This window comes from Membranihabitans marinus, from assembly GCF_019802045.1.
Classification (GTDB): Bacteria; Bacteroidota; Bacteroidia; order Chitinophagales; family Saprospiraceae; genus Membranihabitans; species Membranihabitans marinus_A.
On record NZ_JAHVHU010000014.1, the window covers coordinates 115,343 to 169,734 of the forward strand.

Here is a 54,392-nt window from a genome sequence, read left to right on the forward strand (position 1 = left end):
GTATAACCGGTATACCATTTGGTCAATTTCAGCTTCCAGAGCGGAGGTGTCGGCGGTGGTGGGATTGTCGGCTTTGATATTCATAATATCTTCAACAAGTTCTCTGATGTGGTCAGCTTTTATAATGGGAAGCTGTTCGAGATATTGTCGAATAAACCGGTAATAACCTCCTCTTATGGTTTGCGTCAAGTTTGAATACACAAAGAGTATTAATTTAGAATTCAGTAATCCCAAATCTGATTTTGTAAGACCTGGCATTATGTAGGCTGTATTCACGGAATAAAATCCTTTATTGTCCAATAGCGCTTCACAACGTATGGCAATATCAGGTAACATAACTTTCTCTTTTTCAAATTCATCGTAGTAATCACATGAACGTAATTCCCACCAATAATCTCCCTGATCATAGCGCGCCTTGGCTTTTTTCTCGAAACTTTGAAGGTGGGCACAAATAGCCGGAAACTTTTCTTGTAATTTATTCCATGCATCAGATTTATTCAAGTCGCCAAACCATTTTTTTGTAATGCCAGTTTTAAATAAAATAAGAAATTTATCACTCTTCGGAGGACGGTATCGTTTAATGTCCCGACCGGCTAAAAACGGTTTAATAATTTCAGCACTGTTGGGATCTTTATCAATAATTTTATCCTGAGTGCCACGATCGATAACGAAAGCTGCGTTAAGTCCGGTTAATAGACCACGATATATCTTGCCGCTTACATATTCTCCCAAAGGAACCCCTTTGCTCTTTATCTTTTTCAACAGATGCTGAACTTGTACATCTACGAGGTTCCATCCATCATTAGACAGCAACCTTTGATCGTCTTTAAAAGCGTTTTGCTTAATGTACTCCTTCAAATTTTGTTCGAAATCGAGGGTATGAACATCAACTGCGGTAAATTCATCTGACTCAGGAGAAGATTTGCTCATATGCCAGATACAAGGATAAGTGGTGGCTTCTTCGAAAACAGGAAGGTCGCCAAAATCGATGATGCTTTGTATGTTGAGTAAATTTGCCCATTGCCTTAACTTAGACCCATACCTGGATCGCATCCACTTATTGGGCAAAATATAGATAAACTGGCCATCGGTTCTTAATAGCTGTACTCCACGTTCTACAAAGTAGACATAAAGATCAGCAGTGCCTGTACCTGTCGTATAATTTTGGGTTAAGTAAGGTTTTGATTCTTTGAATTCTTCTTGTCGGATGTAGGGCGGATTCCCGATCACCACATCAAAACCCACAAAGTCTCCTTCTTCATCCAGCACTTCCGGAAACTCAAACCGCCATTCGAAAGCATCCTCATAGATTTTATTAGCCTTGATTTCATCGATTTCTGCTTCCAGCTTTTCGATGCTTTTGGTTTTCTTTGCCACCTTTTTGTCCCAGGCGGCTTTTTCCTTTTTTGCCATCTCAAAAAGCTGGCCTTGATTGGTCAGCTGAAAAAGTTCACCGGACAATTTATTGAGCTTTCTCACCTTGGGATCGTTGCGGTTGATTTCGCTGCGGAAGTCCCACTTGATCCCGTCCATCAGTCGTTCCATTTCCCGTTTCTGTTCCTTCGTTTCCGCATTGCGGTATGTATCGACCGCTATACGATAACCGTCGATGGTCCATTTGCTGCTCTTGAGGGCTTTGCTGAGGTCGGCATCCAGGTCAAACCGGCTAATCAGGGAATTCCCGCACTTGATGTTGATGTCGATATTGGGCAGTGTCTCCAGCTCGGTTTCGTTCTTGTAATACGCGTTTTTCAGCAACTCGATCCACAAGCGCAACCGGCATATCTTGACCGAGTTCGGATTAATGTCGACACCAAACAAACAATTTTCGATGATGGTTTGCTTCTCGTGAAAAAGCGTTTCCTGGACCCGCTGGCTTTCTCGGTTATTGGGTCGGTAATCAAACAGGTGTCCGTCACCATCGGTAATGATCAACTCGTCATTCTCCACTTCTATAAAATAATCTCGCAGTAGTTTCCCATCTTTATCTTGCAATACGCGGAGCTCACTTTTCAGTGCGATGATTTCATTGAGGGCAGAGACGAGGAAATGGCCGGAACCCACAGCCGGGTCACATATTTTGAGGTTGTTGATTACTTCATTGACAGAATTCTTATCGATCCGATCCCCGATCTGATTGTACACATCGGTAATGGATTCCATATTCACGCAGTTCTGATGTCCGCTTTCAATGATTCGCTCATTCATTTTCTGGATAAAGGCCTTTCGTATCGTCTCCCGGCACATATACATGGTGATAAATCCTGGGGTGAAGAAGGAGCCATCTTTGTACCCGTTGATTTTTTCAAAAATCAATCCCAGGACCGATGCATTGATCAGCGTTTTATTTTCTTCCTGGATGGTTTCTGAACCTTCACTACTGAAGTCATAGGCATTCAGAAAATCAAATAAATATTCGAGCGTGGTCAAATGTCCGGTACGCTTTTTCCCCCGATCATCTTTCAATACGGTAGAAATTACATTGTCGGTACGCCACAACCATTCTATCGCCCTCATTGGAATCGACAGATTGCGATGGGTTTATCAGCGCGAGGTGAATATGTGATGCCTGTTTTTATCATCAGTGTGGGAATCGGGACCCATGTTCTCCACAAGGGGGGAGATTTTCGAAGTACCTATTAAAGTATCGCTTTGAAGATCAGGACCAGCCGCAAAACATTCCTCCACATTGGTTACAGCATTAAGGACTTTTATGAACCTAATTATCTGATGTTGGGGTTGGGGTTCCGGTTTAAAAGCAAAACTCCTTCTTTGTTCGATTAGGTGCACTGTGAAGCGTGCAACGACACATGTTTCCTGAACTCTACTCCATTGCGCTATGATTTTGTCACGTGGAGTGATTTGAACTTATAGAAAACTCCAACGGATTTGTCATTATTTTTTAATCCATCTACTGAGTCCACTCCAGAAAGTCATATTTTAAAATGATTAGCCCCGGTGCTTTAGCCCGGGGTATCTATCATGACGCACATATTGGCTTTAGCCATTAAAGTGCAAATCATTCAGGGCTTAAAGCGCAATATAATTTTGCATTATCATCCCCGGCCTAAAGGCAAGGGGCTACTAAAACAATAAACTGACTTTTCGGAGTAAGCTCATCTATTTATTATTCGGCTCGGCAATCTTCCTCACGCTCTAAACGTACTCACAAGCTTACCGATCCGACAACTAGCCTGGGATCGGTAAGTCTGTAGGCTGCCTGAAGAAGGGAAGGATTGCCGAGCCTTAAAATAGAGTTATACCATTTGAATTCATAATTGCCGCATATATTCCGAAATATTCTTCGATTCTCTTCGTCAAAAATACTCTGTGTAACTCCAGACATATCTCCGTTTACCCGTCAGTCTCGTCCAGCCACCCATGCTTCTTCAAAATACGAATCCCCATCACCCGTACATCAGAAGCGTTCTCATGCGTTTTGGTGAAGGGATTAAAAGATTCCGATAGATGGGGGATGGGCCGGTTAAATAATCCGATGTACAAAATATCTTTCTGGGGAATGGACACCATAAAAGCTCGGAAACCGCCCTGCCAACCGGTATGGGAGATGATTTTTGCATCAAACTCATTTCCTTCGTTCTCCTTTTCGGCGATGAACCAACTGTAACCCACATCCGGATCTTTGGAGCTCTTCCAGTTTTCCGGATTGGTGATCTGCCGGGATCGCTCAAGCACTTCTTGGGGCAAAAAAACAGCGTTTTGGATCGCTTTTTCATACCGGGCCAGATCCAGCACCGACGACCAGACTCCGCCATTACCTGCCGCTGCAAAGGTGGGCTCTTCACCGTAGTCCCGTTCTTCAAATCCGTGCTCTGTGCGAATGTACCCGTGGGCCACCCCTTCCTGCGGATAGGGACCATCGGTGATTTTACTATGGATCATTCCGGCTGGATCAAATATGTTTTCTTTGATATAGGATTGCCATTTTTGGTTGGTGACCTTTTCAATAATGAGAGCCAGTCCGTTGTACGCCGGATTGGAATATTCAAATCTCGAACCCGGTTCGAAATTCAGGGAGTCAGTATACTTGAGAGGCTCAAAATTCTCTTCGTCTTTCGCGGTCAGGTAAAATTCAAATTCGCCATCGACGTTTCTGGAATCCGGCAAACCGGAAGTATGAGTGAGCAAATGCTTGATCTGAACTTTCTTTGCAATAGCCGGATGGTCAAAATCTTTGAAATATTTCTGGAGATCATCCTCCAGGGACAGCTTTTGGGCCCCTTCGAGGATGAGAATGCCATTGGAGACAAAAGTTTTGGAAATAGACCCTGTATTGAAGACCGTATTGGGGGTGATGGGTTCTTTTGAATCCACATCTTCGACGCCGTAGCTTTTGAGAAAGATGACTTCGTCGCCTTTCTGGACCAGAACCACACCCCCCGGCTCATTATCGCTGAACTTAGGGTCAAAAAGATTTTCAAAATCTGAAACTACATCCATTTTTGGCTTTGTACATGAAGTGAGCAAGAGGAGGATAAATATAAAATGTTTCATACCAAAATGTGATAAATAGTTGTCCTTTTATCACCCTGCTTCTTCAGTAGATTGTTTTCCATTCCGTATAACAAGTCTCTGCTGGCAGTGCCCGGTGAAATGTCTTTAAATATATTCATATACTCTTTTCTGGAGAAAGTTTTACCGGTGAATATGGTGATAAAATATTTCATTCTATCCTGAGATGAATTTAGGCTGGTTTGGACTTTTAACAGCTCATTGAATGACTCATCAATGGCAGATAACATAAACCCAATAAAGGGCTTCATGCAGGTATAACGCATTCGCACACCGTAACCTTCCTTTCGATATGTTCTGTTTGCATATTTGGCTTGCAAAACCATATATATCGTCGAAAAGATAGTGATGTATATGCTGCAGTCCTCTGGTCGTACCTATTTCTATTTGATTAATATCACCAGTCTTAAACAATTAAATGGCCTATTCCAAGCGGGCCGAATAACCTGACAGCGTCTGGGAAAAGGTGGCTTAAGGAATACTTCTGTCCTCGATTCTGATATTCTTCTGGAGTGCTAAATGCTGACCTGTCAGCGTTTGTGGGTAGCATTAAAAACGATAGGTCTTTTCCATGCTTTTTTTGTCTGCATTTTTCATATCTAATCAAAGATAATACACCCCTCTTTACTTTTACTTTTTCTTCGACCTCGAATACGCATACACCGATGCTCCCACTACCCCGGCTTCATTTTTGAGCGTCGCCGGGATGACCTGATAGTCCACTTTGATTTCATCCTCGTATTTCGAGAATTTTTTACTGATGCCACCACCGATGATTACGGTGTCGGGTGAGAACAACCGGTCAAGGTGTTCCAGATAACCATTGAACCGCTCGCCCCATTCACTCCAGGACAAGTCGGCTTTTTTTCGGGCAACGTTGGATACATAGCGCTCGTAGATATCACCTTTGTACAGCATATGCCCCAATTCCGTATTCGGAATCATCTGTCCCTCATAAAATATGGCTGAACCGATGCCTGTACCTACGGTGAGAAAAATAATCAGACCATCCTTATCGACCTTACTTTTTCCAAAATTTATCTCAGCAAAACCAGCTACATCGGCGTCATTCGCCACATAGATATCGGTGTTGAATTCTTTTTTGAAGTACTTGGCAATATTCTTTTTGTACCAGCTTTTGTCAACATTAGTAGCTGACCAGGCCTTCCCTTTTTTTATAATGGCCGGAAAACCAACCCCGATGATGCCTTTGTAGTCAGAAAACTGCTCTTCCATAGCTGTATGAATGACCTGAGCCACAGCTTCTGGTGTGGATGGTTTGGGTGTCAGATATTTGTAACGCTTGGTCAGTAATTTTCCGGTAGTTACATCGGTGATGCCCAACTTGATTCCCGTGCCTCCAATATCAATTCCCAGAATACCTTTCGATTTTTTCATTTTATTTTATTTCGGTGATTTTCATCGTAATGTCTTCTACCGGGCGGTCACCGGCACCGGTTTGGGTTTTAGCTATTTTATCGATAACGTCCAGTCCCTTGATGACCCGGCCAAATACCGTGTATTGGCCATCAAGAAAGGGCGTTCCGCCTTCCTTTTCATAGGCTTCTATTTCTTCTTCACTATAGTCTTGGTTGTTCCGTCGGCCAAACATTTTTAGGTCATCCTTGGAAACCGGTCCTCCATGAACAATATAAAACTGAGACCCAGAAGATTTTTTTTCTGGGTTCACCGGGTCACCTTGCCGCGCAGCTGCCAGCGCTCCTTTGAAATGTTTGTGACCGGCATCCAATTCAGCAGGAACTTGATATCCCGGACCTCCGGCACCTAGTCTTGCGTTGGAATCTGCATTCCGAGATTGCGGATCTCCACCCTGCACCATAAAGCCATCGATGACCCGGTGAAAGAGCAGATCATCATAGAAACCTTTGCGGGTGAGATCTAAAAAGTTTTTTTGGTGTTGCGGTGTATCATCGTACAATTCCACGATCATATTACCGTACGGTGTTTCTATTTCCACCAATGATTTTTCGGGTGATGCAACCATAATATTTTTGGTTCGTTTTGTTGATTTTTTATCGTTTATAGCTTCCAGAGTGACGGTATATACCCCTGGTTTGTAGAATATGTGCGAAGGATTTTGAAGAAAGCTGGAATCCCCATCTCCAAAAGTCCATTTGTAAAAATCTGCTTTTTTTGATTCATTTTCAAATTGAATCTCTGCAGGTGCTGGTTTGGCATCTTCTACAGCAGTAAATCTGGCCACGGGTCGGTTGCACGATGACACGACCAGGACGAATAAAGCTAAGAAAAAATAATTACTGTTCATGGGTGTTGTCCACTATTTTCATATACATTCTAACATCATCGACCGGACGATCATTGGGGTCTGAGGAAAGTCTTGAAATATTCTTTACTACATTCATCCCGTCTTTTACTTCACCAAAAACCGAATATTCTTTATCAAAAGAAGGTATACCCCCGACAAGTTTGTACAGACGTCGTTGTTCCGGTGTATATTTGAATCCCTTTTCTTTTTCGACCTGATCCAGATCTCTGTCTGTGACAGGATGGCCCATGACAATAAAAAACTGAGAACCGGATGATTTTTTGATTGGATTGACACTATCTGGTTTTCGGGCACCTGATACGGCACCGTAGGTATGAACAAATTGAAAGTCGGGTTGAATGGTGTAATCCAGCTCACCGCGCCCCAGAAACTTACCGGGTAAAGCGTGTTTTGATTCCGGATCTCCGCCTTGGATAATCATGTCAGGAATGACCCGATGAAACAGCAAGCTATCATAAAAACCATCCTCCACCAGTTGAACGAAGTTTTTACGGTATTCCGCCGTTTCTTCATAAAGCTGAAGCGTAATCTTGCCCTGATTGGTCGTTATTTCGACTATTTGTGGTTTTTCTTTTGCACACCCGAAAAGGCAAACGCTCAAAACCAAAGCCCAACAGTATGCTGTAAATCTACTCCACCGATACTTCATCCTCGAATACTTTTGCTTTAAAATAGTGTATGACCTTATGCTTAAGCCACTCTTCCTGATCTTTCACCCCTTTAATATCGAATGGTTTCAACTGTTCGAAGTGGGGCCATCCCTCTTCATCCAGAGCATGAAACTGGTAATAACCCTCCATCTCGAGTAACGTGCATACTGCTACATTCATCAAGTCACGTTTTTCTTCCTTTGTCCATTCTTCCTTGGCCTGGCCAAGTTCTCTGATTCCGATTAACAATAAGACATTGTTTAGGTCAGGTAGTTTTTCCTGATCCATCAGATCCTTGAGAAAATGCCGGATCCGTAGCCATTCAAAATCAATTTCCCACGCTTCCATAATTCTCATTTATTACGAAGGCAAAGGTACCAAAACAGTTTAATTAGTCCTATTTTTTCTGTCGAAATGAAAGGTTTACTGCCCGGATAGCAGCTGGCCAAGATGCTAAAAAACAAATGAGAATGACGACCGATATGCCCAGAATGAAATCAGTTCCATGCAGTTCACTGGGGTAGCTATCCACGATCATGCTCTCACCCATCCGTAAGAGTCCGAATGTTTTGTGTAGCCAATATATAAGCAGGGTTACGCCGGTTCCGGTCAGGATACTGGTCAACGCATAAAATCCGCCCAATTTGAAAATGATTCGGCGAATATCTTTTTTTTGTGCACCCATTGCTTTGAGTATACGGAAATGATCACTTTTCTCAATCACAATCATCCAGATGCATCCGACCAGATTAAATGCGATCAAAATGATTGTAAAAATCACAATGATATATCCGATCCATTTTTCGATATTCATCAGTTTGTACAAGTCTTCATCCTGCTGATAATTGTTACGGATGATTATTTTTTGTTCATTGAAAATGTGGTGCAGCGATTGGCGAACCCGGTTTTCTGCACCCTCATCCGCTAGTTTGATTTGTAATCCGGTATAGACAGTGTCCGGGTAGCCGATTAAGGAGCGCACAAAGTCCAGCGGCGCATAGGCATGACCAGAACCTTCTTCCTGAACGACGCTAAATGTACCTGAAGGGTAAATCACCTGCCGGCGAAGCAAGTCCTGGCCCAGGAAGGTAGTACCTGAAGAACGAGGAAAGAAGGTCTCAACGGGTTGAAAGGGATCATTGATCACCACATTCAGATTTCTCTTTAATGTGGTACCGAGGATAAGCTGAGGCTCGCCCTCCATGTACAGTTCCAGCGCACCCAATGAGCGGTAGGGGCGGAGGTCGACCACCGAAAAATAATTTTCAGGCACACCGTAGAGACTAGCCACCAGATTATTGTTGTCATACGAAAATAATACGGTTTCTTCCAACACCGGAGCTGCTGCAGCTACCCCGGTCAAAGCGGTCACTTCTTCGAGTTGCTGTGGCGTAATATCCATGGTTTTTCCACGCTCCGAAGCGATGTAAAGATCCGGGTTGGTTTGGCTAAACATGGAAAGAAGCAGACCCTCAAACCCATTGAAAACACTGCCTACCAGCAAAAGCACCGTGAACCCAATGGTTAATCCAATCACACTCAATGCGCTGATGTAATTGATGAAGTGATTTTTCTTGCGTTTATAAAAATACTTCCAGGCGACCTGAGTTGATATTGACATCAAAATGGTTTAAATTCTTTTCGATTATATATACACCAGTACACATGGTGTTTTAGCGGACAAGGAATAAAACCTTTACGGTCCAGATTTTGGATAGCCAATGAGAAGGTATTTGATCGTGCTTTACCTACAACGAACAAGTCGTTTGCTGTACAATCTGAATTGAATTGATCACTGGCTTATATCTGGTGCGCTTTGTCCCATGCCCATGGAAACATATATCGCGTTCTGTATTTTAGATCGATAATTGTGTAAACTTAATAAATTCGGTCGATTTGGATAGTTTGGGTAGGTGCGATTGGATAAAAAAATGTATACCAGTTCATTGGCAGGATCTGCCCACGCAGCCGTTCCGGTGAATCCATAATGACCAAAAGTATCGGGACTGGCTAACGAGGCGATATTGCACCTCGAATCCGGAACGTTAAGACTTTTCATATCAAAGCCTATTGCCCGGCGGGTCTCCAGAGGATGCCGGGTAGTGAATTCACGGACGGTGGATGGCCGATATATCTGCTTCCCGCCATATTGACCTTCATTGAGCAGCATCTGAAAAAACACCGCCAGATCCCGACTGTTGGAAAACAGACCGGCATGCCCGCTGATTCCATCCATCATGGCAGCACCCATGTCATGTACAAAGCCATGTACGGTTGAATGTCTGAAGTATCCGTCCTCTTCGGTCGGAACAATCTTTTCCAAGGGGAAGTATTTGGCGGGCTGGAAGGAGGTATGTACCATTCCCAGTGGTTCATAAACTTGTTCCCGGACATAGTTATCCAAAGTTTGACCGGTAACCTTTTGAACGATGCGGGCTATCAAATAAAACCCCAAATCACTGTACTTATATGAGGTGGAGCTTCGCAGGGGACTGTCCAGGATCAATTGAAATATGGTGTCGGGGTAGTCTGCACGAAGGAACAAATTGGGCGATACTTCGTGTGGAAAATCCTCGGAATATTGAGTTCTGTAATATGTGGCACTCGGCAAACGAGATTTGTCTGTATTGAGTGTAGACATGTAAAAAGGAATCCAGGGTTTGAGCCCGGCGCGGTGTGCCATAATATTGCGCAGGGTAAGGTGGGCTTTGTTTGTATTGACAGTTGCAGGCAGATAGGTACTGATCGGGGTGTCGAGATCAACGACTCCATTTTCATACAATTTCATAATGGCTGCTGTTCCGGCAACCACTTTTGTTACACTGGCCAGATCATAAATGTCATATTGATTAACCGGAATTTGCTTTTCATAGGTATGATAGCCAAATGCTTTTTGCATAACAATCTTGTTGTTTTTTGCAATAAGGATTTCACAGCCTGGCATGGCTTCCTCAAAGAAAGCTGCATTGACCAGTGAGTCGATTTTTTGATGAAGTTTCCTTCCGTTGATTCCAACGGATTCGGGTAAGCCGTACTGCAGAACTTCTGCACTGGCTGTCGTAATGCCCTGATTGAAAGTACTGATTGGTGAGGCGGTGACCGGTAATCTTCCGCTAAATTTTTCTTTCCCGAACAAGGCCCTGGCCATATTGGATTGGGTAAATCCATCGTCACTGTAGCCGACCGCTATTGTTTTTACCGGATCAAAGAAGGTCAATGAATAGGGACTGCCAAATACAACCAATACTACTTCGTGCTGTGCAGCGAGTTGATTGATGAGATGTACTTCGGATTTGTTGAGTCCAAAATTTCTCGAAGCATATTTTGACATATCGTGCAAGCTGATAATAAAGGTACTTGCTTGCTCTTCTTTCAGAGAATCAAAGACACGACGAGTAGTTTGGAGATCTGTGGATTGGTATTGCCGGGCTTTCGTGAATTTTGATAATTCTTTTTGAAATGGAGTTTCTGAACTTGCCCCCAGAGCCACGCTGATGATGTTTTCACCGCCGTTTAACGGAACCACGGTGTTTTCATCACGGACCAGCGTTGCGGCGGCACGGATGAGTTCTTCTTTTAAAAGAATGGCAGAATCAGTGTTCAGCTTCTGTGCGATGTTATGTGTTGTCAATGAAGGTGGTGGCTGATTCAAGCCGATCTGGTATTTGTATCGAAGGATTTTTTTGACACTTTCAGCCAGCCGATCTTGTGAAATGACGTTGTTCGTCACCGCTTGTTTAAGTTTTTGTACAGCCAGAGGAAGGTTGTTGGGGAGAAGCAAAAGATCATTGCCTGCTTGGAATGCTTTTAATTCCACGATGCCATCCGGCCAGTTTGCACTTACGGCTTTCATCTCGAGCCCATCGGTAATGATGAGGCCTTCAAAGCCAATAGAGTCCTTGAGCAGATTGGTGATCGTATTGTATGACAGACTGGAAGGAATTTTATCCCGGTCATCCAGCGCGGGGATGTTCAGATGTGCGACCATAATGCTGGCCAGGTCTGTTTTTGCCAGAGCTGTAAAAGGGTATAGTTCGATGTTTTTGAGCCGATCCAAATCGTGGTTGATGACTGGCAGCGCATGATGAGAGTCGACATCCGTGTCACCGTGACCAGGAAAATGCTTGGCGCTGGCAAGGATTCCATGATCCTGAAGCCCCTTCATATACATGTAGGATTTGGCGGTTACATTTAGTTTGTCCTCTCCGAACGACCGGTCATTAATGACGGGATTGCGTGGGTTGTTGTTGATATCAACTACCGGGGCAAAATTAAAATTCACACCAATGAGTTTGAGCTCTCGGGCTATTTCTTTCCCCAATCGATAAATGAGTTCATTATTTTGAATGGCGCCCAATGTCAGTTGCCGCGGGAAAGTAACAGCATGTTCTTTGAACCGCATGGAAGGCCCCCATTCTGCATCCATGGTGACAAATAAAGGGATGTCTGCAAGTGATTGGTATTTATTAACTAGCTCAATCTGCCGTGCGGGAGTCCCCTGGAAAAAACAAAGCCCACCTACCTTATATTTTTCGATCTGTCGGGTGACAGACTGGATGTGGTCTTCGCCCAGATCCGAATGTGCCCGAATGATAAACAGTTGACCGATACGTTCGTCCAGGGTCATATTTCTATACACAGAATCCACCCATTGTGCCTCCTGATCCTGCGGATGGTTTTCTTGAGCTTTGGCGTGGTCATAGACGGTTGGTGCCATTAAAAACAACAGCAAAAGCAAAGCAATTGAAATTATGCTGCCTGTTTTAAACAAATTACCCATTGAAATATTCACTACAATTCCTCTTTTTTCTATGCGTGTTAACTTTGAACGAGCCTGCCCTGGAGGGTGCTTAATCAGGGGATGTTTTTAAACCTGCAAATACAATACCAATCCGGACAAGAGCTGTTCATACTATCCTATCGGTGTGAAAAATAAGAAAGTACGCTCACATTTGGGATATAATTTTCAGATTTTCATTATTTTTAAAACGATGACACCTTCGGATGTTGAAAGTCTTGCAAAATATACGCCTGGACGAAGGTGAGCTGTTTTAAATTTCCGGGTCTCCTTTCTTCTCAATTGTATTGATGTTATCACCTGCCCTTGGACATCATATAGTTGACCCTGCACCGGTAATGTGGATTGGTTCTCAACATACATATAATTCTGAGCAGGGTTGGGGTATATTCGTAAAAAATGATCGGGGGGGATCCTTTTGTCAGTTGATGTAGGCTGATATTGCTTTGCCAGTTGGACTGCATTGACGGCGTCGATTCGACCAAATCCGTAAACAAGATTGGGATGAAGATCTGATCCACAGGGGTTATCCCGGACTGGAAGGGCACTTTCGGTGAGAATCCTTCGCAACAGATCAGGACGCCCTCTAAATGCCGGGTTGGCTTCAATAACCAATGCAGCTACACCAGCTGCAATCGGTGCTGAAATACTGGTGCCACTACTTTTTACAAAGGTTTCGTTGGGGTAGATTGAAGTGATACCCTGACCTGGTGCTACGACGTCAGGTTTGATGATCTGTGTTTGCTTTACAGGACCCCGACTGCTAAAATCGGTGATGCTGTCGGTTTGTCCTGTGGCACCTACCGTAAATACAGAGGAAAATATCGCGGGCGGGTCCATGAGCGAGGAACATCCTTTTCGACCCGTATTCCCCGCCGATGCTACCACAAAAATTCCGGCTTGCGTCAATCGGGCAGTTGCGGAGTCAAGCAACCAATAATTCGCAGGTACACAACCTTCATTATAGGGACATGACCAACTGTTATTAATGATGTCTGGAGCAAGGGCTGGGTTGGGGTTTTGTCCGTGCAAGTCGGTGGGGGCCAGGCACCATTCCAGACCTTTGAGATAGGTCGAAAGATGACCTTTCCCCCGATCCATTATTCGGGAACTGATCCACTGAGTTCCTGGTGCGATCCCGGTGAAATGTTTTTCAGATACCCCGGTGATCAATCCCATCGTAAAAGTTCCATGACCATGATCATCACATGGTAAAACAGATTGGTAGCCACATGGGTTTGTGGAAGCTTGTTCACCGGGTGTGGAATAATATTTTAAAGCATCGTGCCAGTTGTGATTATGATTGACAGCGCCGTTATTTTGGAGGCCCCGGTAATTGTTTTTCAAAAAAGTGTGTTCCCATTTCATTCCAGTGTCGAGACCTGCGACGACCACACCCTGACCGGTAATCCCCGTTTGCCATACGGAGTCAGCCCGGATGTGGCTGATTCCCCAGTGCAACAAACTATCTACTCGGCGAGTGGATCCAGGGACAGAAACTTCCGGTGGTACGACCAGAGGGAAATCAGGGAGAATGGAAGTCAGATCAGGGTGAGTACTCAGTCTTCGAAGCGTCATACTATCTAGTCTGGCCTGTACCGCATTGATAATATAGAAAGAATAATGAGGTACTTTCCAGGAACTCAGAGAATCAAGTAATCGGCTCTGGGAATGCGTAGCTGCTCGAATAAGCCCTTCAAACATCCGTGTCGTTTTTTCAGATTTGGGAAGGTCGACGGGTATCGGTTCATGCTGATTCTGCTGGCGGAAAACCAAAATGCAGGACAGGGTATCTTCGATGGCAAAATTTTCATGGATTAATGGATGAATATCCACCAATGGTGTTTCCTGCCCCGAAAGGCAGGACACTTTTATGAGACAGATAATCAGAGGAATTTTCCAGGGAATCATAGGTTGTGAATTTGTACTAAGATAAGATTCTGTGGTTTCTTTTGAGTATATTTCTCGCCGCTTATATTGTATAAACGGATTAATTTAGAACTGACCCATGACTCTCCACGAATTTCTGACATTGGTAGACCACCATAGTTTTATCATATTCTACTATGGGTTTTCGATGCTGTTTTCTGTGCTCCTCGGGTTGCTTTTTCTTCATAAGATGGGGCATCCCAAGGTGTGGAATTATTTTTTTTCCTTCCTGCTTTATATGATGAGTGTGCTGGGGATGTTTTCACTTATAATGGCCTTTTATCAGTGGATAACCAGTGCATTGGTTACATCGGCAGTCGTGATTCTCATTCCTTTTGTTACGATGGTTATTGGTCTAGTTCTCATTTATAATCGGGTAGATATTACGTTACTAACAGGTTTTGGGAATGGGCGTATATTTTTTGCCGTATTATTTTTCATCCTAATTACGGGTTTTTGGCTGGATCAGGCTGGTTGGGTTTCATTTTCAACCTGGCCTGTTTATCTGGTGCTTCTTTTTTTCATTGGTATGACATTGGTAGTACGGAAAGTTTCCATGATACAGTGGGATAAAAATAAATAGCCTTTCGCAAAAATGCCAGTCCTTCTGGATCCGGATGAGATCATATGTTATGATACTGGCCGAAAACACAATGGACTGAGATATTTATAGTATCTTTTGCACAAAATGGACGGGTGATACCGTTGGAAGTACTTATCATTGACTTATTAACAATTAAATTCAAATTATGGCAAACATTTTAGACCTTATAGGCAGTTCGTTGGATAGTGAAGTCGTATCTAAGCTGGATCAAGAAGTTGGTGTGGGCGATCAGGAGAAAACGGCATCTGCTTTAGACAGCATCTCAAAAGTAATATTAGCCGGCATCAACAAAAATGCACGGTCACCGGAAGGGCTGCAATCATTGAACCGGGCCTTAGAAAAAGACCACAATGGTGAAGTTTTTAACGATGTGGCGGGGAATTTGCTTCAGCGTGACGCCAATAGGGCCCAGGGAAACGAACGAACACTCAATGGTGCCGGTATCCTTCGACACGTGTTGGGATCCAATGAAAGCAGTGTTTTCGAATCACTGGCGAACGCGAACAACATGGACAAGAATAAACTGATGTCCCTGGCAGTAAAGATTGCTCCATTCGTGATGGGAGCATTGGGCAAGGCAAAAAATGAGGAAGGATTGGATACGGGGGGTATCGGAGCACTACTTGGTGGAGTGATGAATTCCATATCTGGCCAGGATGCCAACCAGGGGAGTTTTCTAAATTCTATTCTCGATCAGGATGGCGATGGAAGTATTGTCGATGATGTGGCCGGAATGGGTAAAAAGTTATTTGGCGGACTGTTCAAGAAATAATCAGGGCTTGAGACAATTACCGCAGTTAATTCTGATCCCTGTCTTATTCGCGTTGACCCAGGGCTTTGCCCAGCAGCAGAATGCGTTGTTTGAACTGGGCTCATGGCGGTCTTATTTTCCGGCAGGCGAATATACAGAAGTAGTGGCTGGTGATGAGTCTGTCATCGTGGTGAACCCATACCAGCTTGTGGTTTATTACCCGGACTCGGAGGGTGATATCCTTTTGCTTAATAAAGGGAATGGTTTGTCTGATGTGGGAATTTCATCAGTGCAATACCTTCCGACACAGGATGCGATTGTCGTAGGATATGTCAATGGCAACGTGGATATCGTTACTCCGGATCGTACCTATAATTTACCTGGGATCAAGAACAATCAGAATATCCTTACCTCCAAGCGCATAAATGATATTGGAATAGCTGGTGAACGGATTTATCTGGCCACCGATTTTGGTATCGTAGAGATTAATGTGGGTATACATGAATTTGGTTCGACGCTTTTTACGGATGATCCTATGGAGGGGGTCGCCTGGAATGACAATGAACGTACGTTGTATGCTTTTTCTGAACTGGAGCTCTATCGACTTCAGTATACGCCATCAACCAATCTGGCGGATATTAATCAATGGCACATTGCCCCGTCCCACGTCGGTGGTATGATCCGGGATATTGCGGTATGGAAAGAAAATACTTATATGGTCGCAAACGATTCGTTGTGGATAATCAACAGCGACCAGGTGTTTGATCGTGTCCCTGTGACTGGTTCTGAAGTACGTTATATAAAACCTTCGGGAACACATCTGCTTGTGGTAAATCAATATTCCAACATTTTTACGTGGGACGGAAACCACTCCAGACAATTTATTAATTTATGTCTGCTGCCGCTTCGGGATGTCCTTATGATTGACTTGGAATCTTTTTGGTATTTGACGAAAGAAGAGTTTGGGCAATATGCTGATAATGAATGTGAGGTATATGAGCTGACTGGTGTCCCCTCGCGCTTTGTCACGGAAATGACGGTGATGGACGGGGATTTATTTGTAGCCACTGGAGGTGTGACCCGAATTTACAACAATTTGTTTCGGGAAGATGGATTTTATACGAACGACGGAGGTGCATGGCGTGTGTTTAATCTTCACACCGTGCCGGAATTGGGTGCATTGAATATGCGGGATATCTATACCGTAGAGAAAGTGGTTGATCGGAATGAGGTTTATTTTGGAACGTTTTGGGGCGGGGTTATTCGATATAAAGAGGGGCAAATCACCTTGTTTGATGAGTCCAATTCGTCGCTGGGATTCTCAGTGACCAACCCGGATCGCATCCGGATTGCTGATTTGTTTCTCGATGGCCGGGACAATTTGTGGGTAGCTAATCATGACGCCATCCGCCCCTTAAGTGTGATGAATTCCAGTGGAGAGTGGCACAACTTTTCAATCCCGACCGGGCCCAGAATCGAAAAATTGGTGGTGGATGAATATGAGAATATCTGGATGGCCATAGCTGAACGAGGGTTGCTGATTATGAGGCCCAACGATTGGATGAATGATAATGATGATGAGACGAGATTAATTATTCCACAGCCGGATGATGGAAATGGAACAGGTTTTGACAACGCGCGGATCAATGAGATCGCGGTGGACCGCAATGGAGGTGTCTGGCTCGGAACCGAAAGTGGTCCCGTGTTGTTCGATTGTGGGAATTTTGTTTTTGATCAGATTTGCAAGGGACGTAAGCCGGTCCTGGAGTTAAACGGGCAGTTGGGGGTTTTGCTCCGCAATGAAAATGTCAAAGCCATTGCCATAGATGGTGGAAACAGGAAGTGGTTTGGGACGACGAATGGGGTGTACGTGGTGAATGGAGCATTGGATCGGATTGATAATCATTTTACAGTGGATAATTCACCGCTCCCATCAAATTCGATTACGGATATCGCGATTAATCAGACTAGTGGTGAAGTTTTTATTGCTACAGATGAAGGGTTGGTGTCGTACCGGGGTGCAGCGACGGAATCAAATCCCGGATCATTCGAACAAATGGCTGTTTTTCCCAATCCGGTGCCTCCGGCGTATAAAGGACCCGTGGGGGTCAAAAATCTTCCGGAAAATGCACTGGTTCGGATTGCGACACTTGGTGGTCGGTTGATATATGAAAACAGGGCTCAAGGCGGGCAGTTGGTATGGGATCGACGCGATCAGGATGGTCGTCCGGTGGCGAGCGGAATTTATCTGGTGTTTGCTACCTTGGATCAGAGCGTGGCTCCGTTCACGCAGGTCGGAAAAGTATTTCTTTTAGATTGAAATTTTAAATTTTTCGAGTACCTCTTCATAGTACGCTTCATACTGGGGAAGGATGTTTTCAATATCGAAAATCTTTGCCTGGTTATAGGCATTTGTCCTAAACTTCTCATGAAGTTCCGGGTTTTTGAGCAGCCGAAGTGTGTTTTCTGTCATTTCTTCTATATCGCCGACATCACTGAGGTAGCCGGTAACACCATCAATGTTTACCTCTGGAATCCCGCCGACATTACTGGATATCACCGGCACCCTGCAGGCCATCGCTTCCAGTGCAGCTAAACCAAAGCTTTCATTGGCAGAGGGCAGAATAAATACATCGGAGATAGCCAATATCTCCGAAATGGCATCCTGCTTACCCATGAATCTTATTTCATGGCACAGACCAATATCCCGGCACAACTTTTCGATACTGGGGCGTTCCGGTCCATCACCAATCATGAGTAATTTGGTGGGCATGACGTCGTAAACTTTCTCGAAAATACGAACCACATCACTGGCCCGTTTGACTTTTCTGAAGTTGGAAATATGCACAAGAATCTTTTCGCCTTCCGGCGCAAACATTTTTTTGAAGTGATCCTTATTGGTCCAGTGAAACCGGTCGAAATCAATAAAGTTATAGATGACTTCAATGGGCTTTGTTATTTTGAAATTTTCATAGGTTTGTTCCATTAACTTCTGGGAGACTGCAGTTACTCCATCACTTTCATTAATACTAAAAGTGACTACCGGTGAAAAAGTACCGTCCTTGCCGACCAGAGTAATGTCAGATCCGTGTAAGGTGGTGATGATCGGGATGTCAATCCCCTCTGAGCGAAGAATGTTTTTAGCTAAGTAAGCTACGATCGCATGTGGAATAGCATAATGAACATGGAGTAGATCGAGCTTGGAATATTTGACGACATCAACTATCTTGCTGGCTAAGGCGCTTTCATAAGGTGTGTATTCAAACAAGGGGTAGTCAACCGGCGTGACTTCATGGTGGTAAATGTTTTCTTGGAATGAGATCAGTCGGGCTGGTCTCTTGTAAGAGATAAAGTGAATCTCATGGCCTTTGGTGGCCAAACCCATTCCTATTTCTGTGGCTACTATACCACTCCCTCCAAATGTGGGATAACAAACGATACCTATTTTCATGATGTCAAATATAAATATAAAGGATGTAAGTGTAAGTAACCCGAAAAACAGTTCTATTGTTTTCGATGGGCAGCTATGTTTTTGGCTCAACTATAAAATAGAAGGTTTCTAAAAACCGGAATTGAATGGGAATCGTGAACAATATACAGCTTGATTGGGTTTTACGTGTTGTGGCTAGTATGGACTGCATATCAAAAAAATGGAACCAGTCCGGGAATAAACACCCCGGTTGACGTCAACCGGATAGTAGAGACGAAGTCGCACTGTTGTTCTGAATTCAATAAAAATTAAAAGGTGATACAATACTCCATTAGTGATCTGGAAAAAATAACCGGAATCAAAGCACATACAATCCGGATGTGGGAAAAGCGGTATGATCTAATTCAGCCCGACCGGACTAAATCCAATGTGAGACTGTACAATCAGGAAGATATGCAGAAACTGCAGGATATTGTTCTGTTGTACGATCAGGGACTGAAAATTAGTCAAATAGCCGCTATGGATTGTGGAGAACGTGGGATGATGCTGCGCAAGTTCAGTGCAAAGGATGAAGCCTTGGAATTGAGGCAAGACTGCTTTACCGCGTCTATTTTGGAATTCAATGAAGAGAAACTTAATACCTTGGTGGATAACTATGAGAAGCGGCATGGTTTTCTTCACACGCTGACCGATTATATATGGCCTTATATAGAAAATTCCTCGTTATTGTATGTCAGCGGAGCGTTTAACCTGGCACACGAAAATTTTATCAATCAGGTCGTAAAACGAAAAACGATGGCCCGAATTGATGCGCTTCCGCCCAACCATTGTGGAGGGCGTGGTCGGGTGCTTATTTTCCTGCCCCCGGGAGAAAACAAGGAATTGTACACCGCAGGTATGGAATATGCTTGCCGGGAAAAAGGTTATTTTACCCTGAATATGGGTAGGAATATTGGTTTGGAAGAACTGCAGGCAATAAGCGTTTCCGCAAAACCCGATTATATTGTTTCTATGATCGATACTGATTTTAAGTACATGGCCGTCGGCTCTTATCTTACAAAAATAACCAATTTGTTTCCCGATTCAGAAGTTGTGGTGTGTGGCCATCAGGCAGCTACGCTTAATGAGTCCTTTAATGGAGTGACCACATTTAAGAATCCTACAGGACTGATCAATTACTTTATCGGATAGCATCTCTGTCTCGCGATGTTGACAAAATGTCACTCGATTTTGCACTTAATATGACATAAAGACATGTTTGGGGTGTGTTTATAGTCCATTTTTTCCGATTGATCGCTTTGGCGCCGGATTTGCATGTAATAGGGTAAATTACATAATACAAAACTATAAAGTTATGACAACGATTTTAAAAAGAACGCCTGCTGGTATGCGAACATCATACTATCCGGTTTTTAAATCATTTAATACCAGAAATGGCTCCGTTGATCGAAATACAACTGCTCCGATAAACATTATTAAAAATAATCACGTTTATAGAGTAGAGGTTAACCTGGCGGGATGGCAAAAGGAAGATGTGGACATTAAGGTGGAGGATGACACCCTGATTATCAGTGGTGAAAAAACCACCGAAAATGAGAAGGAGCAGGAATATCACCTCCGTGAATTCTCCAGCGAAAAATTCTTCCGCTCTATTATTTTGAGCGAAGAAATTGATCAGGAAGATATTCAGGCGGAATTGAAAGATGGGATATTAACCATCGAACTCAAAAAATTATCTGACGAAGAATTGAATGTCTCTAGAAAAATAGAGATTCAGTAAAGAGTAACATGTTCATGGGGTTAGGGCTTGTTTAATGAACCGGGGTTCCTTTTGGGACCTCGGTTTTTTTTTTGCCAGTTTTAAGAGTAATGGCCCTTTATTAGGCTAGATCGGGCATTGGCCTTAGAATGATCAATGACCTAATATCATAAAAAAAAGGAATGTGGTTAGCAAGACCTCTTCTATTCGAAAAAGAGTTTTTTAGACGTACTCATCTTGGTCATACAGGACCGCTTTGTGGTGGGGCTTTCGCTGCGTGTGGGGTGTCCACATGCCATCAGGCAGATAAGGAGCACATGTTTAGTACTATCCCGCAAAAGTCAAACGCAACCCAAAATTGGCCTATGATTTATGCCCAATTATGGAATTTAAGCAATTGATGCACTGCCTGTTATGGATCATAAAAGAGTGACGTGATGAATAAAGCGGACCATCACGCTTGGTGCCCTGATCCGGAACAGCCGAGCCCAGGAGGTCATCAATCGGAGGGTCATGTGAAAAGTCCGAAGTGATGTCACACATCCTGTGTTTATTATGTTGTATTGAAAATGCTGTTACCTCCCGTTTACTTCAGATTTATCTGACATTGGCCACGTCTATGCCCGGACTTGATTCATTAACCGGAATATAAACCCGGTTGGATTGATACAGGTTCATATCCGGATTCATTTCTTTGATATTTTTCAAAGATATATTCAACCTCATGGCCACATCAATCAAAGACTCCGAGGGCTTTAGGTAATAGAGCTCCCTGGCTATGAAGGCAGGTGTGATGCCTGAACCTGGAGATAATGCTTTTGAAGTCAAATTTTCTTCCATGAGCAGATTAAGATCCTTTTTCAAAAAACGGGCTGGAGGCGGTCCAAACGCTTTATCCAACGTCATGTATTCTGAAGACGTGACCTGAACTGCGATCGTATGACCAATGGATCGGCCCGGATCAAAAAATCCATTAGCCATTTCTAGTTTTCTCTTACTGATGCCCAGAAAGGAAGCTAACTGCTCCAGCTGTTCTTCGGAAGAGATGTAATAGAATTGCTTCCGAAACTCAATCACTTCCTTTCCTTTCGTCGCATACCTGGGTATGTGAACATTAATGATGTTCTGGTTCGCATTCCGTATTTTTCGGTATTTCAAATGTGGGTTCGCCTGACGAAGAACTGAATAGTCAACATTGTATTCCTTGCTGATTGTATTCAGATCAATCGATGAGATATAAGACGTATTGAGCGTATAAAAGTGCACAGGGTCCGGAATCCGCGGTTGCAGCCCATATTGTTTGTAGGTCTTAAAGATTAATTTAGCCGCGATCATCTTGCTTAGGTAGGTTTGACTCTCTTTGGGCATTTTATCCATGATGACCTGTGGATTGGATGTATTGCTCTCACGAACCAGTCTTTTGACCCGGTAGGGGCCACCATTATATGCCATCAATACCAGTGCCCAGCTTCCGAGTTCTTCGTGCAAGGATTTTAGAAAACGAGCAGCAGCTTCGGTAGACTTTACATAGTCCAGTCGTTCGTCGATCTCATTGTTGATCGTCAGACCATATTTTCTTCCGGTATCTTCCATAAATTGCCAAAGGCCTTGAGCGCCGGCTGGAGAGACGACATCCTTTCGGAAACCAGATTCGAAAAATGGTATATACTTCAGATCATCGGGTAGATGGTGTTTTTTGAGGACCTGCTCGATCAAAGGGAAATATTGGACTGCCTGACCGATGAGATGTTCCGTGAAATGTGGAAAACGATTAAAATAAGGCAAAGCAATATCTATTGCTTTGTTTCTTTCCATGACAGGAATGATGCTTTCCAGTTGGTCTATATGTTCTCCGAGCTCATGCTCCATAATTTTATGGGAAGATGGATCTGCTGCAGAGATGAGGAAGGGTAATAAACAACCAAACAGTGCACCAATACCGGTGATTACTCGCCGGTATAAATACTGATATTTTTGCATAGCTATAGTTTAGTTAGCAAATGGGATTTCTGATTTACAAACAAATATAGGTTAAAAAATATCATAATATGTTTATTTGGATTACTTATTTTTTCTAAGCGACTGCAAATGTACTACTCCAACGGAAAATAATACACGTGGCGTCTGCTTTTAATATTCTCTTTACTTGATTGCACGATATTTAACGTTTTGTGCAGACCGCTTTCCGGCATTCGCGATCAAATACAAGGAGTGTGCGTTGAAATTGTTTAGTTTGAGACGAGGTAATTGGTGGTAAAGTCCTGATTCGGAGAAGAATGTGGTATTGTAAAAGGATGTACTAACTATCCAGCTAACCGGTAATGACCATTGATTCGAGCTCTTATTAATCCTTTTTTACAATGCAACAGACCAAAAATCGACTCGTACGGTACTCGGGTTGGAGAAAAATGCGATTTTTTCAGATGGTGTGTAATGGCGTCGATTAAGCACCATAGAGATTAACCCGCTTTATGCACCACGTCAATCTGTTGTGGTGCATATTATGCAGGTTATCAATTGTTTAATTCCCAAAATTGGGCCTATTACATCGCCCAATTTTGGGTGACGTTTGACTTTTGATTCATCCATTATCCTCGGGACAGAGCCTTCCCAAGCCAAGGCGGGGAATGTGGATTGACCACATTAGATCTCGCCCTTGGCGAGATTTTGCTCAGTCATACTGAACTTTCTACCTCGGCTCAGCCGTGACTACATTCGGTCCTATTACGAACTCCTTGAAATAGAATACTATTCCGGCAGCTATAAGATTATAGATTTTTAAGTGCAATGAATGCTTACCCGCCCGAAACAGGGATGTTTCGGTTCCTTCATCAGAGGTAGATTGGCTACCTCTGGTCTCGGACGAGCCGAGACTATATTCACTCATATCTGCACCTGTCTAACTGCCATTAAAACAATAATCAACGCCAGGTAGGTAAATCAAAAGCTATGAAATTTGCGGGATTAAGGGGTTATTCGGTTTTTTCCAAAATGATATCTACGGCATCATCGATATTCACATTATACTGCTTTCCTGTTATCATATTTTTGATGGCTATTTCCTTATTCTCCCATTCTTCCGGGCCCAGAATCATAATATATCGAGCATTGATTCTATTGGCGTATTTCATCTGCTTCTTCATTTTAGCTCCTGAAGGATAGAGGTCCGATCGGATACCTTTTGCGCGCAATTGCTGCAAAATATCAAACCCGTACGCGTGGTATTTTTCATCGAGGGTCAGGATTAACACCGGCGCCTCCATCTGGGCTTTGTCGAGCAGGTGCAGTTCCTCCATGATATCGTAGATGCGTTCGGCCCCAAAGGAAATTCCCATCCCGCCCAATTTCTCTCCGCCGAACAAGGCAGTCAGGTTGTCATAACGACCACCCCCTCCGATACTGCCCATCTCAGCTTCTGAAGAACGGACTTCGAGGATGGCACCGGTATAGTAACTCAGTCCGCGCGCCAGGGTTGGGTCAAAGGTTAGTTTATTTTGAAGAGTTTTACCATCCAGAAATGTATAAACCTGATTGATTTCGGAGATTCCCTGCTGACCTTCTTCTTCATGTTGAAACATATCCGCTATTTCCTGGAGATGTTCGGCATTAAGGTATTGCTCGATCGTGTTGATTTGGTCGTGGGAGAGACCTTCTTTTTCCAAAATATTCTGGACTCCTTCAAACCCCACTTTATCTAGTTTGTCAATCGCAGTAGTGATGGAGGATAGTTGGTCAAAGGCATTGATTTTTTGGCAGAGTGCGGATAACAATTTCCGGTTATTGATCCGAATATCTACCCGCAGGCCAAGTTCTGCAAAGACCTGGTCAAACAACAACACACATTCCGCTTCGTACTGCAGAGAGTCAGCACCTATCACATCAGCATCGCATTGGAAAAATTCCTGATAACGTCCCTTCTGGGGCCGGTCTGCCCGCCAGACAGGTTGAATCTGGTATCGCTTGAATGGCAGATTAATGTCATTTCGGTGCATGACTGCATACCGGGCAAATGGAATGGTGAGATCATAACGCAAGCCCCGTTTTGCAAGGTGCTTCGTTGCTTTTGTGCTGTCCTTATCGGCGAGAATATCACCGGGTACTTTTTTTAAATAATCTCCATTATTAAGAACCTTAAATAAAAGTTGATCGCCTTCATCGCCATATTTGCCTAGCAAGGTACTCAAGTTTTCCATGGAGGGTGTTTCGATGGGAGAGTATCCATACAGTTCGAAATACTTCTGGATGGTATTGAAAATATACCGGCGTTTGAAAAGTTCTTCGGGGCCAAAGTCCCGTGTTCCTTTGGGTAAACCTACATTCATGAGAAATTTCTGTTTTGATTAATAAATGGCGTCAAAGTGCCACTGACTTAAATTGCTGAAGAAAGCGCATGTCATTTTCAAAAAACATGCGGATGTCATGAATTCCAAACATGCGCATGGCCTGGCGTTCAATGCCCATTCCAAATGCAAAACCACTATACCGGTTCGGATCGATTCCACAATTTTCAAGTACGTTGGGGTCAACCATACCGCATCCCATGATTTCCAGCCAACCGGTACCTTTTGTAATTCGGTGGTCAACTTCTGTTTCTAGACCCCAGTAAACATCCATTTCAGCACTTGGCTCCGTGAACGGGAAGTAGGATGGTCTCAACCGGATGCGGGTGTCCTCACCATACATTTCACGCGCAAAATAGAGCAAGGTCTCCTTGAGATCAACAAAAGAAACGTTTTCATCAATATAGAGTCCCTCTACTTGATGAAACTGACAATGCGAGCGCGCAGACACGGTTTCATTGCGGTAGACCCTGCCCGGCGAAATAACACGAATGGGTGGTTTTTGCTCTTCCATCACATGAACCTGTACCGTGCTGGTCTGTGACCGCAGAATATGCGTCCAGTCATTTTTGATGTAATAGGTATCGGTCATGTCCCGCGCCGGATGATTTTCAGGCGTATTCAGCGCTGTAAAATTGTGCCATTCATCTTCGATTTCACGATTAACCGCGACAGAAAAACCAATGCGTGAGAAGATATCTATGATCTTATTCATGACCAGATTAACCGGATGCCGGCTTCCTAGATGCATCGGATAGCCCGGTCGGCTTAGATCCATTTGGTTATTCCTTACATCCTGATTGGCTGCGTTTAACTGGGATTGTAAATTGTCATATCGTTCCTCTGCGAGAAGTTTTATCGCGTTGATTTGTTGCCCAAATTCTCTTCGTTGATCAGCGGGTATGTTTTTGATTTCAGAGAACAACGGTTTTAGAACATTTTTGGATCCCAAAAACCGGATTCTGAATTGTTCGAGTTCATCGGTCGAAGCAGGCTCCGCCTGATCTATTTCGAGTTTGTATGCCTTGAGTTGCGCGATTGCGTCCATTGTGTGGATTTATTTATGACAGCCCCTGGACGTTATCACAGTTAACGAACAGTGGTATATGGAATATTTCTACCTTTGCAAAGGTAAGATATAATTGGTTTCAATGAAAATGAAAAGAGAAATTATGCAGTGTTCATCTATTATTCTGTAAGGATCACAACTATCCGATGCGTATGATCAAAATCGAAAAAGTATCCAAAAATCTCCAATTAGTGGCCTGGATACTTCTCCCGTGGGGATTGTTTTTCTTTGAAGCAATGGCTTCCATATTGGTCATTGTTTTTTCTCTTCCATTGTTACTTTATGGTAGATCTCTTTCCCCGAAAAAGGCTGGACCATACGTGTGGCCTTTCCTCCTGATTTATGCGATTTTACTGGTCAGTGGGTTTTGGAGTGCAGACACTACCCGGTGGCTTAGTCTCCTTCGGGTCAACCTGCCTTATGTTGTTTTGCCGGTGGCATATATTCTCTGGCCTGAAAACCTGCTTCAACACCGCCGATTAATTCAACGGCAATTTATTTGGGCAGGAGCTGTATTATCTCTTTATCTGGCAGGATACCTGGTGATGCATCTGGAGGAAGTATTGATTCGAATTGGTGAAGGTGGTTTTTTTCCTGTTCCGGTCCATCATGTGCGAACCAGCTTGTTTTTGGCGGTCGGGGCTATGTTTTGCTTAGAAGAATTGGGCAACCGGATGTGGACGTCCAGAGGGTTTGGACTGTACGCCGGAATAATGTTCCTTCTGATGCTGGGGCTTCATATTCTGACTGTCCGAACCGGCTTGGTGCTTTTTTATACCGGAACAATGCTAACCGTAGTGATTAATAAAAACTTTTATGGCAAAAAGGGTGTGCTGGTGTTTTTGGGTCTGTTAAGTTTTATCGTGGCTGCAGCCTTTTTTATACCTACTGTCGGAGAAAAATGGAGCTATTTTCTGGCCGACAGGTTGAATTATGACAGTGCTTCTTGGTGGTTTTATTCGGATGCGGTTCGGTGGAAGTCCACTATTATAGGATGGGAGGTGTTTCGGGATGCGCCTTGGTGGGGGGTAGGTATGGGCGATGTTCTGGAAGAGCTGCATATGCGATTTTTTGTTGAGGATGGGATTCGGATTTGGGAGTATCCGCACAATTTGTGGGTGACTTTTATGGCAGGAAGTGGTTTGATCGGGTTTGGAGCTTTTAATCTGGGATTATTTGGAGTGTACAAAACATTTTATCGATCTACCCCGGCTGTATATATCGTGATTTTCTGGCTGTTTATGGTCAGTTGTCTGGTGGAGAATACCTTGTTAACATCACTTGGAGGTATCGCATTTGTGGTGTTGTCACTCTTAGCTACCGATGCCATCGGTGGCGGTTCTGAGGACTCGGTGGACGTAGATGTCTGTCCCCGATAAAATTATACTCCCGGGCTCTGCTTCTGTAAAAAAAGCCGCACAGCACGCCAAATATAAAACCGCCAATGTGGGCCCACCATGCTACGCCCTGGGATTGGGCATCCAGACTGGTCTCCTGATAGACGGACATAAATTGCTGCACGAACCAAAATCCTATAAAAAACAAAGCAGAAATATAAAAGGTGACAAAAAAGACCACAAAGAACATTTTAATTCTCGACCGTGGAAACATAATCAGATAAGCTCCCAGAACTGCCGATATCGCACCGCTGGCTCCCAAGCTGGGTATTGCACTGTCTGCATTCATCCAGACATGTGTAATGGAGGCAATAATACCGCCAACAAAATAAAATAGTATAAACCGGACATTGCCCATGACAGCTTCCACATTGTCCCCAAAAATCCAGAGGAACAACATATTCCCGATCAGATGCGACCATCCCCCGTGAAGGAACATACTCGTAAAAAATGTGTACAATTGATTTCCTGATAGAACGTCAGTAGGCGTCGTAGCATACCGGTTGATGAACAGCTGCAGCGATTGATCTCCCAGGCTGTATTCGTAAAAGAAAATAGCAATGTTTAGTATGAGAAAAGTATAGGTGGCCAAAGGTTTGGCGCCGCCTGCTATATTATCATCTCCTATAGGTATGAGCATAGGTTAAGGGTTAGTAGTTAAGGTGGAGGAATTTGAAAACCTTCGTTGAGTAAATCATGCAGATGAATCATGCCGGCATACCGGTTTTTATTGGTCACGATCAATTGTGTAATGCTGTGTTTTTGCATTTTTTCAATGGCGGCGACGGCTCTGCTGTTTATAGCGATCGTAATCGGGTCGGTTGTCATAATATCTTTGGCGGTTGTGGTGGTCTGGAATGGCTGATCCAAGAGCATACGTCTTAAATCGCCATCGGTTATGATTCCTGCAATGTGATCTTCATGATCAATAACTGCGGTGGCTCCCAGTCGTTTGGCGGTCATTTCCAGGATCACCTGATCAATACTTTCATGGGGCTGCACAGCCGGTTTTTCATGAAGATGAATCAGGTGGGCAACCTCCATGTGGAGTGATTTTCCAAGCATGCCACCCGGGTGATACTTGGCAAAGTCCTTTTCCTGAAAGCCTTTTAATTGGGAGACCGATATGGCCAGTGCATCGCCCATAGCAAGTTGAGCGATCGTACTGCATGTTGGTGCCAGATTGTGTTGATCTGCTTCCCGGTCAATGGGAGTCCAGATAAAAAAGTCAGAGTTCGTATGGAGGTGGGAGTTTTTTACAGCAGACATGCCAATGATCTTGTTGCCGAAGGCTTTGATAATATTTAAAATAATTTTAATTTCTGGGGTTTGTCCGCTTTTTGACAGACAAAGGACAATGTCGTTTTCTTCGATAATGCCCAGATCACCATGGATGGCGTCGGCCGCATGCAGAAAACAGGCTGTGGTTCCGGTAGAATTAAGCGTCGCAACAATTTTTTGACCGATGATGGCGCTTTTTCCCACCCCGGTGACTACTACTTTGCCAGTGTTGCGACCGATCAAATGAACAATATTGGTAAATTCGTCGTTGAGGGTTGGAATCAGGTGTGCGATCGTTTGCATTTCCAGTTCCAGTGCCTGGTGAGCGATGGATTGTATATCACAAATGTTATTCATGGTCATGTATGACTTGATTATACGAAAAATTTCTTATTTTGAATCATTACAACGAAGATCGCGAAGTTTTGAGAGAATGAGTACCTCTTCTAAAGTGAAGTGAGTAACTTAGCATATTGTTCTCAAATGATCTAAAAAAACGGGAATATATCACAAATGGATTCATTAACAGTACCGAGCAATAAAGTATTGCATTCAGCCTTAAAAGAATATTTTGGTTTCGACCAGTTCAAAGGAAGGCAGGAAGAAATAATACAAAGTATAGTAGGAGGGAAAGATACATTTGTCATAATGCCTACAGGCGGTGGTAAATCTCTGTGCTATCAACTACCTGCGCTGATTTTGGATGGTACAGCTATTGTAATTTCTCCTCTTATCGCTTTGATGAAGAACCAGGTAGATCTGATTCGGGGTTACAGCGCAAATGACAATATAGCTCATTTCTTGAACTCTTCATTGAATAAATCTCAGATCAGACAGGTATTGCAGGATATACGGGATGGAGAGACCAAAATATTGTATGTCGCCCCGGAAACCCTCACCAAGGAAGAATATCTGAACTTTTTCAAGGAAATAGATGTCTCACTCGTTGCAGTAGACGAAGCACACTGTATTTCCGAGTGGGGACATGATTTCCGACCGGAATACCGGAAGATCAAAACCATGGTGGACACCATTGGAGACAATATACCTATCGTTGCTCTGACCGCAACGGCTACGCCCAAAGTCCAGAGTGATATAGTTCGAAACCTCAATCTGAGTGATTATAATAAGTTTATTTCTTCCTTTAACCGGACGAATCTGTATTACGACATCAGACCCAAGTTGAAAAAACAGGAAACGATGCGTGAAATCATTCAGATTATCAAAGAAATGGGGGAGCCGTCCGGGATCATATATGTACAAAATCGAAAAACGACCCAAATACTGGCCGATACGCTCACGATGAACGGAATCAGTGCAGCACCTTATCATGCCGGCCTGGATGCGAATACGCGAGCCCAGACTCAGGATGCTTTTCTCAAGGAAGATCTCAAGATTATCTGTGCTACGATTGCCTTTGGAATGGGGATTGATAAACCGGATGTACGTTTTGTAATCCACTATGACATGCCCAAAAGCATCGAGAATTATTACCAAGAAACAGGTCGTGCTGGTCGGGACGGCATGGAGGGTCGTTGTATTGCCTTTTATGAGCCCAAGGATATATTGAAGTTGGAGAAGTTTCTGCGGGATAAGCCGGTGGCTGAACGGGAAATGGGCATGGTTTTCCTGGAAGAAGTCATGGATTATGCAGAAACCGCAGAATGTCGTCGGGCTTTCTTGTTGAATTATTTTGGAGAGACCTATCACGTTGATAAGTGCAATTCAATGTGCGACAACTGCCGCTATCCGGTGGAAAAAATTGATGTTACACAATCAATGCAACGCGGTCTTGATGTCATAGAGTCATTGAAAGAAAACTATACCTCCAAAATGCTGGTGACTTTCCTTATGGGAGAAGAGAATGAAACCTTGAAAAGCTATTTGCTGGACGAACACAAGTGGTTTGGGTCGGGCAAAGAAAAAGGCGTTGATTTTTGGAATACGATATTCCGGCAGGGAATATTGAAAGGATATTTACGGAAAGATATAGAAACGTATGGAGTGCTTAAGCTAACTGAAAAGGGGCGGGACTTTATCCAGACGCCGGAGACCGTGAAATTGGGAATCAACAGGAGTTATGAATCCATGGAGGAAGAAGAGATGGAACACCGGGGGAATCAGGGAGCCGGGGCGCTGGATAAAATATTGCACGAACAGCTGCTTGCACTTCGAGATGATGAAGCACAACGAAAGGATATCCCCAAATATGTAATTTTCCAAGATAGCTCTTTGGAGGATATGGCGACACTATATCCCATGTCCATGGATGATATGGCCAACGTGTCGGGGGTGAGTATTGGAAAAGCCAAGCGCTTTGCAAAACCATTTATTGAACTCATTCAGGATTATGTGGAGGAATATGAAATCGAACGACCGCAGGAAATGGTGATTAAGACGGTGGCTAATAAATCCAAAGCAAAGGTCTCTATTATTCAGGGTATTGATAAGCAGATGGATCTGGAAGATATTGCGGGCAATAACCGGATGAGTCTGGATGAATTGATTGAAGAACTCGAAATGATTGTGTATTCGGGCACTAAGCTCAATATCGATTATTATCTTGAAAACAGTGTCGACGAATATGTCGTGGAAGACATTTTTGATTATTTTATGGACGCCGAAACAGATTCCTTGAGTGATGCTTATGATGAGCTCTCGGACGATGATATTACGCACACTGAAATCCGATTGGTTCGACTCAAATTTTTATCAGAACTCGCTAATTAATTCATGAAAAAGAATATACTGATCATCAACGGTCCGAATTTGAATCTTTTGGGAACCAGAGAACCTGAGATCTACGGGGATGTCTCTTTTGGTACCTTCCTTCATAACCTCGAATCAAAAATTCAGGACTATGCCCGGGTAACGTACTATCAGTCCAATTCGGAAGGAGGGATTATCGATTTTATACAGGAAAATTCGTCTGAAGCGGATGGTTTGGTTATCAATGCCGGAGCTTATACCCACACGTCCGTCGCCATCCGGGATGCTTTAGCCAATTTAAAAATTCCGAAAGTCGAAGTTCACATCAGCAATGTGCATCGACGGGAATCTTTCCGACATCATTCTTATCTCAGTCCAGTATGTGATGGTATTATTATCGGAATGGGCTTAGATGGATACGAATATGCTGTTGATTTCGTATTGTCAGTAGATCCTGAATAGTGTTGTTTTTACGCTAAAAATTCGGGGCCTGGACATGTTGTGGCTTACATAGGAGTTGTGTTGTTTGCTAAGGACTGATCCATTCTTTGGACTCTTCTATTTGTTCACCGGGTACGGTCATGCGTAAATCCACTACCCGAAACCGGTATTTGTTTGTTTTGTAAGGCCGGTCAATCCATTGGTTTAGTAACCACGCCACACCAAAGATAACAGGCCCCGGAAGGAGCAATCCCGGACGCAATTTTCGTTCATAGATGGTACCAACCACACCGGCAGCGGTGGCAGAGCCGCCCAAGGCGTAGAGTGGGTAAATAAAAAACCGGCCTCTGCGATGATAGAAATCGGCGGGTTGAAGTTCCTGGATCTGGTGCGCAAAAAACAATTCTGATTCCGTAATAATTAACTGTTCGTCTGGTTTGAATCCGGTGATTTTTTCGGTGACGAAATAATCTCTTCCCTTGAGCTTGAAAGTGATTTCCTGGCCGAGCGGAAACTTATAAGATCGGGTTGAGCCGATTTTTTCCATTTGAAGAAATATCTGAGCGGTGGTCTGATCCGTGAATACGAAGGCCCAAATGCCAAAAATAACAAGATATAGTTTTTTCATGGATGTGCTTCCAAAGTATCAATAAAACAATTCATGGCCTTAAAGATAATGGAATATTCCGGGTTCTCCTTCCCGATATAAATGGCAATAACCCCCAAAGAAGACGGATTTGCATGCTCAATAGATGGAGCTATTCGATGCTTTTGCAGACGGTAAGCTTCTCGCATCATCCGTTTGATACGGTTGCGGTGAACTGCTTTTCGTATTCGCCGTTTTGGGACGCTGAAAGCAATCCGAACGGGACTGAGGGTACCCTGCGGTAAGTTAGCAAGAACTTGAGACGGTGCTGGTGGGAGCGGTGTACTTAAGAAAAGTATGGGGTAATAATGGAATTTATTTCCGTTTTCAAACACATAACTAATCGATATGGGATCTTTTAGTTTTTCATGGGGTCGAAAACGGAAATTCATTCTTACATAGCTAAATGCTATCTATGCTTTCTTCAATCGGAATTCACTGGAGACAGACAACTTTGCCCGTCCTTTGCGTCGCCGCCGGTTGATCACCTTACGCCCGTTCTTCGTGCTCATTCGGGCACGGAATCCGTGTTTGTTCTTACGTTTTCTCCGGGATGGCTGAAATGTCCTTTTCATGATTCAATCTATTGTGATTTATGATATTGTTCTAAGCATCTGCCTCTTTTCCAAAAGGGAGCACAAATGTAGGACTTTATGATTAAGATACAAAATTTAATAACCAAGTTATCCATTCATTGACAGAAGGAATTCTTCATTGGTTTTTGTATTGAGCATAAATTTGCGGATATGTTCCATGGCTTCATCTGGTTTCATGTCGGCAAGGTAGTTGCGGAGAATAAACATTTTCTGCAATGTTTCTTTATCCAATAGCAACTCTTCACGACGTGTGCCAGAGCGCGTCAGATCGATGGCTGGCCACAGTCGCTTGTTGGCCAAGCTGCGGTCAAGCTGAAGCTCCATATTACCAGTTCCTTTAAATTCTTCAAAAATCACACCGTCCATTTTAGAACCTGTGTCGATCAATGCAGTCGCAAGGATGGTCAATGAACCGCCATTTTCAATGTTTCGTGCTGCACCAAAGAATTTTTTGGGTTTATGCAATGCGTTGGCTTCCACCCCACCAGACAGTACCTTTCCGCTGGCTGGAGCCACCGTGTTGTAAGCCCGGGCTAGACGAGTAATGGAGTCGAGAAGAATGACCACATCATGGCCAGATTCTACCAGCCGTTTGGCTTTTTCCAATACGATCCCTGCAACCTTTACGTGATTTTCTGCGGGTTCGTCGAACGTCGATGCGATCACCTCGGCCTTTACACTTCGCTTCATATCGGTCACCTCCTCCGGACGTTCATCCACGAGTAACACGATCATATAGCATTCCGGGTTATTATCCGCTATTGCATTTGCTACATCCTTAAGCAGGAATGTTTTACCTGATTTGGGTTGTGCGACTATCAATCCACGCTGACCTTTACCGATGGGTGCAAATAAATCGATCATTCGATTGCCGATATCGCGACCGGTCGGTGAAGATACTAACTCAAATTTCTCCGTAGGGAATAGCGGTGTGAGGTAATCAAAAGATACACGCTCCCGGACCAAACGCGGATCCAGTCCATTAATTTTAGTCACCTTCAGCAGCGCAAAGTATTTTTCTCCATCTTTCGGCGGACGAATACTTCCTTCTATCGTATCACCAGTTCGCAGTCCGAACAATTTGATCTGCGAGGGGGATACATACACATCATCCGGTGATGATATATAGTTAAAATCCGAAGACCTTAAAAATCCATATCCATCGGGCATCATTTCCAGTACACCCATTCCGTCAATCACTCCATCCAGGTCGACGTCAAACTTGTCTTCCTTTTTCTGAGACTGTTTATTCGGTTTGTTTTGCTGGTCTTGATTGCTTTTATTTCGGTTTTTATCCGATTGGTTCGCTTTGTTATCGTTATTTTGTTTCGAGTCCTTCGACGATCGTTGGTCGTTTGAAGACTTGGAGTCTCTTGATGACCGGTGGTCACCGGAAGGTTTCGAATCTTTGGCCTGTTGATTCTTAGAACGATCGTGCCGCTGGTTGTCTTTTCCGGATTTACCCTGCGATTTTTGTGCATTTTTGGTATCCCGGTTGTCTTCTGTATTCCGATTGTTTTTTTCATTTCCGGACCGATTGGACGTAGTATTTTGAGTTTTTCGCCCATTGGAATCGGAACTCTTGTTCTCGTTGGACGACGATCGGCCTCGTTGTTGTTTAGCACTTTTTTGTTCTTTCCCGTTTTTAGGGCTGGACGGGGTGCTACTTTGGGTTTTACTGGTGTCAGACTGGACAGCTTGTGCATCCAAAATTTTGTAGATAAGATCCTGTTTATTCAGGCGCTTGTATTTTTGTAATCCCAATTTTTCTGCCAGGTCCTTTAATTCAGGAACCAGCATGTCATTTAATTGCAAAATGTCATACATATGATAGTACTTCTTTATTTGAAAGGGTAATAGTGATAAAAGTAAAGTTACTTACTAGGTTAAGAATTTAATTGAGTCCGATATATGGTTGTTATGGAAACTGGGAAGATGCTCAACGATAAATTACTGTCAAATGACTTCCCGAAATTTATAAGGAGTAAATCAGCTCAAAGATTAAATTTTATAATCTTGTCACAAAAATACAGCCTTTTTTTTAAAGAGGACTATATCTTTACAGAAAATTTTAAAAGAACCCTGAAAAATTATGGTTGAGGTACACATTTTACGACAAGATAAGGATTTGGCAGTCCGGGGATTGCTGAAAAGGGGGATTACTGATGCTTCCGATCAGATAGATCAGATCGTTGCTTTGGATGACCGACGAAAGGATCTGCAAACCCAAAAAGACGAATTGTTGCATCAGGTGAACGAAAAATCTCGCGAGATCGGTAATCTGTACAAATCGGGACGGGGCTCCGAAGCCAATTTGCTCAAAACCCAGGTGGGGGAATACAAAACTGAGATTACTCGTCTGGAAGCTTCGATGGATACTACGATGGAAACCCTCGAAAAGGCATTGCTGTCCCTGCCGAATATTCCACATGAGTCCGTACCAGCAGGGCAGGATGAAACCGCTAATGAGGTGGTCGATACCCATGGAACAATCCCGGATACAGATTCGCAGGATTTGAGACCACACTGGGAATTGATGGAAGAGTATGATTTGGTCGATCTGGCTATGGGGGCCAAAGTGACCGGGTCGGGATTCCCAGTCTACAAAGGGCAGGGCGCCCGTCTACAACGTGCACTCATTCAGTATTTCCTGGACAGAGCCGTGGATGCCGGGTGTATGGAAGTGATTCCTCCATTTATGGTGAATGCAGATTCTGCGATGGGCACGGGCCAATTACCGGATAAAGATGGACAAATGTATTACGTGGAAAAAGATGATCTTTATCTTATCCCCACCTCAGAGGTGCCTGTGACCAATATGTTTCGGGGTGATATCCTGGGTTTAGACCAACTTCCGAAACGTCTGACGGCTTACTCACCATGTTTTCGGAGGGAGGCGGGTAGCTATGGTGCTGACGTCAAAGGATTGAACCGGGTGCACCAATTTGATAAAGTTGAGATGGTAGTGATCGCTCATCCACACACGTCATACGATATGCTGGACTGGATGGTTAATCACACCCGTTCTATACTGGAAGAGTTGGAACTACCTTACCGCATTTTGCGTTTGTGTGGTGGAGATCTTGGTTTTACCGCAGCCTTGACCTATGATTTTGAAGTCTATTCAGTGGCTCAAAAAAGATGGTTAGAAGTCAGTTCTGTGTCAAATTTTGAGACCTATCAAAGCAATAGGTTGAAATTGCGCTATAGAGATGAGAATGGAAAAACCAGATTATTGCATACACTCAACGGAAGTGTTTTGGCACTGCCTCGCATCGTGGCTGCTTTGCTGGAGAAATATCAAACAGCGGATGGAATTGAAATTCCCGATATTTTAAAAACATATACAGGTTTTGACTGTATAAAGAAAGGTTAATAAGGTTTATGGGGTATGGGGTTAATTAGATCTATGCCAAGAATAGGCACCACCCTGCACTCCCTGATAATGAATAACTAATAACAAAAAACGATTAACTATGTCAGGATATATGGGATATATGATTATAGCTGGAATATTTACCCTCATAGGCTGGTGGGTAAGCAGCCGTTTAAAGTCAAAGTTCAATGAGTATAGTAAGCAACCGATCGCACAGGGTATGACCGGGAAAGAGGTTGCAGAGACCATGCTGCATTACTATGGCATCAACGATGTCAATGTGGTACCGGCCAATGGTTTTCTCAGTGATCATTACAATCCAGCCAATAAAACGGTCAATCTGAGCCCGGAAGTTTTTCAGGGGCAAAGTGTCATGTCAGCTGCTGTTGCAGCGCATGAATGCGGCCACGCTGTACAGCACGCTACAGCATACAGTGCATTGAAATTTCGATCCGCTATCGTCCCGGTCGTAAAAGTGGCATCGGGTATGCAACAATACCTCTTATTGTTTGCACTCGGCGGCTTTGGTATGGGCGCAAGCGGTCTGGGCGGAACTTTGCTAATAATTACTATATTAGCCTTTGCGGTAACTACGTTATTTTCACTCATAACCTTACCGGTGGAATTTGACGCCAGCAGACGTGCCCTGCTCTGGTTGGACCAAAATAAGGTCTTAAGCGGACTCGAGCATGATAAAGCGAAAGATGCGCTCAAGTGGGCCGCCATGACGTATGTAGCAGCGGCACTTTCTTCATTGGTCATGCTCTTGTATTTGGCAATGCAGTTCATGGGAAGCAGAGATTAAACATTTTAAAAAATATATAGAAAACAGTTATGGCAATAACAATGGAAAACTTAGTCAAACAGACGGATAGCAAAATGAATGACACCGTCAATCATCTTCAATCTGAACTGATGAAGGTGCGGACCGGAAAAGCAAATCCCGGGATGATCGAAGGCGTTATGGTCAACTACTATGGCGTACCGACGCCGATCAATCAAGTAGCCAATATTGCTGTGGCTGATGCCAGAACGCTGTCTATTCAACCATGGGATAAGAAAGTAATGAATGATATAGAACGAGCAATTATTGAAGCTAATCTGGGGTACAATCCCATGAACGACGGAGAATTTATCCGGATCCCGGTTCCACCGTTGACGGAAGAACGTCGGAAGGATCTCGTCAAACAAGCCAAAGGTTTGGGTGAAGATTCAAAAGTCAGCATTCGAAATGTTCGAAAAGACGCGATGGATGCCATCAAAAAGGAAATCAAAAATGGTTATCCTGAAGATGCCGGTAAACGTCTGGAAGGTCAGATTGATGACCTGGTCAAATCTTATTATACAACCATTGATGATACGATTGCAGCCAAAGAAAAGGATATCTTGACCATCTGATCACGATATATATCTGTTGGCATTTACCCCCTCGTAAATACGGGGGATGAATGGCTTCGAGGCTTCCCATTGGAATAATGGGTCATTTTGCAAAAGTATCATACTGGAAGTTCTGATCATCACCTGTTCTAATGTATCTGCGTTGTGGTCGGTCGTTGTATGAAATCACTAGCCAGGGATCGACAAGTTCTTGGGAAGGTGCGCTTAATCGGCGTCTCCGAGCCAGCAAGTAGGGGGACATATTTAGTTCCTTTCGCTCTAAGGCAATGTTTCGCAATTTTATATATTTAATTATTCCGCGCTTCCAGATCACTCCGATTCTCTCCATGCTCACGAATCGCAGGCTATTTTTGGCGATCCGTGAGTGCAGAACGGAGTGGTGCAATCTGGGAGCGCCATCGAATTAACCATAAAAACTTTTGAATCATAGCACTAGTGCTCCGTTTCATAAGAATAACACCTCATATATCTTAAAATGACTCAGAGTTCAATCTAATCCGACCCTGACTGGGTCGTAATCGATTTTCTAACTCACATCTAACCTAATCTGACCCTGACTGGGTCAGAATCCTTGCAGGTTAAAGACCTCAGAGCGATCTAATTAGGTTAGCTTATATTATTTGCACTCAAACTAACGACCTCAGAGAGGTCGGATTAGGTTCTGAATCGCATAATTTTGTTCGTTACATTTTAATTATAAAAATTTATGAAACGCAACACTAGTTGGTCTCTGGTGTTCTACTCTGCGATATGGAACCACGATGATTGAAGTTTTACCTGGGGTAAGGAAATAAAAAAAGGCAGTTGTAGCGCTACAACTGCCTTTTGAATTATGCGAAAATCTATATTTAGTTTTTCAGTTCAAATTTTACTGGTAAGATAAATTGAACCCGTACCGGGTTCCCTCTTTGTTGACCAGGCGTCCATTTTTGAGGTAATTTACCCATCATGTCAACTACCCGCACAGCTTCATCACCCAATCCTGCGCCTGGATCACGGATTACTTTGGGGTCAGTAATCGTACCGTCTTTTTCTACTACAAAGCTGACGACAACGTTCCCTTCAATACCGTTTTCACGGGCTATGGCCGGATATTTAATATTTCCGTAAAGGAATTCAAGCATTTTCTTATCCGCACACGCCTTTTTTTCTTCTCGGGTTCCAGACATGTCTTCACATCCCGGGAAACGAGGCATTTGTTCGACCACCCGGAAAATTTCCTCCTCCTTGGGCGCTGGTGGTGGCGGTGGTGGTGGCGGTGGCGGCGGTGGCGCTTCTTCTACCACAGGCGCTTCGACGATGGTTTCTTCTTCGACAGATTGATCCACAAATTCGATCTCATCATCTTCCTCGATTAATTCCTCTGGTACTTCTTCGATCACCGGCGGTGGTGGCGGCGGTGGTGGTGGCGGTGGTTCAGAGGTACGCGGTGGTTCTATCTCAATGTCGTCCGGAATGTCCAGTGCGTTATCCGGAATGTATATCGATGCATCGTCCTGGGTATAGTTAAAGCTTAGCCATGTAATGGCCAGTGCAATAACCCCACCTAGGAGTAGCAACGGCAGAGACATCCTGAATACATCAACATCGGGATATTTGGCACGCGCTTCCAGCGGACTGGTCCATTTGTGATCCTGGTACTTGCCAGTCAGTTCATCGGTCTTTTTCCGTCTCATGATGGATCGCACGATAAAAATCAATGCAATCACAAGCACAAAGATCCCGGCTATCGACCAGACCAGCGTGTTGCCACTAATATTAATGTTATCTAACATGATTTAAAATTTTAAAAACTTGGTTATTCCTATTCCTATGAATGTGCCAATAATATTAGCAATAATATCAGCAATTTCAAAATCTCGGTTTATAATTTTTGTACTTTGAAGCAATTCAATACCAATGCCCCAAGCGATACAGAAAATCAAAACGTATATAACCGACTGAGTAGCACCCCTGTGGATCAAAAACTTCATCATTGTAAAACTCATCACCGCATACATAATCATATGCGCGACTTTATCCAGATGAGGCCATTTGAAAACATTGTGGTTTAATGATGAACCCGTTGGCATCAAAGACAGCAAGCAGACTAAAACAAGCCATAGAATCCAGATCCACTTCCAAATCTTTCCTCCATGTGGTGATCTCACTTTATTCACTCGGTTACTTATTTAGATGTCTCTGGTGCTTGATTTGGTGTATGAAGAATGGAATTTTTTATAAATCCTGTCGATTCTGGTCAGGAAATCAATGCGGTGTAGGCGGCGGCATCCAATAACTCATCAAACTGTTCCGGGGATGTCATCCGAATTTTGATAATCCATCCTTGGTCATACGGTGATTCATTGATAAGGGCCGGGTCATCGTCTTCGTCTTCATCAATGGCGGAATTAAATTCCAGCACCTCCCCATCCAAAGGCATATAAAGATCGGATGTCGTTTTTACGGCTTCTACCGTACCGAATATCTCATCTTTTTTCAATTCATCACCGACGGTGTCAACTTCTACATACACGATATCTCCCAACTCTGATTGAGCAAAATCGGTGATTCCTACCAGGACGACATCTTCCTCGTCCATTTTTTTTATCCATTCGTGCTCTTGGGTGTACTTCAAGTCTTGTGGTGTGTTCATGAATTGGTATTTTCAGTGATGTAATTCTTAATCCATTCCAGGTTAACCGACTTCGGTCTTTCCAAGGGTAGTCCAAGAGCACGAGCCCAGCATAGATTGGATAATACGCCCAATGCCCTGGAGACGCCAAACAGTACCGTATAGAAGGTGTATTCCTTAATGCCATAATGTACCAATATCGCACCAGAGTGCGCATCAACATTGGGCCAAGGGTTCTTTACTTTGCCCAGTCCATCCAAAATGTCCGGCACCAATCGAAATAATTGCCACACCACCTGGATGAGGTCATCTTCTTTCAGGTGTTTTTCAGAGAATTTCTTTTGTGCGGTGAATCGGGGATCAGGCTGCCGCAATACAGCATGACCATAGCCGGGAATAACCCGGCCTTCATCGAGTGTTTTGTGGATAAATTTAGATACCTGTTCGTCCGTAGGGGTTTTAGTGCCGATTTCATCCAACATGGCGAAAATAAACTTAATTACTTCCTGATTGGCTAACCCATGAAGAGGTCCTGCAAGCGCATTCATCCCTGCTGACAATGAATAGTACGCATCGCTCAGGGTAGATCCCACCAGGTGAGTTGTGTGAGCACTGGCGTTACCGCCTTCATGATCGGCATGGATGGTTAAGTACAGGCGCATCAGATCCTGGAACTCTTCATCATTGTTGCCAAGCATGTGCGCAAAATTAGCTGCCCAGTCGAGAGATTCGTCTGCCTTTATCTGTTTATTGTCATGATAAACCCGACGATATATATAGGCAGCAATGTGAGGTAAGCGGGCGATGAGGTTCATCACATCTTCATACATCGGATCCCAATATTTCATTTTTGAGATTCCTTCTGCGTATTTTTTTGCAAAAACGCTTTCTGTTTGCATGGAAGCAATAGCCATACTAAACTGGGTCATCGGATGCGTGTCCAACGGAAGTGAATCAATCATTCGATACGTGTGTTCGGGAACCTGGCTTCGCTTTTCCCAGTCGTCTGCCAGTCCTTCGACTTGGGATTGACTTGGCACTTCTCCTGTAAGCATGAGCCAGAACAAGCCTTCCGGCAGAGGTTCATCACCCCGGCTGGATTTGGGAAGGCTGTCCCGCAGTTCGGGAATGCTGTATCCCCTGAACTTAATCCCGTCTATGGGGTCTAAAAGCGAGGTTTCAGAAAACATGCTTTTGATTCCTCGCATCCCACCTATGACTTGACGTAAAACCACGGTGTCCACCTGGAGGTCACCATGATTTTTTAGTATATCTTTGAGATCCTTTTGTACGTGTTGTGTTTTTTCTTGAAATAATGATTTCAATTCCTTCATCAGGATAGTATGATTTTATATCTTAAAAAATAATATTGCTTTACGAACGTTCTGGACGCGCTGTCTTTATTGGCAGGCTAAAAACGCTCGGACTAACATGCCGCTCAGAAATAGCATCTTAAGCAAGGCGAAGATACAATATTAATTAGCGATTTACAATTATAGTATTATCATGTTTCTAATAAATGATATTCTGGTGAGTGATGAGTTGCTCGAAGAGAAATTTTGTTGCGACTTGGGTGCCTGCAAAGGTGCTTGTTGTGTTCAGGGTGACTTTGGCGCTCCACTCGAACCTGAGGAACGGGATACCCTCCGTGAGATTTACAAGGACGTGTTGCCGGTGTTGGATAAGGTCGGCCGGCAAACTATTCAAGAGCTTGGCGTCGACACCTATTTTCCGGGTATGAATGACCATGGAACTACACTTCGGCCCGATGGTGCCTGTGTATTTACGGTATTTGATGAAAACGGGATGGCTTCATGTGGTATAGAAAAACAGTATGAGGCGGGAATTGTAGAATTTAAAAAACCATTGAGTTGTGAACTGTATCCGATACGCGTGATGCGTAATCCGGAGACGGGATTTACAGCGCTTAATTTTGACCGATGGAAAATATGTCAACCCGCCACCGTCAAAGGGAATGCACTGGGTCTTCCGGTGATTCATTTTCTGAAAAATGCTTTGATAAGAGCTTATGGTGAAGAGTTCTACGATGCATTGGATGCAGCCCGGATTCATCATGAATCAACAGTGGAGTAAAACTTATTTTTGCTTTTATAGGAGGGAAATTGCTAATTTTTTTATTTTTGCGAATCTTTTAAACAACAACAGGTCGTTTGTGGTTCAGAAGGCGCTCTGATTTTAAGCGGAGGGGCTTCTAAGGAATATGAATGACAGTGAAGAAAACAAGAAATAGATTATGGCCTTAATAGGTACAATTCGAAAAAATAGTTGGTTGCTTTTTGTCATGATTGGGGTGGCTTTGGCTGCATTTTTGGTCATGGATATGGTCGGGCAGAGCAGTCAAATGAGCATGGGCAATATGTCCATTGGTGAAGTGAATGGTCAGGAAGTGGATTATCGTGAATTTATGGCGCACGAAGAAGCGGTGTATGCAGGTGGTGGGTCTGATATGTATTCACGACGAAATTTTTTGTGGAATTATTATCTGAATAAATCGCTTTTTGATGCAGAAGCTGAAGCCAATGGTATTTCCGTAGGTAAAGAAGAGTTGCTGGCGCTTGAATTCGGGAGTAATCTTAGCCCGGTAATTCAACAGCGATTTGTTAATCCTCAAACCGGTGCAGTAGACTATCAGCAGCTTAACAATATTCGTCAGCAAATTCAAAGTGGTACCATGCCGCCTGAAACAAGACAGTTCTGGTCCTGGCAGGAAAAAGAAATCATTACGGATCGCAAACAGGCTAAGGTTCAAAACCTCGTCGCTAAAGCGTTCTATACCCCTTCCTGGATGGTAAACCGGCTGATGTCAGATCAAAATACCACGGCTAATATTGCCTTTGTCAAGATCCCTTTCAATAAAGCAGAGTCCGCAGATATACAGGTCTCCGATCAACAGATCAAGGACTATATGAAAAACCACAAGGCCGAGTTTTACCAGGAAGAAGAAACAAAGACACTGGAATACATGGTTATCGATGTGGAACCTACCTCCAAAGACTCGGCGAATGTAGAAAAACGTGTTCAGGAGCTCAAAAAAGAATTTGCTGCGACGCCGAACGATACGACTTTTATCCAGAGCCATGAAGGGTCTTTTCAGACGGCCTATCAATTCAGAGAAAGTGTCCCAGCTGTCATTGCAGACTCGGTCTTTTCAAAGCCCGTCGGTTCGATAGTGGGCCCTTACCCGGAGAATGGAAGACTTTCAGTATCAAAAATTATTAACCGGAAGGTTATTCCGGATTCGGTGAAAGCCAGACATATATTGTTGACTGCGCAAAATCAGCAACAAATGATCGAAGGGTTCCAAAAGGCAGACAGCCTGAAATCAATTATTGAATCCGGTGAGATTTCTTTTGACTCCCTGGCTCGTGCTCATAGTCAAGGCCCCTCTGCACCTCAGGGAGGTCAATTGGGCTATGCTGCGCAGGGACAAATGGTGAAGCCGTTTAATGACTTGATCTTTTATGAAGCGGAAGAAGGCGAACTTTATACCATCGCCACCCAGTTTGGTGTTCATCTCGTGGAAGTGGAAGATCGAAAATACATCAATAATAAAGAAGGTGTTCAGCTGGCGACCATTAGTGAGAATTATGTACCCAGCCAAGAGACCCAGGACTCATTGTACAATCTCGCTCAAAGCTTCCTATCATCAGCACGGACCTTGGAAGATCTGGCTCAGGAAATATCAGATAAACCGGAGTTTCGGTTGCAAAAAGCAGAACCAGTTACTGAAAATGCTTTTATGTTCGCCAACTTTGGTGGCGGGAGTGTGAGTAGAGACATTATTCGGTGGGCATTTGAAAACAATACTTCCGACGGCGATTTATCTTCTGTCGTATACATTTACCAAAATCCACAATTGTTTTACAACGATCGGTATGTAATCGTTGGATTGGATCAGACCCACCCAAAAGGGTATCCGGATGTGGAAACCGTCCGACTGAATGTAGAGCAAGTTGTCATGGATCAGCTTAAAGGGCAGCAGATAGCTGAAAGTATCAATCAGAGTGATCTGAAGTCAATAGCGAATGAATACGGTGTGCAAGTAGACACGGCTTTTGGCGTTTCGTTTTTCAATGATGTGGTCGAAGGAGTTGGTGAAGAACCAGCTTTGGTAGCTGCCGTGAAAAACACACAGAATGACAATCTGACGCCGGCTGTCGTGGGAAATACCGGTGTTTTCGTTGCACGCCCTTTTAGCCGGCAGGAAGTCAGTACGGCAGATTATACTTCTGTTCGACAGAATTCTGTCAGTCAAATGGCTCAGCAAGTAACCGGCGCACTGATATCATCCCTGAAAAAAAATGCAGAGATTACCGATAATCGGTCCGAATTCTATTAACGATCTTTCAGAAAAAGAGATCGCATTTTATATTAAAGACTTAAATTGGACTGTTCTTACACCAGGAACAGTCTTTTTTATGTGGTATAGAATGATTGGGTTGATCGGATTTTTTGGGTTGTTGTCGTGGAACATTGTTTCTGCGCAGCACAACCCGTTTGATGGTTTTACCGCTTTGAGATCTGGAGCAGGTGCACGCAGCATCGGGTTGAGTGAAAGCAACGGAGCCGAAGTCAACAGAGATTTCTCAGTTTGGACTGTAAATCCGGCTGGGATTGCTCCAGGCTCTTGGTCCAATGTGGCGCTTCATTCCTCTTTTTTTGTAGATGGTATTCGATCCGTTGCCCTGACTGGTTTAGTTTCCCGGGATTCTGTATGGCCGATAGCTGTTGGTCTTACACGAACTTCTTTTGGTGAGAATATCAGGTATGATGTGGAAGGGAACCGGATCGGGACATTCCAGGCCGCTGTGACAGAACTCGGGATTGGTACCCGGCGTCGGCTCGGTGATCGATTTTTCCTGGGTGCATCGATGTACTATGATTGGCGAACCATTGACTTTTATAATTCCCACGTACTTCAATTTCATATGGGGGCCGTATTTCAAGCTGATCAAAGGAGCAGTTATGGAATTACCCTGAAGAATCTTGGGTATGAATTGATTCCATTTGACATAGAACGACATGGATTGCCACTTGATTTATCGGTTTATTGGCGCAAAGAACTTAACTACCTCCCGTTTACCCTGCATCTCCAAATGCAAAAACTGAACTTGTGGAATAAGCTCACCTATCAGAACCCGTTTCAAAACACCAATCAAAACATTAGTGAACCGGATGTGGAACCCTCCCGAATGAATGAATTTGTCTCGGAAGTTTTGCGTCACATGGTGGTGGGCGGAGAATTTGCGTTTGGCGCACCAGAAAAAGTATGGTTGCGGTTTTCGTATGATCACTGGAGAAACCTTCAACTTGGCATTCCTGGTATTCGGTCACTTGAAGGTGTAGCACTGGGATTTGGGGTTAAGATTAAGTTATTCAGAATTGATTATACCTGGCAAAAGCTGTATTTTGACAGCGGCAGTCATCAGGTTTCCCTTGCCTTTCGGTTGTTTGAAAAAGATCGGAGACAAAGGGGATTCTGAATTACCTTGACTGTTATCAACCAGAATATAATTAAAATCCCTTGATGCAAGGGTGTGGCCTCGGTTATGGTTAAACTTTTTGGGGGTAGATTTGTCGTACAATCGAACCAACATTGATCAAATTTATTGATTATGAATTTTATACTTAAAACTCTTTTTATATGCCTGGTGATTACGGGGTGTATGACCGCACCTGAAAGGGAAGCTTCAGACCATCATGGTGTGAATACTGCACTGATGGACACAACCGTCTCACCCCGGACTGATTTTTATCGATTTGTGAATGGACGCTGGTTGGATTCTGTGGACATTCCCGCTGACCGCGGCCGGTGGGGGAGTTTTGATGAACTGCGGATCGCGACGAGTAAGAATACCTTAGCTGTTCTGGAATCTGCTGTAATGAATGGTGAACCGGACGCCGACACAGACCAAGGGAAAGCTGCTCTGTTCTATGGAGTAGCCATGGATACGGCCGCGCTGGATGCGATGAAGCTGGATCCGATCCTGCCCCTGTTGACGGAGATCAAGTCGATTAAAACACTGGAAAATGTTTCCAGCTTTTTAAGTACGCATTTTAAGATAAATGGGAGCCCTTACTTTAATTTGGCGGTGCGCTCAGGGTTTGATGTATCGGATACCAATAGTCTTTTTGTTTTTCCCGGTGCGCTTGGTTTACCCGAGCGAGATTATTATCTGAATTCAGATTCTGTGACCCGTAATATTCAAAAAGAATATAGGTCTTTATTGGAGCAGGTCTTTGATCGGTTAGAAGTTTCACCGGACGCTGAATCAGTCGCGAAGGAGGTATTTCAATTGGAAAAATCGATGGCTGAGATTCAGTTGACCAAAGTGCAGCGACGAAATACCGAGCTATTAAACAATCCGATGTCTGTCCATTCGGTCGATGATCAAATGAATTTCATCAAGTTGGATCAATTTTTAGAAGCCCAAGACATCGATCAGGTAGATACGCTTATCGTGACCCAGCCCGATTATATGACCGGTTTGGATAAAGTCCTCAATGCTGCCGATATCACAACGCATAAAGCTTATTTGGCTTGGACAGTTTACCGGACCTATGGGAACTATTTGGATACGAATACCGAAGATTTATTGTTTTCGTTCTACGGGAAAGTGTTGGAAGGGACCGATGTCAAAAAACCGCGTTGGGAGCGCGTCCTGAACACCGCCAATAGTGCCATCGGTGAAGCTATCGGACAGCTTTATGTGGATGAATACTTTCCCCCGGAGGCCAAAGCTGAGGCCCTCCGCCTCGTTGATAATGTAAAAAAAGCTTTTGGACAACGGATCCGAAATCTGAATTGGATGACCGATACTACGAAGCAGAAAGCACTGGAAAAACTAGCGACTTTTACGGTGAAAATTGGTTATCCCGATCAATGGAAGGATTATTCTGAACTGAGTCTGGTTTCCATCGATGCGGGTGGTTCCTATGCTGATAATATGCAACGCATCATCGCATGGAATTGGGAAGAAGACGTTCGTAAAATCGGGCAGGAAGTGGATAAATCCGAGTGGTTTATGGCGCCACAGGTGGTGAATGCCTATTACAACCCAAGTTATAATGAGATTGTATTCCCCGCAGCCATTTTGCAGCCTCCGTTTTTTGATTTTGAAGCCGATCCCGCTGTCAATTACGGGGGAATAGGAGCAGTGATCGGGCATGAGATATCACATGGATTTGATGATCAGGGTTCTCGGTTTGATGCAGAAGGGAATCTTAAAAATTGGTGGACGTCCCGAGATAAAGAAGCTTTTGATGCTTTGACGGGAAAGCTGGCAGCCCAATACGATGAGTACAAGCCGTTTGATGATCTGGCGGTGAACGGCCAATTTACGCTCGGGGAGAACATCGGTGACCTGGGTGGCGTGAATGTGGCGTATGAAGCGCTAATGATGGCACTAGAGAATAAGGACGTGGGACGTATAGATGGGTTCACGCAACCGCAGCGATTTTTTATAAACTGGGCCACCATATGGCGAACCAAGTATCGGGAGGAGGCCCTTCGTAAACAAATCAAAACAGACCCGCATTCTCCGGGGATGTATCGTGCCGTAGGCCCCATCGCGAATATGGACGAGTTTTATGAAGCTTTTAATATTCAGGAAGGTGATAAACTGTACATACCTGCTGAGCGTCGGATTAAGATATGGTAGATCTTTTGAGTACTCGGTCCCGGCGCGGGAAATATTTTGATCTTAATTTAAAATGATGGGAGGACCGGAAGTGAAAGGGGCGTTAGCCCGCAATTCATGGCTTTTGATTTACCTACCTGGCGTTGATTATTGTTTTAATGGCAGTTAGACAGGTGCAGATATGAGTTAATATAATCTCGGCTCGTCCGAGACCAGAGGTAGCCAATCTACCTCTGATGAAGGAACCGAAACATCCCTGTTTCGGGCGGATACGCATTCATTGCACTTAAAAATCTATAATCTTATAGCTGCCGGAATAGTATTCTATTTCAAGGAGTTAATGACGCAGCAGATGTATGAATCAAAAGTCAAACGTCACCCAAATTTGAGCTATGTAATATGCCCAATTTTGGGAATTAAGCAACTGATTTACTGGAAATTATGCATCATAATAGTTTGACGTGGTGAATATAGCGGGTTAGACTACTTGCCGGATGCATCCAGTTTTTAAAGGTGTTTCCTTCACTTTTTTTGAAACTGCGCTTCATTTTAATTGTTCGGGATAAGTGTATCGCTGGCGAGATTATAAGTTTAATTTGTAAATGCTTGCTCAGATTTGGATGGCATTATATGTAGTCTGTTTTTGTGTTAATTTGTGTTGATGTTGGATAATTTATAGCGTGCTAAACATGGCGGTCGATGCAAATTATTGTTTAATTTCATTTGTATTAGAAAATTATAGTAGGTGTTATCAACAGATAATTAGCAAGGTGTGTTTTTTTGCCAAAATAATTTAAAGTTTACACCTTGTTAATAAATAATAAATATTAAATTTACTTCGAAATAAGGAGTTCTTGTATCTGGGAGTAAACCATTGTGGTGCCCAAATGAGAACTCGAATACGTGACCAACGAAATTAAATATTTATTGTAGTGAGCTTTACTATATCTACGCTTATGTGTTGATCTTATGGAATCAGGTGGGAGTGTGAAAAATGGATTGTGCTGGAAATAGTGCCATTTTTAAAATCTTCGTACCACTTGCTTTTATGGATTAAATCTTCTGTTTGGTAGATCATTAGGAAAGCTCTGAAACCTAAAGACCTGTCCAAATGAACAACCGAATCTCTATTCTGGCCTGCCTGATGTTCCTTTTCGGAATCCATGCGACGACCCTGACTGCTCAGGGTGAGCCTTTCATCATTACCGTGAAAACGGATAATCCGGGTACTTCCAATCCTTCGTCGTTTACCATTCCCACCAATAACTCCTATACATATTTGTACGAGGTGGACTGGGACAATGACGGAGTCTATGATGATCAGTTTGTTACGGGAGATATCACGCACGATTACGGTACACCGGGGGTCTACACGATCCGGATTAGAGGACTGTTTCCGGCCATTTACTTTAACGATGATGGGGACGAGGAAAAATTGCTGACCGTAGAACAATGGGGGGATATCCAATGGGAAAGCTTTCAAAACGCCTTCGACGGTGCCGAAAATCTGACCACCGTAGGCACGGATGCACCCGACTTGTCCAATGTAACAGACGTGAGCCGAATGTTTGATGATGCGTATATGTTTTGCGGCGAAATAGGCCATTGGGATATGTCCAATATAACCAATATGAGAGGTATGTTTGATGGAGCGCGAGTATTTAATTCAGATATCAGCAACTGGGATGTTTCCAATGTCACCGAAATGGATGATGTATTTGAAGATGCCTTTCTTTTTAATCAGGATATTGGAAACTGGGATGTCTCCAGTGCCGTTGATATGAAGTGCATGTTTGAAGATGCACGCTCGTTCAATCAGGACATTGGAGGATGGGATGTGTCCAATGTGACCGATATGGGCGATATGTTTAAGGACGCTTATGTGTTCAATCAGGATATCGGTGGATGGGATGTTTCCAATGTCACCGACATGGATGAAATGTTTGAGAATGCCTACGAATTTAATCAAAACCTGGGCAATTGGGATATTTCTGGTCTAAACAGTAGCGGCGATATGAATCAAATGTTGGATGATTGCGGCATGTCTATGGGGAATTATCACGCAACCCTGGCTGGATGGGCTGCTTTGCCCAATACGCCGTTGAATATGAGCCTGGGCGCAGATAATTTGATGTATTGCTCTTGGTGGTCAGCACGCGATGAATTAATCAATACCTACGGATGGTCTATCAATGGCGATGTATTGGGAAGCTGCTTTCCGGCAGGCTCCAATGAAGATGTCGGGGCTGCTCCGAATTGCTCCAACTTTTCACCGGCCATTAATGAAAAAGGGGAGGCGATGGTAACGGCCACGGACTTTATTACAAATATTGATGATATAGAATCGAGTCCCACGGTCACCGTGTACAATCAATGGGGCGGTGTCCTTCCCGGATTCCCATTCACTTTTACGGCACTCGAAGATGTGCTGGAGTGGGATGTGTGCGCATATCTTGGGAAAACGCTCCAATTTTCCGTGACCAACGGAGCCGGAACCTGCGATCTGGGCTATATCAACCTCAATGGAGCGCCCGGTGTCGGGCTGACTTCCGCATTTGGGAATCAAAAGCCTTGGTTGGGTGATGATGCGGCAGATGGTAAAATCAATGTATATTGTGGGCAGATTCCCGATCCCTCAGCACATGTACCAACTACCACAACCCCTTGCGGAGGACAGGCGTCTGTGCCTAAAGTTCAACCGGACTGGGTCATGACAATTCCATGCGACGAAGTCAATGATACCGCGGAAGTCATCTTCAGAACGTGGGAATCTTATGATAAAGATGGCAACCTCAGTACATTGACAGACACCATCGTGGTGTTCCGGTTGCCGAAGTTGACGCCTGATGCTTTTATAGCTGCATCAGAAGAAGAATACTACTGTAGCCTGGAAGCGACACCAAATACCGGCGAATCACTCAAGCGATACATTGCCTGGAAACAACCTGTCGGTCTGCATGATTATGAAAGACCTTATGCGAAGCTTCGGGGCGTGACTTATGAAATACCTGTAAGTGTGATTGCTTTGGGCTTGTTAAATGCCATTCTCCAGGGTGAGGAGGTATTTTATGAATACCTGAACTGTGTGATTTTACGAAAATCAAATGGTGAAGAAGTGACTATAGGCGATATTGTCACCGGTGATTATATCGATGATTTGATTGCAAGTATGACCGACGAGCAAAAGACCTATGGATTTCTTCAGCTGTTGATCGAACAAGAAGAAAATCCATATTTAATGGACACCGAAATGGGCTTGTTTGGTTTTTATCCCTACTTATTGCTACAAGATGGAGATTGGGTGATGTCCGATGGTGGAAGCTTTGTGCAGGTGACCCAGGAATGGTTCTATAATGGCCATGGCAACAATCCGTTCTGGTTCTCTGGAGGATGGCCTTCCATCTATGGCAGTGATGGCTGTATTTCCTATTGCGATGTGGAGTCAGCAAAAGATTTAGATTGCATTAAAGTTCGGGTACCTGCGTTGACCATTGAGGAGGGAATTACCTTCCCCGGGGATGGTCAAGACGAGGAGTCGAACAACGGGTGTCAAATTATCTGTCTGCCAACGGGGGTTCACTGTGGAATCACGATCAAACAGGATCCATTGACTGGCTGGACGGGCAGTTGCCCGCAAACCAGAGGTGTAGATTCATGGATTACTCAGACGTGTTGGGCAGAGACCCCAAATTGGTGTGCGGAGGGTGGAATTGGAACAGCACCTATTCCATGCGAGCTTATCAGCGCAGATGATAACCCGGATGATGCGGTCGTTGATTATGAATGCACAGACAAATCAGTAAAAATTCACCTCAGTCAATGGCAGACATTGATCGATACCATTGGACCCATTTTTGATTTCTGTTATCCGATATTTAACCTAGGTGATATATTTGATGAAATAATCAATGGATTTGAAAATGATGATTGTAATCTAATCGGTCCCTGGGATCAGGAAGAGATCATGGAAGCTATTCGAAGCGGTGAACAATATGAAACAGCTCAAAGATGGGAAGCGTGTAATCCCACGGTGTATCGCGTTGGAACGCATGATTGTTCGGTTGCTGTGTATGTGCCTTCTGTGAAGGTTATTGATAATTGCAGCGGTATTCATTCTGTGAAAGCGATGGTTGAAGTAGCTGGAGGTACCCGGGCCGTTGCGCTGGAACAAACCGCGGTGGAAACTCAAATATTAGCGAATGGTGATACTTGTTATGTATATACCTACGCGCATACCACGGATCCCATCGAGGTGCCTTTTAGTGGTTGTGATGGTGAATTAACTGAAGTTCGTTATGAAGCTGCGGATAATTGCTGGAACCAAAGTGAGTGGTCGAAGTTTATTCATATTACTGATGATGTACCACCGACGGTCGTAGTCAATCGGAATTTGAATGTCACGCTAACCAATAAGATCGCCTGGGTACCAGCCGAAAACTGGGATGAAGGAAGCTGGGATAATTGTGAAATCGATCTTCGGTTGGGCCGACGCACCGATTGGTGGGCAGATACAGCATGTGTCGATTTATGCGCAGACCTGGGGCCAAATGCACCTTATGATAACTGGGTGGACCTGCTGGATGACTTAGGGGTTGCGCGGGAGCATGCCGCCGGAGCAGTGGCAGGTGAACGGGTTGGCGAAACATATTTCAATGCATTGTACAACGTCAATGACCTCAAAACCTTCTTGGATGACGGGGAGGTAGAAAAATATTACTTCCACCAGATTCAGTGGTTGTGGGAAGATGAAGAGTTGTGTGGAGAAAAAGTGGTTCATGCCTGGATTTATGCTATTGCAGAGTATATTGCAGAGAATTGTTCGGAGGTCGATGATCACGGCAATCCACTTGACATCAATGACCTGGAAGCCATCTTCGATAATTTGTCTGGACAGCCCGGATATGGAAATGAACTGGCCCTGATGGGCGGTGGATGGGGTAAATCTGTCCCGTTCAAATGCGAGGATGCTTGTGAATCGGTTCCGGTTGAACTATTGGTATTGGATTATTGCTGCAACTGGGGAATTGGCCGAAGCGTGATGAACGTAGAAGATGACGGCAATGCCAGAGTCGTTAGACGATTGCCCGATTTAGATATTACGTGTGAGTCTTACAATATTTTCTATAAAGATGTGGTAGAAGCTGCTGCAGCTTTCGGCGAGAATGGAAGCGTGATTGATACAGCAGGTGCCTTTGACGAAATCAATGATGCTTTTGGCAGTTACATCCTGACTTGGGTAGACAATCAAAACCGTCCTACAGATATTGACGGAAACTTGTTACCAGATAGTATTGTGAATTTTGATTACTGGAACATAGCTTGTGAAGAGAAATCTGAAATAGAAAAAGTAGCGATTGATAACCACGACGGAACCATTGGATGGGAAACCATCATTCACAATACGACCTTCCTGGACACCACCACGCTAACTGAAGAGAATGGGGTTGTGGCGATTAATTGTTCCGGAAGTTATACCCAGGATATCTGGGTGGATCTGGATGAATGTGGACAGGGAACTTTGACACGCCGGTTTTTTGTAGTCAGTGATTGTGGCGAAGAACCACAATGGGTGGTAGAGCAGGTGATCAATGTACAGTCTGCCTGTGGAATGCGTGCGAGCATGTTTGATCTTCCTGCGAACGTAGGAACCAAAAATGAGCCGATCTGCTTGCCGGAAGGTTTGAGTCAATCTTACCTGCCTGACACCATTGGTGCCTTAACTTTGAAATCCCACCTGGAAGGTAAACTGTGCAACTCTTTTGCCTCAGGATCCAATGTGAAAGAATTTGATGTCGCCGGCACGGATATGAAGAAATATGTGATCGAATGGACCATGATCGATTGGTGTGCACACCACACTTCTTCGAACCGGGAATTTTCTTATACGCAGGAAGTGATCGCTACGATTGATCCGGAATGCGATGTAACCACCGGTACTGGTGATACGACCGACGTGAGTCTGGTACAAGGTACCATTGCCACCGAGCGTGGAGAAGCTGTACAGAAAGTAGAGATGAAAGCCGTATTGGGAAGCGGAAGTCCTTTGACAACCGTCACCGGTGGAGAAGGAGCTTATAACTTCTCGATCAGCAACGGTGCCCA

At 43.9% G+C, this 54,392-nt stretch carries 40 protein-coding genes and 1 pseudogene (1 of these 41 cut by a window edge); 16 read left to right on the plus strand and 25 right to left on the minus strand.

What is annotated here, in order from left to right:
- The 10 genes and pseudogenes from KUV50_RS14915 to KUV50_RS14955 all read right to left on the minus strand — a co-directional run.
- Positions 1 to 2,517, minus strand: the 5' portion of a protein-coding gene (locus tag KUV50_RS14915) for an Eco57I restriction-modification methylase domain-containing protein (RefSeq protein ID WP_222580976.1). The gene continues 48 nt to the left of window position 1, outside the view; 2,517 of the gene's 2,565 nt are visible here — the first part of the coding sequence; it begins with the start codon at positions 2,515 to 2,517; the stop codon falls past the left edge of the window.
- Positions 2,518 to 3,354: 837 nt separating this feature from the next.
- On the minus strand, positions 3,355 to 4,515 hold the full coding sequence (locus KUV50_RS14920; RefSeq protein WP_222580977.1) for a serine hydrolase domain-containing protein: 1,161 nt from the start codon (positions 4,513 to 4,515) through the stop codon (positions 3,355 to 3,357).
- A 258-nt stretch (positions 4,516 to 4,773) separates the two neighbouring features.
- Positions 4,774 to 4,947: pseudogene (locus KUV50_RS19790) on the minus strand (cell filamentation protein Fic); the annotation flags it as partial.
- Positions 4,948 to 5,163: 216 nt separating this feature from the next.
- Positions 5,164 to 5,931: a polyphosphate--glucose phosphotransferase gene (gene ppgK / locus KUV50_RS14925; RefSeq protein WP_222580978.1), complete on the minus strand. Its 768-nt coding sequence runs from the start codon at positions 5,929 to 5,931 to the stop codon at positions 5,164 to 5,166.
- Between the two features lies 1 nt (position 5,932).
- Positions 5,933 to 6,820: a peptidylprolyl isomerase gene (locus KUV50_RS14930; RefSeq protein ID WP_222580979.1), complete on the minus strand. Its 888-nt coding sequence runs from the start codon at positions 6,818 to 6,820 to the stop codon at positions 5,933 to 5,935.
- Positions 6,810 to 7,490 carry a peptidylprolyl isomerase gene (locus KUV50_RS14935; protein ID WP_222580980.1) on the minus strand — a complete coding sequence of 227 codons (681 nt, stop codon included), beginning with the start codon at positions 7,488 to 7,490 and terminating at the stop codon, positions 6,810 to 6,812. The genes KUV50_RS14930 and KUV50_RS14935 overlap by 11 nt, the downstream gene beginning before the upstream one ends.
- Entirely contained in the window at positions 7,471 to 7,839 is a 369-nt protein-coding gene (locus KUV50_RS14940) for a hypothetical protein (protein WP_222580981.1), read from the minus strand. Before KUV50_RS14940 ends, KUV50_RS14935 begins: the two co-directional genes overlap by 20 nt.
- A 49-nt stretch (positions 7,840 to 7,888) precedes the next feature.
- A complete protein-coding gene (locus tag KUV50_RS14945; protein ID WP_222580982.1) occupies positions 7,889 to 9,112 on the minus strand; it encodes an ABC transporter permease in 1,224 nt (407 codons plus the stop codon).
- 171 nt (positions 9,113 to 9,283) lie between these two features.
- Positions 9,284 to 12,283 (minus strand): glycoside hydrolase family 3 N-terminal domain-containing protein, encoded by a 3,000-nt coding sequence (locus tag KUV50_RS14950; protein WP_222580983.1) that lies wholly within the window; start codon positions 12,281 to 12,283, stop codon positions 9,284 to 9,286.
- 174 nt (positions 12,284 to 12,457) lie between these two features.
- Positions 12,458 to 14,200, minus strand: a complete 1,743-nt coding sequence (locus KUV50_RS14955) for a S8 family peptidase (RefSeq protein ID WP_222580984.1) — start codon at positions 14,198 to 14,200, stop codon at positions 12,458 to 12,460.
- Between the two features lie 97 nt (positions 14,201 to 14,297).
- Here KUV50_RS14955 and KUV50_RS14960 point away from each other — a divergent pair, with 97 nt between their 5' ends.
- The 3 genes from KUV50_RS14960 (at position 14,298) to KUV50_RS14970 (ending at position 17,893) form a co-directional block, all read left to right on the plus strand.
- On the plus strand, positions 14,298 to 14,801 hold the full coding sequence (locus tag KUV50_RS14960) for a hypothetical protein (protein WP_222580985.1): 504 nt from the start codon (positions 14,298 to 14,300) through the stop codon (positions 14,799 to 14,801).
- 166 nt (positions 14,802 to 14,967) lie between these two features.
- Positions 14,968 to 15,594: a DUF937 domain-containing protein gene (locus tag KUV50_RS14965; protein WP_222580986.1), complete on the plus strand. Its 627-nt coding sequence runs from the start codon at positions 14,968 to 14,970 to the stop codon at positions 15,592 to 15,594.
- Between the two features lie 7 nt (positions 15,595 to 15,601).
- Positions 15,602 to 17,893 (plus strand): hypothetical protein, encoded by a 2,292-nt coding sequence (locus tag KUV50_RS14970; RefSeq protein ID WP_222580987.1) that lies wholly within the window; start codon positions 15,602 to 15,604, stop codon positions 17,891 to 17,893.
- Here KUV50_RS14970 and bshA read toward each other — a convergent pair.
- The gene (bshA, locus tag KUV50_RS14975; protein ID WP_222580988.1) at positions 17,885 to 19,024 is read right to left on the minus strand and encodes an N-acetyl-alpha-D-glucosaminyl L-malate synthase BshA; all 1,140 of its coding nucleotides are present in this window, start codon (positions 19,022 to 19,024) and stop codon (positions 17,885 to 17,887) included. The two genes, KUV50_RS14970 and bshA, sit on opposite strands and share 9 nt — an antisense overlap.
- Before the next feature lie 294 nt (positions 19,025 to 19,318).
- On the opposite strand from bshA, the gene KUV50_RS14980 reads away from it, so the two are divergent.
- On the plus strand, positions 19,319 to 20,194 hold the full coding sequence (locus KUV50_RS14980; protein ID WP_222580989.1) for a MerR family transcriptional regulator: 876 nt from the start codon (positions 19,319 to 19,321) through the stop codon (positions 20,192 to 20,194).
- Positions 20,195 to 20,357: 163 nt separating this feature from the next.
- Positions 20,358 to 20,783, plus strand: a complete 426-nt coding sequence (locus tag KUV50_RS14985) for an Hsp20/alpha crystallin family protein (protein ID WP_222580990.1) — start codon at positions 20,358 to 20,360, stop codon at positions 20,781 to 20,783.
- A 576-nt stretch (positions 20,784 to 21,359) separates the two neighbouring features.
- On the opposite strand, the gene KUV50_RS14990 is transcribed toward KUV50_RS14985, so the two are convergent.
- From KUV50_RS14990 to pheS, 4 genes are all read right to left on the minus strand, one after another.
- On the minus strand, positions 21,360 to 22,742 hold the full coding sequence (locus tag KUV50_RS14990; RefSeq protein ID WP_222580991.1) for a lytic transglycosylase domain-containing protein: 1,383 nt from the start codon (positions 22,740 to 22,742) through the stop codon (positions 21,360 to 21,362).
- A 709-nt stretch (positions 22,743 to 23,451) separates the two neighbouring features.
- Positions 23,452 to 23,649, minus strand: coding sequence for a hypothetical protein (locus tag KUV50_RS14995; protein WP_222580992.1), 198 nt, complete (start codon positions 23,647 to 23,649; stop codon positions 23,452 to 23,454).
- An 85-nt stretch (positions 23,650 to 23,734) separates the two neighbouring features.
- On the minus strand, positions 23,735 to 25,084 hold the full coding sequence (gene hisS, locus KUV50_RS15000) for a histidine--tRNA ligase (RefSeq protein ID WP_222580993.1): 1,350 nt from the start codon (positions 25,082 to 25,084) through the stop codon (positions 23,735 to 23,737).
- A gap of 31 nt (positions 25,085 to 25,115) precedes the next feature.
- On the minus strand, positions 25,116 to 26,150 hold the full coding sequence (pheS, locus tag KUV50_RS15005) for a phenylalanine--tRNA ligase subunit alpha (RefSeq protein WP_222580994.1): 1,035 nt from the start codon (positions 26,148 to 26,150) through the stop codon (positions 25,116 to 25,118).
- Between the two features lie 173 nt (positions 26,151 to 26,323).
- Here pheS and KUV50_RS15010 point away from each other — a divergent pair, with 173 nt between their 5' ends.
- On the plus strand, positions 26,324 to 27,550 hold the full coding sequence (locus KUV50_RS15010; RefSeq protein WP_222580995.1) for an O-antigen ligase family protein: 1,227 nt from the start codon (positions 26,324 to 26,326) through the stop codon (positions 27,548 to 27,550).
- Here the strand turns inward: KUV50_RS15010 and KUV50_RS15015 are convergent.
- Together KUV50_RS15015 and KUV50_RS15020 are read right to left on the minus strand one after the other, a co-directional pair.
- Positions 27,489 to 28,208, minus strand: a complete 720-nt coding sequence (locus tag KUV50_RS15015; RefSeq protein ID WP_222580996.1) for a rhomboid family intramembrane serine protease — start codon at positions 28,206 to 28,208, stop codon at positions 27,489 to 27,491. The genes KUV50_RS15010 and KUV50_RS15015 overlap by 62 nt on opposite strands.
- A gap of 17 nt (positions 28,209 to 28,225) precedes the next feature.
- Entirely contained in the window at positions 28,226 to 29,206 is a 981-nt protein-coding gene (locus KUV50_RS15020; RefSeq protein ID WP_261395297.1) for an SIS domain-containing protein, read from the minus strand.
- A gap of 156 nt (positions 29,207 to 29,362) precedes the next feature.
- Between KUV50_RS15020 and recQ the strand changes: the two genes are divergently transcribed.
- Together recQ and aroQ are read left to right on the plus strand one after the other, a co-directional pair.
- On the plus strand, positions 29,363 to 31,579 hold the full coding sequence (gene recQ, locus KUV50_RS15025; RefSeq protein ID WP_222580998.1) for a DNA helicase RecQ: 2,217 nt from the start codon (positions 29,363 to 29,365) through the stop codon (positions 31,577 to 31,579).
- A gap of 3 nt (positions 31,580 to 31,582) precedes the next feature.
- Positions 31,583 to 32,020: a type II 3-dehydroquinate dehydratase gene (gene aroQ, locus KUV50_RS15030; protein ID WP_222580999.1), complete on the plus strand. Its 438-nt coding sequence runs from the start codon at positions 31,583 to 31,585 to the stop codon at positions 32,018 to 32,020.
- Positions 32,021 to 32,087: 67 nt separating this feature from the next.
- Here aroQ and KUV50_RS15035 read toward each other — a convergent pair whose 3' ends face one another.
- The 4 genes from KUV50_RS15035 to rho form a co-directional block, all read right to left on the minus strand.
- Positions 32,088 to 32,627 carry a hypothetical protein gene (locus KUV50_RS15035; protein WP_222581000.1) on the minus strand — a complete coding sequence of 180 codons (540 nt, stop codon included), beginning with the start codon at positions 32,625 to 32,627 and terminating at the stop codon, positions 32,088 to 32,090.
- Positions 32,624 to 33,037 carry a ribonuclease P protein component gene (locus tag KUV50_RS15040; protein ID WP_222581001.1) on the minus strand — a complete coding sequence of 138 codons (414 nt, stop codon included), beginning with the start codon at positions 33,035 to 33,037 and terminating at the stop codon, positions 32,624 to 32,626. The genes KUV50_RS15035 and KUV50_RS15040 overlap by 4 nt, the downstream gene beginning before the upstream one ends.
- Before the next feature lie 21 nt (positions 33,038 to 33,058).
- The gene (rpmH, locus tag KUV50_RS15045; RefSeq protein WP_222581002.1) at positions 33,059 to 33,220 is read right to left on the minus strand and encodes a 50S ribosomal protein L34; all 162 of its coding nucleotides are present in this window, start codon (positions 33,218 to 33,220) and stop codon (positions 33,059 to 33,061) included.
- 108 nt (positions 33,221 to 33,328) lie between these two features.
- On the minus strand, positions 33,329 to 35,068 hold the full coding sequence (rho, locus tag KUV50_RS15050; protein WP_222581003.1) for a transcription termination factor Rho: 1,740 nt from the start codon (positions 35,066 to 35,068) through the stop codon (positions 33,329 to 33,331).
- Positions 35,069 to 35,333: 265 nt separating this feature from the next.
- Here rho and serS point away from each other — a divergent pair, with 265 nt between their 5' ends.
- The 3 genes from serS (at position 35,334) to frr (ending at position 38,015) form a co-directional block, all read left to right on the plus strand.
- Complete coding sequence (serS, locus tag KUV50_RS15055) at positions 35,334 to 36,617, plus strand: serine--tRNA ligase (RefSeq protein ID WP_222581004.1); 1,284 nt, start codon at positions 35,334 to 35,336, stop codon at positions 36,615 to 36,617.
- A 100-nt stretch (positions 36,618 to 36,717) separates the two neighbouring features.
- Entirely contained in the window at positions 36,718 to 37,422 is a 705-nt protein-coding gene (locus tag KUV50_RS15060; RefSeq protein WP_261395298.1) for a zinc metallopeptidase, read from the plus strand.
- A 29-nt stretch (positions 37,423 to 37,451) separates the two neighbouring features.
- Positions 37,452 to 38,015, plus strand: a complete 564-nt coding sequence (frr, locus tag KUV50_RS15065) for a ribosome recycling factor (protein WP_222581005.1) — start codon at positions 37,452 to 37,454, stop codon at positions 38,013 to 38,015.
- Between the two features lie 848 nt (positions 38,016 to 38,863).
- Here the strand turns inward: frr and KUV50_RS15070 are convergent.
- The 4 genes from KUV50_RS15070 to KUV50_RS15085 all read right to left on the minus strand — a co-directional run bounded on the left by KUV50_RS15070 (position 38,864) and on the right by KUV50_RS15085 (position 41,963).
- Positions 38,864 to 39,790: an energy transducer TonB gene (locus KUV50_RS15070; protein WP_222581006.1), complete on the minus strand. Its 927-nt coding sequence runs from the start codon at positions 39,788 to 39,790 to the stop codon at positions 38,864 to 38,866.
- Between the two features lie 3 nt (positions 39,791 to 39,793).
- Positions 39,794 to 40,174, minus strand: coding sequence for a VanZ family protein (locus KUV50_RS15075; RefSeq protein ID WP_222581007.1), 381 nt, complete (start codon positions 40,172 to 40,174; stop codon positions 39,794 to 39,796).
- 80 nt (positions 40,175 to 40,254) lie between these two features.
- Positions 40,255 to 40,650, minus strand: a complete 396-nt coding sequence (gene gcvH / locus KUV50_RS15080; protein WP_222581008.1) for a glycine cleavage system protein GcvH — start codon at positions 40,648 to 40,650, stop codon at positions 40,255 to 40,257.
- A complete protein-coding gene (locus KUV50_RS15085) occupies positions 40,647 to 41,963 on the minus strand; it encodes a citrate (Si)-synthase, eukaryotic (RefSeq protein ID WP_222581009.1) in 1,317 nt (438 codons plus the stop codon). The genes gcvH and KUV50_RS15085 overlap by 4 nt, the downstream gene beginning before the upstream one ends.
- Before the next feature lie 172 nt (positions 41,964 to 42,135).
- Between KUV50_RS15085 and KUV50_RS15090 the strand changes: the two genes are divergently transcribed.
- The 5 genes from KUV50_RS15090 to KUV50_RS15110 all read left to right on the plus strand — a co-directional run.
- Positions 42,136 to 42,723, plus strand: coding sequence for a DUF3109 family protein (locus KUV50_RS15090; RefSeq protein ID WP_222581010.1), 588 nt, complete (start codon positions 42,136 to 42,138; stop codon positions 42,721 to 42,723).
- A gap of 160 nt (positions 42,724 to 42,883) precedes the next feature.
- Positions 42,884 to 44,989, plus strand: coding sequence for a peptidylprolyl isomerase (locus KUV50_RS15095; protein WP_222581011.1), 2,106 nt, complete (start codon positions 42,884 to 42,886; stop codon positions 44,987 to 44,989).
- Positions 44,952 to 46,133 carry a hypothetical protein gene (locus tag KUV50_RS15100; RefSeq protein WP_222581012.1) on the plus strand — a complete coding sequence of 394 codons (1,182 nt, stop codon included), beginning with the start codon at positions 44,952 to 44,954 and terminating at the stop codon, positions 46,131 to 46,133. The genes KUV50_RS15095 and KUV50_RS15100 overlap by 38 nt, the downstream gene beginning before the upstream one ends.
- Before the next feature lie 132 nt (positions 46,134 to 46,265).
- Positions 46,266 to 48,311 carry a M13 family metallopeptidase gene (locus KUV50_RS15105; protein WP_222581013.1) on the plus strand — a complete coding sequence of 682 codons (2,046 nt, stop codon included), beginning with the start codon at positions 46,266 to 46,268 and terminating at the stop codon, positions 48,309 to 48,311.
- Between the two features lie 1,090 nt (positions 48,312 to 49,401).
- The coding region (locus tag KUV50_RS15110; protein WP_222581014.1) for a BspA family leucine-rich repeat surface protein at positions 49,402 to 54,392 on the plus strand (4,991 nt) is incomplete at its 3' end.

Bases quoted from the DNA above. Each gene is read 5' to 3' on its own strand.
- KUV50_RS14920 (WP_222580977.1), bottom strand. From the start codon at position 4,515: ATGAAACATTTTATATTTATCCTCCTCTTGCTCACTTCATGTACAAAG.
- ppgK (WP_222580978.1), bottom strand. From the start codon at position 5,931: ATGAAAAAATCGAAAGGTATTCTGGGAATTGATATTGGAGGCACGGGA.
- KUV50_RS14930 (WP_222580979.1), bottom strand. From the start codon at position 6,820: ATGAACAGTAATTATTTTTTCTTAGCTTTATTCGTCCTGGTCGTGTCA.
- KUV50_RS14935 (WP_222580980.1), bottom strand. From the start codon at position 7,490: ATGAAGTATCGGTGGAGTAGATTTACAGCATACTGTTGGGCTTTGGTT.
- KUV50_RS14940 (WP_222580981.1), bottom strand. From the start codon at position 7,839: ATGGAAGCGTGGGAAATTGATTTTGAATGGCTACGGATCCGGCATTTT.
- KUV50_RS14945 (WP_222580982.1), bottom strand. From the start codon at position 9,112: ATGTCAATATCAACTCAGGTCGCCTGGAAGTATTTTTATAAACGCAAG.
- KUV50_RS14955 (WP_222580984.1), bottom strand. From the start codon at position 14,200: ATGATTCCCTGGAAAATTCCTCTGATTATCTGTCTCATAAAAGTGTCC.
- KUV50_RS14960 (WP_222580985.1), top strand. From the start codon at position 14,298: ATGACTCTCCACGAATTTCTGACATTGGTAGACCACCATAGTTTTATC.
- KUV50_RS14965 (WP_222580986.1), top strand. From the start codon at position 14,968: ATGGCAAACATTTTAGACCTTATAGGCAGTTCGTTGGATAGTGAAGTC.
- bshA (WP_222580988.1), bottom strand. From the start codon at position 19,024: ATGAAAATAGGTATCGTTTGTTATCCCACATTTGGAGGGAGTGGTATA.
- KUV50_RS14985 (WP_222580990.1), top strand. From the start codon at position 20,358: ATGACAACGATTTTAAAAAGAACGCCTGCTGGTATGCGAACATCATAC.
- KUV50_RS14990 (WP_222580991.1), bottom strand. From the start codon at position 22,742: ATGCAAAAATATCAGTATTTATACCGGCGAGTAATCACCGGTATTGGT.
- KUV50_RS14995 (WP_222580992.1), bottom strand. From the start codon at position 23,649: ATGAGTGAATATAGTCTCGGCTCGTCCGAGACCAGAGGTAGCCAATCT.
- hisS (WP_222580993.1), bottom strand. From the start codon at position 25,084: ATGAATGTAGGTTTACCCAAAGGAACACGGGACTTTGGCCCCGAAGAA.
- pheS (WP_222580994.1), bottom strand. From the start codon at position 26,150: ATGGACGCAATCGCGCAACTCAAGGCATACAAACTCGAAATAGATCAG.
- KUV50_RS15010 (WP_222580995.1), top strand. From the start codon at position 26,324: ATGATCAAAATCGAAAAAGTATCCAAAAATCTCCAATTAGTGGCCTGG.
- KUV50_RS15015 (WP_222580996.1), bottom strand. From the start codon at position 28,208: ATGCTCATACCTATAGGAGATGATAATATAGCAGGCGGCGCCAAACCT.
- KUV50_RS15020 (WP_261395297.1), bottom strand. From the start codon at position 29,206: ATGAATAACATTTGTGATATACAATCCATCGCTCACCAGGCACTGGAA.
- recQ (WP_222580998.1), top strand. From the start codon at position 29,363: ATGGATTCATTAACAGTACCGAGCAATAAAGTATTGCATTCAGCCTTA.
- aroQ (WP_222580999.1), top strand. From the start codon at position 31,583: ATGAAAAAGAATATACTGATCATCAACGGTCCGAATTTGAATCTTTTG.
- KUV50_RS15035 (WP_222581000.1), bottom strand. From the start codon at position 32,627: ATGAAAAAACTATATCTTGTTATTTTTGGCATTTGGGCCTTCGTATTC.
- KUV50_RS15040 (WP_222581001.1), bottom strand. From the start codon at position 33,037: ATGAATTTCCGTTTTCGACCCCATGAAAAACTAAAAGATCCCATATCG.
- rpmH (WP_222581002.1), bottom strand. From the start codon at position 33,220: ATGAAAAGGACATTTCAGCCATCCCGGAGAAAACGTAAGAACAAACAC.
- rho (WP_222581003.1), bottom strand. From the start codon at position 35,068: ATGTATGACATTTTGCAATTAAATGACATGCTGGTTCCTGAATTAAAG.
- serS (WP_222581004.1), top strand. From the start codon at position 35,334: ATGGTTGAGGTACACATTTTACGACAAGATAAGGATTTGGCAGTCCGG.
- KUV50_RS15060 (WP_261395298.1), top strand. From the start codon at position 36,718: ATGTCAGGATATATGGGATATATGATTATAGCTGGAATATTTACCCTC.
- frr (WP_222581005.1), top strand. From the start codon at position 37,452: ATGGCAATAACAATGGAAAACTTAGTCAAACAGACGGATAGCAAAATG.
- KUV50_RS15070 (WP_222581006.1), bottom strand. From the start codon at position 39,790: ATGTTAGATAACATTAATATTAGTGGCAACACGCTGGTCTGGTCGATA.
- gcvH (WP_222581008.1), bottom strand. From the start codon at position 40,650: ATGAACACACCACAAGACTTGAAGTACACCCAAGAGCACGAATGGATA.
- KUV50_RS15085 (WP_222581009.1), bottom strand. From the start codon at position 41,963: ATGAAGGAATTGAAATCATTATTTCAAGAAAAAACACAACACGTACAA.
- KUV50_RS15090 (WP_222581010.1), top strand. From the start codon at position 42,136: ATGTTTCTAATAAATGATATTCTGGTGAGTGATGAGTTGCTCGAAGAG.
- KUV50_RS15095 (WP_222581011.1), top strand. From the start codon at position 42,884: ATGGCCTTAATAGGTACAATTCGAAAAAATAGTTGGTTGCTTTTTGTC.
- KUV50_RS15100 (WP_222581012.1), top strand. From the start codon at position 44,952: ATGCAGAGATTACCGATAATCGGTCCGAATTCTATTAACGATCTTTCA.
- KUV50_RS15105 (WP_222581013.1), top strand. From the start codon at position 46,266: ATGAATTTTATACTTAAAACTCTTTTTATATGCCTGGTGATTACGGGG.